Source organism: Nonomuraea zeae (assembly GCF_005889725.1).
Taxonomy (GTDB): Bacteria; Actinomycetota; Actinomycetes; order Streptosporangiales; family Streptosporangiaceae; genus Nonomuraea; species Nonomuraea zeae.
Window position 1 is genome coordinate 1 of sequence record NZ_VCKX01000079.1, and the last position, 44,638, is coordinate 44,638.

Genomic DNA, 44,638 nt, shown 5'->3' on the forward strand with positions numbered 1-44,638 from the left:
CGCCCCCACCGCGCCCCAGGCCCAGCACCCGTGCCTGACAGGCGCCGACCGGCAGCATCCTTCCCGGCCTGGCCCCCTGCTGCCCGCGCCCGTTGACACCGGTCAACTCCACCGGGAGATCGCCATTCTCGCCGGCACCCATTGCCGGGTCGTAGGTGCGATCGCGTTGGTCATCTGCCGCTGTAGTCAGGACATCGACAGGTAGCTCCCTGGCCGGGGGGAGGGGGTTCAGCCGGCGTATCGGGGTGATGTGATCGGGTGACGGTATCCGGCAAGGCGGGGCGGATCACGTCGTTCCGGGACGCCGGTATCCGGGTGCGGTTCGACGGCGCCCCCGGTGGAGCGCACGGTGAGTATCAGGGACGGGCGAGTACGCCGACGATGTCGAGGCGCCGAGAAGGCGGTGGCCTGCCCCCGCACCAGGTAGACCTGCGCGATCAGCGCATCCACGTACAGGGGCTCGGGCACGCCTACCTCGGCGACGACTCCACCCGCGAATGGCCGTACCACCCCGTCGAGGTGGAGTACCGGCACGTGCAGGTCCTCCAGGACGCCGTCCCCACCACCGCAGCGGGATCGCCCGCGTGAGCACCAGCATGCCGACGCGCTGGCAGATCGAAAAGCACGCCGAGCCCGGCGACCGGTTCGCCCCGGGCGCGTTCGACAGCCAGATCGGCAAGCAGATCCCCGTTATCATCGCCGAGCAGGTCAGCCTGCTCGGCACGCTCGTAGCCGCCGACGTCACCGACGACGGCCGCTCCGTCACCCTCACCGTTGACACCCTCATCCCCGTCACTCCGGAGGGAGGACTCGCAGCGTGGAACGTCGGCTGGACAACCGAGCGCAGCGCCGGTGTCAGGTGACATCCGATCTGGCCATTGTTCATGGCGTGACCCGGGGATGGCCACTTGGCTGGCACTCGCGGTTCTGCGGATCGTGGCACCGAAAGTGGCCATTCTCCGGCCAGGGCGTCCATCATGGCGGGCACCCCCAAAGCTGCGGCACCCTACTGGTCGGGGGCTCTAGAGACGACGAGGCGGCTCCGCGGTCGCCTCTGACCGTGGAGCCGCTGCGCCTGCTGATTGCCGGTCAGCCTCAGGGCACGAATATCACGCCGTTGAACTCTTCCGTACCCGCCCATTTGGTGCCTGGCTTGAGCGTCGCAACGATTCTGCCGTCGCAGGTGGAGTGCGAGTAGAGTACGGCGGTCCGGTTGGTGAACTTGTCGGCCGGCCCGTTGCCAGTCTCGAAGACGCACTTGTTGTCTGGCGGTTCGCGCCAGACCGTCCATGCGGTTCCGCGGTAGTAGCCCAAGTGGCCGGTGGCGGCGTAGGCGAAGCCGGGGGTAGCCAGGAGCAGCGTTCCGACTGCGGCGATGGCGCTGAGCATGGTGGTGCGGCGCATGGGGGTACCTCCTGTTTTCGGAGAGAGGAATAGATCTCTCCTTCATTACCTCCCCCGCCCGCTAACTACAGAACGTTACTTATCTTATACTCTCCGTTGCTATAGGGTGACTGTGGCCGTTAGGTATCGGGCTTAGGTAGGTGTCCGGCGCCAATGAACATGACAGCGGGGCTTGCGGCTGCCCTGGGCACTGTCATTTCGACGGGTGTCGAAATGCTGGCATTCGCATGCCGACACGACGATCGGGGCACATGCCTTGACGTGTGGATCTTGAGAGTCTGCGTAGGAAGGGCGACCATCCTCATAGAAACGGTAAGGAAACAACCGCTTCTCTATTACTGATCCGCATGACGTACCGGACTTCACTGACGGCACTGGTCCTGGCGCTAACGGGGTGGGCGGCGCATCCTTCCGTGGCGGGCGCCACCGCGAACCCCAGCTCGAGCTCCGGCGTATCTTCCGTGCAGTGGAAAACCTGCCCAGCCTACCCCGATGAGGTGATCCGCAGCCTGGGTGTGGCGGTGGACAAGATTGCGGCGTTCCGCTCCTTGATGAAGCGCCTGGAGTGCGGCACGGTCAGCGTCCCGCTGAACCATCGCGACCCCAGCGGACGGAAGATCGACATCGCGGTGACCCGGCTGGCCGCCACGGACGAGGCCCACCGGCTCGGCGCTGTTGCCGTCCTGCCGGGCGGGCCGGGCAACAGCGGATACCTGGACCCGGTCCTGCGGGCCGCGCTCAGGAACGAGGAGATGGCGGGGCTCAACGAGCGATACGACATCATCGGCTTCGACCCGCGCGGGGTCGGCTACAGCACCAAGGTCGCCTGCACCTTCTCGCCAAACGGCCCGCAGGAGCCCGGCACGCTGACCAAGGAGGCGGCCAGGAAGATATACGACGCCCAGGTCGCCGCCAACCAGAAGTGCGGACGCTCTGACCCCGCGTTCCTCGGACAGCTCACCACCGAGAACGTGGCCAAGGACTTGGACCTCATCCGGACCGCGCTGGGTGACAGTAAACTCAACCTGCTCGGCTTCTCCTGGGGCACCTATCTGGGCATGGTGTACCGCAGCCTGTTCCCCGGGCACACCGGACGGGCCTTCCTGGACAGCGTGGCGCCGCCGTGGACCCGTATTGACGAGCACGCCAAGGACAGCGCGGAGGCGGCCGAGCGAAACTTCGGGCGCATGGCCGCCTGGCTGGCCCACCGCCATGAGACCTACGGTCTCGGTGCCACCGCACGGAAGGTCCGCGAGGAGGTGGCGAACCTGGTAAGCACGTACGACAAGAGCCCCAAGGCCTACACCGACCTGCAGCGGCCTATCGACGGCTCGGCCGTGGCCGACCTGGCCAAGCGTAACTCGACCGAGTGGGTGCGCGCGGGCAGGGCGCTGGCCGAACTGCGGACGGCGACGGGCACCACCGCCCCGCCCACCGTCAAGGAGTTGCTCGGCGCTCCGATGATGGGGACGCCCGTTCCCGGCGCGCCCGAAACACTGAACATGACCATGAACTTGGCCGTCGCGTGCAACGAGGACAGCAGCCGGGCCGGTTTCGACACCGCCTGGCGTGACTACCAGCAGCTCGTGAAGCGCCATCCGGCGACCGGCCGGTCCTGGGGACTGCCTGTCATGTGTCCTGGCTGGCCGCTGCCGGTGCAGCAGGCCACGTTGAAGCGGAGCAGCGGGTCACTGGTGCTGGCGGGGCACCTGCACGAGTTCATGTCCGTCTACGACTGGACGCTGCAGACGCGGCGCGCCATCGGCGGCACCGTCTACACGGTCGCCGACGACGTGCACGTGTCGACCACCCGGGTGCCCAAGTGCGCCGCAGACGTGGTGCGGTACTTCGAGACGGGCCAGATCGGAAAAGGTTGCGAGGGCAGCGCAATCCCCAGCTGACCACCGGTTACCGGCCCGGCGACCCGCCGCGGGTGCCCTGGCGGCCACGTCGGGGCCCACGGCTTCGGGATCTTCGCTAAATGATCTCTCCGTAGCGCACGCTGTCGGGCGAACTCGGGGCGGCGAATGGTAGGAGATCCAGGAGCGGTGCAGGGGATCCTGGGCCATCTCAGCGGTTTCCGTCGCTCAGGTGTCGATGTGAAGGACCCAGATCGACACGTGATCCAGTTCCTCCGGGCTGTGCGTGTAGAGCGCGCGGTAGGTCAGCGTGATCAGCTCGTACGCGCCGGGGATCTCGGCGTATGGTACGGCTTCGGGGGGTCGTCGCCCAGAACCAGCAGCGCGTCAACGATCGGCGCGCGCAGGGTCATCGGCGCCAAGCGCAAGGCGATCTTGACGTCGGGGGAGAGGTGCCGGCTCAGGCCGGTTGGGAAGAAGCCGCCGACCACGCACTCGCCTGGGCCATGGACCACTCCTGACATTGGGGGCCGGCTTTTGGGGGCGCGCCCCCAAAAGCCGGTTCGCACGACCCCGACCTGTTCTTCCCGCTGGATGGGGAGATCCTCACCGCGGCCCAGTCCTCGGCCGTCCACAGGATCTGCGCCCTCCGGCGCCCGCCCCTGTCTAGCGTGGGCGCCGGCCACCATCGCAGCGGACGGCACGCGTAGCGGCCGGCTGGCACGCCGGGCGGCGCCACCCCCGGACGGGGTCGGCCCTCGCCGGCACGCTGGCCCGCCACACCGTGCGTGCACGCCATCCAGCCCGACCCGGAGACTCTGCACGCCGGGCGGGCGCGCCACGGCGGCGGCCCGCTGGGCTGGATCGCCGCCGCCCCAGGTGGTGGCGCTGGAGTTCGCCACCATCGCGGCCAACAACCACTGGCGCTGATCCCATGACGCAGGTGCGATTCACCCACATCGGCGGCCCCACCGTCCTCATCGAGTTCGACGGCTGGCGACTGCTCACCGACCCGACCTTCGCCCCTCCCGGCCGGCGCTACGCCTTCGGCGACTGTCTGAGCGTGCCCCCGTAGCGCTGCGGGGCCACTACCTGGGCGGTGGCTACTTCCCCCACTGGCCCCCCTGTGCCCCAGAGTGGCGGCCCGCCGTGGCTTCGGGAGTTCTATGCCTACTCACCAGTCCTGACGAATCGAGGTCAGTAGGCGAGCTCTCCGATGCCGCCATCGACGCGCAGGATGGTGCCGACGGTGTACGCGGACTCGTCGGAGGCCAGGTAGACAGCCGCCTTCGCCAGCTCGGTGGCGGTGCCGATGCGATGCAGGGGCACGGTCCGCCGCAACTCGTCGTACAGGGCGGCCTGTCGCTCGGGGCCGAGTGAGGCGAACGTGTCCGTGAGGGTCGGCCCTGGGCTCAGCCCGTTGACGCGGACGCCCCGGTCCTTCAGCTCATAGGTCAGCCCGCGCGACAGGGACAGCAGGCCGGCCTTGGCGGCGCCGTAGACCGCCGCGTTCTCGTGCCCGATGAAGGCGGAGACGGAACCGACGAGGATGACGGACGCCTGCCGGGACAACAGCGGCAGCAGGGCCTTGATCAGGAAGAACGGCCCCTTGAGGTTGGTGGCGACGAGCCGGTCGAACGCCTCCTCGGTCCATTGTTCGATCGGCAGGTGGGTGACGTCGGCGGCGTTGCTCATCACGACGTCGAGCCGCGGCCACTCCTGCCGCAGCCGCGCCGCGAGCGCCGCCTGGCCGGGCACGTCGCCGGCGTCGGACAGCACGGGCAGCACCCGGCCGTCCAGCCGCCGGGCGGCCTCCTCCAGACGTTCGCGCGAGCGGCCGGTGATCGCGACGGCCGCTCCCTCGGCGAGGAACTCGCGGGCGGTCTCGAACCCGATGCCGCTCGTCCCTCCCGTGATCAGTGCGTACTTGCCCTCAAGACGGCCCATTGACCTCAATCTCCTCACTCGCGCCCGAGCGCGTGGTTCTGGTAACGGTGGTTGTGCAGGGGGACCGGAGCACGTCCCCGGTCAGATGGCGGTGCGGCCTCCGTCGGCGGCCACGACGGCGCCGGTCACGTAGCCGGCCTGGTCGCCGGCGAGGAAGGCGATCACCTGGGCGACCTCGGCCGGGTCGGCGGCGCGATTCAGCGCGGTCGTCAGCCCCAGACCGCCGAGGTCCGGGCCCATGGCCGCCACCACCTTGGAGGTGGTCATCGGGCCGGGCGCCACGGCGTTGACGCGCACGTTGGAGGCGGCGAACTCGGCCGCCCAGGTACGGGTCAGCGACTCCAGCGCCGCCTTGGTGGCGCCGTAGACCGCCATCGCCGGCATGCCCAGGGCGGCCGCGGTGGAGCTGACGTTGACGATGCTGCCGCCCTCGCCGGCGGCCATCTTCGGCGCGAGCCGGGCGACCAGGATGAACGGCGCGCGCACGTTGACCGCGAAGGCGGCGTCGTAGCCGGCGAGGTCCTGGTCGGCGGTCGCGCTGAACGGGACGACGGCCGCGTTGTTGACGAGGATGTCCACCGCGCCGGCGTCCTCGGCCAGCCGCTGCACGGCCTGCGGGTCGGCCAGGTCGGCGGGGATGAAGCGCACGGTGCCGGCCGTGCTCACCCGCACGTCGTCCACGACCTGGGCGCCACGCTCCGGGTCGGTGCCGGTGATGATCACGTTGGCCCCGCCGGCGGCGAGGATCCTCGCTGTCGCGTGCCCGAGCCCGCCGATGGCGCCCGATCCGGTGATCAGCGCCGTCTTCCCGTTGAAGTCCATGGGGGTCCTGCCTCTCGTCCGCCAGTACGCTCATGCGCCGGGCTGACTTCCGTGTAGTCGTTCAATAAGTCGCTCAGCCGTCACCGTACGATATTTCGTGCAAGCGGTCAAAAAGTCGTACCCTGGGGATATGGCACGGACAGGACGCCCCCGCGCATTCGACAAAGACCAGGCCCTGGAGCGCGCGCTGCTGCTGTTCTGGTCCCGGGGCTACGGAGAGACCTCCGTTCAGGACCTGGTCGACGCGCTGGCCCTGGAGCGGGGCAGCCTGTACGGCGCCTTCGGCGACAAGCGGCAGTTCTACCTGACGGCGGTCCAGTTGTACTGGGACACCTACGAGCGCCGGCTGACCACGGCGCTGGAGGCCGGGCCGGTGCTGCCGGCGCTGCGCGAGGTGCTCACCCATCCGGCCCGGGCGCAGGAGTACGCCTCCGACGTCGGCGTTCCGCAAGGGTGCATGATCGGCAACACCACCGCCGAACTGGTCCCGCACGATGCCGAGGCCCGCGAGATCGTAGCCCGCTCCCACGGCCGCTTCACCCAGATCGTCGCCGACGCCCTGCGGCGCGCGCAGGCCGGCGGCGAGGTCACCCAGGCCGCCACCCCCGAGGCCCAGGCGCAGCTCCTGCTGTTCACCGTCCAGGGCCTTTCCCTGGTCTCCCGCGCCGGGCTCGACACCTCTGCCGCACTCGCTGCCGTCGACGCCCTGATCGACACCCTCCGCGCTTAATGCGCGGGCGCGAAGCGCCCACCGCGCCGTCGGCCGGTCCGGCGAGCACACCCCCGCCTGCCGCTGGATCGACCCGGCCGACGCGCACGACAAAACTTCACCCGAGTCGGTTCGGCCTTCGGGGAGGATCGGACCGGATTTTGGCGCCAGATAGACGATTTGGCGACGAGGGCTGTTTGCCCTGGTCGAGCGCCCTAGCGTGCCTGCTTATGCCTGTGGATTTCCTCTCAGAGAGAGCATGTAGCCCGCTGTCGCCCGTTCCGGGCCGAGGTGTCGGCGACCGGGTTCGATCCCCGCGGCGAGCGTGACGTGCTCGCCGCGGAGGGCGGAGACTTCGGCGCCGCGCTCATGCCGGCGTCACCTGGGAAGCCCTCGCGCCGGTGCTACGCGGGGGCGACCGCCGCGCCAGCACGACCTCCATCAGGCCACCTGTTTCGCGCAACGCCGCGCCGGAAGCGGCGGATGGACTATCCGGTCGTCTCGATCGCCTCGCGCCATGCAGGGTGCCTCCCGCACGCAAGAAGGGAGCACCGCGGCGCGAAGCGGTGCCTCAACTCAAGGGGCACCGAGCGTACGGTCTGGCACCGACGGTTTCGCTGGCCGCCCTGCCGCTTGCGGGGACGTCCGAGAAGGCATCGACCTTCGGCGAGTCAGAAAACGAGGGTTCTGGTCGTGTCTGCAGCCGCCGCTGATGTCCAACACCGGACACGGGCCGCGGCACCAGCCGTGTCGATGCATGGGCAAGGTGCCCGGCTTGGGCCGCGCCCGCTGTCTTGCTGCGCTGGTGGGGGCTCGGCCGGGGTGCGAAGTGGTCGGCGGGCCGGCGGCCGCGACGGTCCGAAGGAGCGCATCGGCACGCGAGGCGGCCTCGCTGGAGCCTTGTTGGGGGGTGGAGCGGCATGCACACTAGCCCGAGGTACCTGCACCTGCACTAGGACCGCACCCACCATCGCCGTCCGGAAACGGCCGGCCCGGGAGGTCTGCGCTGACGGATCAGAGGTGCCTGGAACAAGACGGCAAGCCCATGGCACGGATATCCGGGCTCGCCGTCGGATAGCCCTGGACCAGCGCAGGGACGGCAGCCGGCTGTCGTCTTGCGATGGCCGGGGCCGGGTAGTACGGGCGTGCCCGAGGCCGCGTCCGCCGATCGGGGCCTGCCTTGGGTGGCGGGTCCGTGAGCCCTGTGAGGCGATCATGCGGATGTCCTCGTTGTGGCGTCCTGCGCACGGTTTGGCGCAGTGGCTTCTCGTCGCGATGCTGACGGTGGCGGCGCTCAACGTGTCGGTACCGCCGGCACATGCGGCGGCCAGTACGACGTGTACGGGCACCTCGGCGGTCACCTACTCGCCACCTTTGACGAACACGCCGCAGACGGTCAGCTACAGCGAGAGCGACACCTACAGCTCCTGCACCTCCACCGACCCCACGCTGACGGCGGGCACCTCTTCGACGAACATCACACTGCCCGGCGCGTCTTGCGTCGGCGGGGGCGTCTTCCCGCCGTCGGCGTACACGATCTCCTGGAACAACGGCCAGTCCAGCACGATGTCGATGACGTTCACCGACGTGATCGTCGCCGGGATCGAGACGGTCACCGGCGTCGGGACGGTGACGTCGGGCCAGTTCACCGGCGGGACCGCCACGATCGTCTGGGTCTACACGGTCCCCAACCCGCTGCTGTGCCTGAGCACCGGCATCACCGGCCAGAACGGGACCGTGGCCGCGCAGATCCTCGTCGTTCCCTGATCCGACCGGCGCAGGCCCTGGTTTGAGCCCGAAGTGCCCCCACGTCCTCCTGGAGGGGAATCCATGCACATCATCGGCTCCCTAATGCCTCGCACCAGGCACGTCTTCAACGCACGGACCAGGCACCCGCTGGTCGCCGTAATCGCCGCTGTGGCGCTGGGGTTCGCGGTCGTCGCCTCTACGGCCGCACCGGCCTGGGCCGTGGCCCCGGCCAACGACGACTTCGCCAACGCCCAAGCCCACACCACGGCCTTCGCCGACAACGTGAGCACCGTCGACGCCACCACCGAGGGCAGCGAACCCGCTCCGACCGGGTCCTGCGCCAACAACAGCCTCGCGTACAAGACCGTCTGGTACTCGCTGACCCTGCCGGCCGCCGCCACCGTCACCGCCGACACCGCCGGATCGAACTTCGACACCGTCCTTACGGCCTACACCGGCGCCAGCCTGGGCTCGCTGACCGAGATCGCCTGCAACGACGACGGAATCGCCCCCGGCGGACCCTCGACGCTGTCCTTCTCTGCCAGCGCCTCCACCACCTATCTCATCCGCATCGGCGGCTGGAACCAGGACGGCGGCGCCCACAGCTACTCGCAAGGCAATGCCGTACTCAACGTCCAGATCCTGCCCACCTGCACGATCACCGGCACCTCCGGCGCCGACACGCTCAACGGCACCAGCGGTGCCGACGTGATCTGCGGCCTGGAGGGCAACGACACCATCAATGGCGGCAACGGCAACGACATCATCTCCGGCGGCCTCGGTGACGACATCATCGACGGCGGCAACGGCACCGACACCCTCTACGGCGACTACGGGAACGACGCCATGGGCGGCGGCAACGGCGCCGACACCCTGTTCGGCGGCCCCGGCAACGACACCAACGACGGCGAAACCCTGCTCGGCGGCCTGCTGCACCTGTTCGACAACGGCAGCGACACCATCGACGGCGGCCCCGGCGACGACACCCTCGACGGCCAGAACGGTGACGACACCCTGATCGACCACACCGGCACCGACACCATGAGCGGCAACGTCGGCAACGACAGCATCGATGTCCAGGACGGCGTCGGCGGCGACAGCGCCAACGGCGGCCTGGGCTCCGACACCTGCGCCGCAGACGGCGGCGACACCACCAGCAGCTGCTGACCCCCACAGCGACGGGGGGGGCCTGGCTGCCGCCGGCACACCCCCTCTCCACCCCGCCCCGCCGGACCTCCTGTCCGGGCCGCCCTGAAAGGACTGCCCGGACAGGTCCGGAGCGGCCGACGCCGGAGCCTCATCGAACGGAGTCTCGTCATGGCCCACCCCACGCGCACGCTCGCCGCCCTGCTCGGCCTGATCACCTGCGTCATGCTGCTCACCCCGGCCACCGCCGCCCCGGTGAGCGCCACTTCCGCGAGTGCCGGGGACGTCACCTGCACCCCGCCCAGCAGCAACACCGCCACCTTCAACCCGCCACTTACCTCGACCCCGCAGAGCACCACCGTGTCCAGCTCCACCCAATACGGTCCCTGCGTATCGCTGGCCCAGCCCGCCGTGACCTCCGGCACCCGCACCGCCCTCCTCACCCAGCCACGCAGCTGCCTGGACCTGCTCACCGCCTCCAGCATCACCTACACGATCACCTGGAACACCGGCCAGACCTCCACCGTCTCCGGCAACACCACCACCAGCACGGCCGGCGCCGTCATCGTCTTCACCATCACCGGCACGGTCACCTCCGGCCTGTTCGCCGGCAGCAGCGCCCTGCAGGTCAACGTCGCGCCGTCGGCGAACATCCTGCTGTGCACCGCGGGCCTGGGCACCGTCCCCAGCATCTACTCCACCGTCACCCTGACGATCACCTGACCCGCCGCCACCCGAACAGGACAAACGAGGTAACCATGCTGGAACAGCATCGCCCGCGTTCCGCGATCGCCGGGCCGCGACGCCGTCTCCTGGCCGCCCTGCTGGCCTGTGTCCTGGCGGCCGCCGCCATCGCCCTGCCCCGCGCAGCCCACGCGGCCTCCTCCACCACCTGCACCGGCACCAGCCATGCCACCTACAGCCCCGGCCTGACCTTCACCCCGCAAACCGTGACCGGCACCGACGCCAGCACCCTGTCCTCCTGCACCTCCACCGACACCACCCTGAACAGCGGCTCCTGGAACGATGGCGGCACCATCACCGACGCCTCCTGCAACGACGCCGAAATCGGACCCGGCCCGCTCACCGTCACCTGGAACAACAGCCAGACCTCCACCGCCAGCCTCACCTACGTGCTGACCATCACCGGCGGCATCCTGCAGACCATCGGCACCGGCACCATCACCTCCGGCGAGTTCACCGGCGCCACCGCCGTCTTCACCTGGATCTACGTGGTCAACCCGCTGCAATGCCTGGCCTCCGGGGGTCTGACCGCCCAGGACGGCACCATCGCCGTCCAGATCATCGGCCTGTGATCGGCGCATGGAACAAGCTGCCCTAGCTGGCCGACCCCGCACCGTGTACGCGCTCATGGCCGGATATCCCGTCCATGAGCGATCATGACAGCGCACTGAGCGGGCGATTCACTCTCCGGCCGCTGCGCGACTTGGGCCCGTTATCCGGTACATCGCGCCCGGACGCTGTTCACACGTGGCGACCGGCATGAGCGTGGCACCGAAGATCACCGCGTTGCGCGGCGGCAGGTCGCCCCTCGCCGCGGCCGCCATCCAGGCCACACCGCGCGCAGCAAACGCCAAGACCCACCGCGCCTACGCCTCAGCCATCGACCGCGTCATCACCCGGCGTCGCCGAACACCCGGGCACTCCTTCGATGCAACAGGCCTACAAGGCCGGTCAACGTGCCTTGCGTGCCTGACAAGATCATATCGTTCTGACCTGCGACAAGCGGTCAAGAACCCAAGACAACCATCGTGTCGTCATCGGGCCGGCGTTCGCCGAGCCGTTCAGCCGGGGCGGCCAGCCCAGCCAGGATCTGGTCGGGGGTTTCGGCGGCGATCCAGGCCACCACCGGCCAGCGCGCCGCTTGGCTGGCCCAGGCGTAGCAGGCGGCCAGCAGGGTCTTGCCCACCCCGGGTGCGCCGGCCAGCGCCCAGATCACCACCGCCCCGCCGCCCGTGTCCGGCCCGCTCGCGCCGGGCTCACCGAGCAACTCGGCGAGCCGTTCCAGGCCCGCGCCCTGCTCGACGCCCACACCGCAGTCGGCGGGGCGCCGGTCACAGGCTGGGACCTGCACGAATACCGCCATTCTGGTCTCACCCACCTCAGCGAGGCCGGGGCTGGCCTGCCCATGCTGATGGCGAAGTCCCGGCACAAGCAGCCGGAGAACGTACGGCGCTACTTCCACCTCTCGGCGGAGGCGATCGCCGAGGTCACCAGCCTGCTCGCGCCCGGAGACCGCAGACGCGGAGGTCTTGGCCAAGGCTGAAGCGTATGACCGGAACTCGTCGACTTCACCTATGCGGCGGCGTTCGTGGGCAGGAGCCGGGCGAGCCAGTCGGTGCGGGTTCGGCGGGCTGTGGCCGAGATGTGTGCCTGCGGGTACAGGGCGTCGAATCCGTGGAAGCCGCCTGCCCAGACGTGGAGTTCGGCCTGGCCGCCGGCCGCCCAGATGCGGGTGGCGTAGTCGGTGTCCTCGTCGCGGAAGACTTCGGCGGAGCCGGTGTCGATGTAGGTGGTCGGCAGGCCCGCGAGGTCGTCGGCCAGGGCGGGTGAGACGTATGCGGGTACCTCGTCGTCGGTGAGGTCGCCGAGGAGGCAGCGCCATCCGAATCCGTTCATCTCGCGGGTCCAGACGCCGGGCCCGTTCGAGTGCTGGAGGCTGGAGGTGGTGGTGTTGCGGTGGTCGAGCATGGGGCCGATCAGGACTTGGGCGGCGATCGGCGGAGTGCCGAGGTCGCGGGCCAGCAGGGTGACGCCGGCGGCGAGGCCGCCGCCCGCGCTGGCGCCTGCGACGATGATCCGGGCGGGGTCGATGCCCAGTTCGGCGGCGTGGTCGGCGATCCAGAGCAGTCCCTGGTAGCAGTCGTCGACCGGGACAGTGCCGGTGGACTCGGGCGCGAGCCGGTAGTCGACGGAGACCACGACGGCGCCGAACTCGTCGAGCCACTCCAGGGGGATGTCGATCTGTGAGAAGCGGTCGCCCATGACCATCCCGCCGCCGTGCATCCAGTAGACGCAGGGTGCGGCAGCGGTGCGATCGCTGTTCGCGGGGCTGAAGACGGACAAGGGGATCGGGGTGCCGTCCGGGCTCGCGACGGTGACCTCGCGCCGGTCGATGGCGCGACCTTCGAGGAGGGGTTCGACGGGCATCGAGGAGAAGGGGCGTACCTGCGCCAGCACTTCCGGGCTGAGCTGGGACATCAGCGGCATGTCGGCCAGGAGTTCATGCAGTTCGGGGTCGAGGGAGGGGCGTGCTGTGGTCATGGTCGTTGCCTTTCGTGGGTGGTGGCGGGACGGTCGGGCGAGGACGGGGCCGCCTCACCGAGGTGGCCGAGGCCGGGGTGTGGGGTGTTCGGCGGGTCAGAGGGCGGATTTGCCGCGGACCGGAACGTAGTCGGTGTACTCGGCGTCCTTGGCGAGCAGCGGGTCGATCTGCGCCACGATGGCCTGGGCGGCCTCACCGGCGAAGACGCGATGGTGGTCCTCCTCGCTGGTCCAGCCTTCGGCGACGTGGACGACGTCGGGGTCGGACGCGGAGCGGGAGACGAGGTAGACGAGGCAGTATTCGCTCGCGCCGGGGCTGCCCTCGTTCAGTCCGGTCAGCAGCAGGTCGACGAGCTGGTCGCCCATACCGGGCCTGGCGGTCAGGGTGGCGCTGAAGCCGTAGTCGGCAATCATGGATTCCTTCTATTCCTCTTCGGTGATGGAGTGAGGTGATTCCATTCAAGCGGGCTGAACTGCGAAAACGTTAGACCGATACTCGTTTGCACTTGCACGATCCTCGCGGCTTTGGGAACCTCGGCGCTGAATGGTGCTGCAATGGCCGCATGTACCTCGAAGAACTCCGCACCCTGCTGGCCCGCCATGCGCGGCCCGACTGGACCACCGCCGTCGACGGCGTCCTCATCTCGAAGGTCGACCGCCCTGATCCGCCGGCGCCTTCGATGTCCGGTACGGTCCTGGCGGTCGTCGCGCAGGGCGCCAAACGCCTCGCCCTGGGTGAGAGGGTGTTCGAGTACGGACCCGGGCAGTACCTGGTTGCATCCGTCGATCTGCCTGTCACAGGGCAGTTCACCCAGGCCGACCCCAAGCAGCCGGCGCTGGGGTTCGGTCTCGTCCTGGAACCGTCCGCCGTTGCCGAGCTGCTGCTTGAGGCCGGGCCCGGAGATGCCCCCCGGGGCGGTGGGGGAGCGCCGTCGGGGATCGCCGTCAGTGACGCTCCGTCCGCGCTGCTGGACGCGGTGGTCCGGCTGCTGCGCCTGCTCGACGAGCCCCGCGACCGGGCCGTACTGGCCCCGCTGGTCAAGCGCGAGATCCTGTGGCGCCTGATCACCGGCGAGCAGGGTGCGACGGTTCGCCAGCTCGGCCTGGCCGACAGCAGCCTCAGCCACATCTCGCGGGCCGTGCGCTGGATCCGCGAGCACTACGCGCAGCCCTTCCGGGTCGAGGACGTGGCGCGGCAGTCCGGCATGAGCGTCTCCGCCTTCTACCGCAACTTCCAAGCGGTGACCGCGATGAGCCCCATCCAGTTCCAGAAGCAGATCCGGCTCCAGGAGGCCCGGCTGCTGCTCGCCACCCACCCCGGAGACGTCACCGGAGTCGGCCACCGCGTCGGCTACGACAACCCGTCGCAGTTCAGCCGGGAGTACCGCCGCCAGTTCGGCGTGCCCCCCAGCCAGGACGCCGCCCGCCTGCGGCAGGCCGTGCGTGCGCCGGCAGGTCTCCTGCCCTGAGCTGGGTGGGCTCTATTGGAGGATCGTGCAAGGAGCAGCGAGGATAGTTGGGAGTTGGCCAGGCCAACTCCACTTCCTTAGCTATCGCTGGCCCGGCGATGTCCATGGATGACCTGAGGCACCAGCCGAAACACCTTTGCCTGCTGGTCTGGCGAGCTGTGATCATGCCGCTCATGGGTGAGCTTTCTGCCGTGGTCATGAACGACGCCAACTCGCTATCTCGTGAACTCCGTCGCTCCTTGGAGGGTTGATCATGTCGTCAGATTCCGTGGAAGCCGTGCTGGTCATCGTCGACCGGGACGGTGCCGTGCTGTGCGACATGGCCGGCGGCATTGCGGCGCTGCCGCGGATGCGGTTCGACGTCAGGTGGCCGCCGATGGACAGCGAGTTGACCGATCGCGTTCGCCGCGTATTCGGGCTGATCACCGTGGTCCTCGAGCCGTTGGACTTCACCACAGTGGTCCTGCTGGCGGCAGGCGGAGCGCGGCCGGTCTGCGCCGATGGGTTCGCGTGGCACGGGCATGATGTGGTGAGCGGGCAGAGCCTGGTCCTCGATCGCCGGGCGGCGCGATCCCGTCCGCTCGCCTCCGAGTGGTTCAGGCCAGGCTGGTTCGAGCGAGCCGAGTCCTACATCGACGGGGAGATCAGGGCTGCCGGTCGCGTGCGGCTCGGTCCGAGCCGTCAGATCAAGCACTGGAGCATGTCTGCCGTGCTCCGCACGCCGACTGATCGGGGTGACCTGTATCTGAAAGCGGTCCTGCCGAGGCTGGCTCGCGAACCGGACATCACTCGATACCTGGCGTCCTTGCGCGTCGCGCCGTTCGCCACCATCATCGCGATCTCACCCGGTGACCGCTGGTGGCTCGCCGAGGACTTCGGCGGCGTGGATGCCTGGGCGGTCTCCACGGAGCGGCGTCGCGCGTGCCTGACCCAGCTGGTCAGGGTGCAGAAGAAGACCATCGGACGCGGGGACGAGCTGATCGCCGTGGGGTGCGTCCCGCTCACGCCGGCCGCGCTGGCTGACGGCGTGCGGTCAATCCTGGCCCGCGACGACATCTGGCGGGCGCCCAAGCTTGCGAAGAACCTGGATCGGGCGCTGAGCGGCGAGGAGGCCGACCGGCTGCAGGCGCTGACCCCCTACCTGGTCGAATGCGCCGAGCGCTTGGATGAGGCGGCCATCCCGGCGACGATCGTTCACCGCGATTTCCATCCGGGCAACGTGGTCCTGCGCGAGGAGGAGATCCTGTTGCACGACTGGAGCTTCGCCACCATCACGAACCCGTTGTTTGATCTGGCATCATGGCTGCTCGACGCGCCCGAGCCGGACGCTGCGAGCTACCTCGACGTCTGTTTCGCCGCCTGGGCAGACACCATCGCTCCGGAGCGGATGCGGAGCGCGTGGCGGCTGGCCAAGCCGCTCGCCGCGGTGGTGGAGATGATGAAGCTGATCGAGCTGGCCGACATCGTCGGACCGGATCACGACTTCAACTGGCTACCGATGACCTACGGCTGGGGACGCCGGCTGCTGAACGCGGCCACCGACTCCGACCTGGCCATCAACGGTTGGCGAAAGTAGGGCTCGTCGGTCGCGCGCAGGGACCACTCGACGCCCAGGACCGACGCGCAGCCAAGGCCAGGAACATGACCTGACTTCGTCCCAGGTCCTCCGAGGGCGCCTTCCTCAACGACAACTCATCGGAGTTGAATAGCGCGGGCCACCAGTTGCGACCTGCGGAAACGCGTCATTGCTGGTTATCGAGTCGGCCCACGTCCCGACTCATCCCCTGTCGTCCCGACCGAAATCCGTCCCCGGCGGGCAGGCACTTCACCCTTCGCGATCTGGCAGGAAAGCCCTTACCGCCGGATCCCGTTCCATCTCCTAACGGGCCGACGCCGGCATGCATCGCCGTTGCTCGCTGCTCGCCCTGAGCGTGGGTGAAGGCTTGTCGCCGCGGCTGCTGCTGGCCGCGGTGACCCGCGCCGGGCTGCGTCACCGCGCCGCGCTCTGACCGATGCGCCCTCCGGACGGTGGCAGCGCTGGCACCTGGCCCTGCACGTGCGCGCCCAAGCCCCGAGGGCCGGCGAGCGGACCGGCCCAACCAGGCACCCCTTGCAGTTCCACGGCTGTCTGGCCGGATGAGGAGGTCGCGGCGTGCTGGACCTGCTCGGCGGTCGCCGACGGCGGCAGGCCTTCGCGCCTGCCCTTCACGACACGATGGGTACGAGGATGAGCTCGCCGTGGCCCGATTGGCCGTCAGCCGCCCGCGGTGCTCCGCCTCCAGCGGGGCGTGCCGCAGGACCGCCTCCAGGATCCTGACGACCTCGGCGTCGTCGCCCAGCCGCCGCGCCTGGTCGGCGGCGTGTTCCGCGGCCTCCACCCAGTCCGCCATGTGCCCGGCGCGCCGGTGGTGGTGGGCCAGTTGCCCCAGCGGCACCGACGGCATCGCCGCCACCGCGGCGGCGGCCCGCGCGTGCAGGTCGCGCCGCCTGGCCGCCGGGATGTCCTCATACACCGCCTGCGCCGCCAGCACGTGCCGGAACGCCGCCTGCTCACCGCGCGCGGTGAGCAGGCCGTGCTCCACCGCCTCGTCCAGCCCGTCCAGCGCGCTCTCATACGGCAGCCGCGCGGTGGCCGCCAGCACCTCGACCGGCATCGGCTCCTGCAGCACCGAGGCCGCCCTGACCACCGCCGCGGCCTGCGGCGACAGGCGGCCCACCCGTTCCAGCACCGGGTCACGCACGCCCACCGGCACGTCCAGCTTGGAGATGGTCCTGCGCGCCCACTCCCCGCCCCGGTGCATGAGCGTCCCGCGCTGGCGCAGCAGCGCCACCAGCTCCTGCACCGCCAGCGGGACGCCGGAGGCCCGCTCGCACAGGTGCTCGGCGAAGTCCAGCGAGATCTCCTCGGTGTCCAGGATCGCCGCCGCCAGTGCCCTGGTCTGCGCCACGTCCATGGGCGTCAGCCGGACGCGGGCGTGGGTGACGGCGCGCGGCAGGCGGGCGGTCACCGCGCGCACGTCGACCGGGGCTTCGTCGGCGCGGTAGGTCAGCACCACGGCCAGGTCCCTGGGCGGATCGGACAGCAGGTAGCCGAGGAACTCCACGGTCTGCTCGTCGGCCCAGTGCAGGTCCTCCACGACCAGCACGGCCCGGCCCAGCGCGCGCAGGATCTCACCCAGGCCGCGGAACACCCGGTGGCGCTCCCCGGCGCGGTCGTCCAGCGGCTCGGGGGGCTCCGGCAGGCGTTCGGCCAGCTCGGGCAGGATCGGGCGCAGCGCGCCCGCGACCAGTGACAGGCCGGTCAGGTCATCGGACACCTCGCGCAGCGCCTCGACGATCGGGCCGAGGGGGAACGGCTCCCTGATCCTGGCGCAGCCGCCGGTCAGGATGCGAAGGCCGGTCCGGGACAGCTCGCCGACCAGGCGGGTCTTGCCGATGCCCGCCTCACCCTCGACCACGGCGACCGCTGGGGTGTTGGAGACGGTCTCGGTCAGCAGGGCCAGTTCATCGGCGCGGCCGACGAGCGTCGGCGAGATCATCGGCCGCCTATGGATCACGTCTGTTCCCTGCTTGACCAAGTGCCTAGATCACACAAATACCACAAAATCACCTTTCCGGCCGTCCCTTTCCGGGCGGCCTCGGACGGTTTCGGCCCGGCTGTGCGGGGTGGAGTGGCGAGCCCGCCGCCTTGTAGCGATGCCTCGCCCGCTGCGACTCCTACGCGCAGGGGACCGGGGGCTGGAGCTCGGCCGGCTGCTTCTGGGCCGGCATCGCGGCCTTGAGCCTGGCGGCCAGGTCAGCGGCGCTGCCGGCCGTCATCTCCGCCTCGAGACCGCCGTACTGTCCCGCCTCGGCCGCGTCGGCGCGGGCCTCGGCGAGGGTCGAAGACGAAGCCGGCCGCGTTGTACTGCCAGCCTTTCGGCGCGGGCTGGGCGGCGTCGTCGCGCGACCACGCCACCTGCCTGACCTCCAGTGTCACCGTACGGCCGATCAGACCCTCGCCGCGCTCGACCTCGATGGAGGCCGCGGGGAGCCGCTGCTCGGCCGTGGCCGCGCCGACCACGACGTGGTCGGCGTAGGTCACCCAGTCGGTGTCCGTCGTGCTGGGCAGCCGATCGTCGCCGTCCGCCAGGGACGATCCGCCGGTGGGCCGGCGAGCCGTCCCCGGCGTCGCAGCCATGGCCGATCACGAGGCTGGCGGCCGCGCTCGGTGGCACCCCGCTGACCAGGGCGGTGTTCCGCGCCCGATGGCGCTCATCGACCCGGCCCGGATCGGGGCCCTCACCAGCGCGGTTGACCTCAACTTAAGTTGAGCTGATGGGCTGTTCGCCGTCCGCCTCCGGACCAGAGAAAGCGAACAGCATGGACACCTCCACAGAACCGTCCGGGCATCCCACCGCGGTGGATCGCCCCTCTCCGTTGACACTTCCAGTGGTCCTGGTCGGCGTCGTCCTGGTGGCGATGTCCATCTCGGGAACCGCGGTGGCGCTGCCGAGCATCGGCCGCGAGCTCGACGCGTCCGGATCCCTGCTGCACTGGGTCGTCGCCGGATACAACCTGGCCTTCGCGGCCATGACGCTGGTCGCGGGATCGGCCGCCGACCGGATCGGCCGCCGGCGGGTGTTCATCGCCGCGGCGCTGGTCTTCGTGGCCGGATTTGTCGCGACGGCGCTGAGCCAGGCGATCATCATCACCGACGTCGCCCGTATCGTCTCCGGCGTCGGGGGAGCCGGGATCATGGCCGCCGGCGGCGCCATCCTCGCCTCAAGCTATGACGGGGCGGCCCGCAACCGCGCCTTCGCCCTGATGGGCACCATGGCCGGCGTCGGCATCGCCATCGGCCCCACCCTGTCGGGGCTGCTGATCTCGGCCGCCGGGTGGCGGGAGAGCTTCGCGGTCTTCGCGGTGATCGGCCTGCTGATCGCCCTGGGCGCCACCCGTAGCCGAGAGTCCCGGGCGACCGGCACGGACCCGATCGACTGGACGGGCAGCGCGCTGTTCGTCGCCGCGCTGACCCTGCTGATGTTCGCGCTGCTGGAGGCGCCCGCGTTCGGCTGGACACATCCGGTCATCCTGGTCACCGCCGTCGCCGGCGTGGTCGCGCTGGTGCTGTTCGGCCTGTCCCAGCGGCGCAGCGCCGCCCCCGTCCTGGCTCCCTTCCTGGTCGCCAACCGCGGCTTCCTGGGCTGGAGCCTCGCGACGCTGACCACCTCGATCGGGTTCCTCGGTGTCCTGGTCTTCCTGCCGACCTATCTGCAGGCGGCGGCAGGGCTCTCGCCCGCCGCCGCGGGGGTCGCCATGCTGCTGCTCACCGCTCCCGTACTGATCACGCCCATGGCCGCCGTCACCCTGGTCAACAAGGGGGTTTCGGCCCGGCTGGTGATGGTGATCGCACTGGCCCTGGTGGTGGCGGGGAACCTGTGGCTGATGGGGCTGAACGCCGACAACGCGGTCGCGGCCGTCGCGGGGCCGCTGGTGATGATCGGCCTTGGCATGGGAGCGTCCTTCGGCATCACCGACGGCCAGGCCATGGCCCTGGTTCCGGCCGACGCGGTCGGCATGGCGGCCGGATTCCTCAACACGCTGCGTGGAGCGGCGGAGGCCATGGTGATCGCCGCGTTCAGCGCCTCACTGATCGGCCTCCTTTCGGCCAGGCTGGGCGACACGTCCCGCGCCGCCCAGGTCGGCGCTGGGCGTCTCACTCCCGGCGCCGAAACCGCGGAACTGGACGCCTTCACCTGGTCCTGGCAGCTCACGCAGCTCGGCGCCGGGCTGCTCTGCCTTGTGCTGTCGGTCGTCGTGGCCATCCTCATCCACAGCCGCGCCAGATCTCGCCACACCACCTGACGCCACCCTCATCCGCAATCGCGCCAGGTCCCGCCACGCCGTCTGACGCCGCCTTCACCGCGAGGAGCCGCCGTGCACGCCAGCCCAGAGGACCACCTCACGATCGGTGACATCGTCCGCCGGACCGGCGTGCCCGCCTCCGCCCTGCACTTCTACGAGCGCAAAGGACTGATCTTCAGCGAACGCGACGGCGGCAACCAGCGCATCTTCTCCCGGCACATGCTCCGCCGGATCTCCCTCATCCTCGTGGCCAAGCGCCTGCACATCCCGCTGTCGGACGTCGCCAGAGTCCTCGCCACCCTCCCCACGGATCGCGCCCCCACCCATAAGGACTGGCAGCGGGTCTCCCGTACATGGAAGAAGCAACTCGAGGAGCGACGCCGGGCCATCGAGAAGCTCGAACACGAGCTCACCGGCTGTATCGGCTGCGGTTGCCTGTCGATGAAGGCGTGCCTGCTGCTCAACCCCGACGACGCCCTGCGTGACCACGGCCCCGGCCCGGTACGGCTCCAGGAGCCCGCCACATCCCTGCCCGGCGACCTGACGCGACGCCCCTCGGACGAACCGAGCCCTTGACGCCCTTATGGACTCAATGCGGGACAGCCGAGAAGATCGGTCAGTACGGTCCGTTGCCTGCCGGTCAGATCGTTGACGAACACGACAGCCGCTGCCCGGGTCTCCGTACGGGCATCTGCGATCTCTCGCACCTTGCCCGTGCTCATCAGCGTTCGCGCTGAGTAGGGCCGATCCATGTTCGCCCTTCCCCCTGGAGCCTGCCCCTTCTTGCTCCCGAGACGCCTCGGCGCTGCACGAACCGCCGGACGACTCGCCCACCCAACACGGCGATCTCCGCAGCGAGATCATCCATGAGGTCAGTGTGGTCCTTCCGCTTGGCGGAGAACAGACCGGCGATCAACACGTCGGCGTCCGCCACTGTCGTCCTCGCGTGGTGTGCCGGCCGCCGTGGGAGCCGCGCTTCTTACGGTTGGCTGCCTGGTCGGCCTTCTCCGGGATGACCGCCTTGATCCCGCGCCGGCGCAGGTAGGCGCGGGGTTGCCGCGGGAGGAGTACGCCTTGTCGGCGGCCACCGCGCCCGGCCGGGTACGCGGACGGCCGACCGGAAGGCGTATCTTGATGCGCTCCAGCACGGCGCGAAACTGTGCTCCGCCGGGGTGGCGGAGCACCGCGGCGATCTGCTCATCGACGCCCGTCTCGCCGATGACGCCGTCCGCGACGACGTGTTGGGGCGCACCGAGGATGAGCGAGCACAGCTGGACGGGGTAGATGCCCAGGTCGAGCAGAGCGCCGCCGCCCAACGCGGGGTTGAACAGCCGGTGCTGCGGTTGCACCGGCCACCGCATTCCGAAGTCGGCCTCCACTAGGAGCGGTTCGCCGATGCGACCGCTCGCGATCACCTTGGCCAGCGTGCGGTCGCACAGCACATGCTTGCCCGCCGTCAGGTAGGCGAGGGTGTCCGGCTCGTGCCGCGAGGCCGGGGTGGCCACGTAGACGATGTCGATGTCAGGGTCGGCGGCCAGCGCGGCCTGGTCGCCGTACCGGCGCGCGATGGTGAACCTGTCTCCGAAGGCCGTGGCCCGCTCGATTGAGCGCGACGCCACCGCGACGATCTCACCGCCCTTGGCCGAGCGCATCGCCTCGGCGAATCCGGCCGCGATCTCACCCGGCCCCGCAACGCCCCAGCGAATCGTGCTCATTTCTCGTCCTCTTCAGGGTGCGCCGTGGCGCGGCCGTCCTCAGTGGTTGCGCCTGCGGTGGTCCGGTGCACAGGTGATTTCAGGGCCATGCGGTGAAGCCTTCGTGCTGGACGGTCCAGCTCCCGTCCGCGGGGAACGCGCCGATCATGAGGGAGACGGCGGCGAGGAGGGCGCCGTTGGCCGGCAGGTAGAGGGGCAGGATGCTGCCGATCTGCGGGCTGTGGCCGGTGGCCTGGAAGGTGTTCTTGGCGGTGTCGGCGAGCAGGGCGTCCACGGCCAGGTCTGGGCGGCCGAGGCGGGTGGCGGTCATGGCCATGACGGGAAAGTCCCAGCCCCACGCGCTGTTCCAGTCCCAGTGGTCGCGGACGTCGAGGAGAGTGGCCTCCATGGTGGCGGGGTCGATGAGCGGGGTGGGCGGGACGACGCCGAGGGCGCACAGCAGGGAGGGATGGTCGTCGCGGCGCAGGTACGGCTCGGTGGCGATCGCCGAGTAGCGGCCCCCTTCCTGGCGGGGCCGGGCCAGGTTGTCCTGGATGTGCTGCCGGCGTTCGTGCCGTTCGAGGCCGCGGCGTTCGCGCCAGTTCTGTGCGATCTCCAGGCCCCACCACCAGTAGGCCAGCTCGAAGGTGGGGTCCTCGGTCGTCTTGGCGTCGTAGAACTCCTGGGCGGGCATCAGTGGCGCGGGCAGGTGGTAGACGCCGTCGCGTTCCTCGACGAAGGAGGCCATGAACGCGGCCGTCTCCTCCACCAGCTCGGCGAAGCGGTTCACCTCGGATCCGGCGCGGTGGAGGAGCTCGAGGAGGTAGAGCAGGTGCGGCTGCTGCCAGATGAGCAGCGAGCCGATGTCGGAGGGGCTTTCGCGGCCGTCCGGGCCGACGTGCTTGGGCCAGCGGGCCCCTTCGTAGTGCTGGCGGCGGGCGCTCTCGCGGGCCGGGCCGAGAATGGACAGGTACCAGTCGAGGCTGCGTTCCAGCAGCTCGGGCCGGCCCCAGGTGGCGAAGTGGGCGGCGTGCCAGAAGTGCATCTCCAGGTGGAACTTGCCCTGCCAGGAGTTGGTGATCAGCCCGGTCTCCTGCGGCGGCATGGTCCCGGAGCAGTTCACGGCGGTCAGGTACTGCGACAGCACGACGCGGCGCTCCAGCTCGCCTGCCCGGGGGTTGGTGCTGCCGGCGAAGTCGATGGCGGCGCCGGAGGTCCAGAAGCGGCGCCACCAGGAGATCGCGGCGCCCTGGATCGTCAGGAACTCGCCGCGTCCGAGGACCCCGCCCGGAGCGAAGGTGGCCACGAGTTCCAGGGTGGTGGCCGTGGTGGTCAGCTCGAAGGTGTGGGGCTCCTCCGCGGCCTTTACGGTCCCTTCCGACCAGTCCAGACGCATGCCGTACGTGGTGTCGTCCAATTCGCGGCCGAAGTGGCAGGCGCGCTCGTCCAGCTCCTGCAGTGTGGTGGTGTGCCGGTCGGGCGCGGTCCAGTCGGAGGTCTCGAAGAAGCCGGCACTGGCGTACGGGAAGCGTACGGCGACGCCGAGCCGGCCAGTGGCGAGCAGGCCGGACTCGATGCGGAAGGCGACGCGGGCGTGGTGCGGATCGGCCACAGTGGTGATGCGGACCTCGTGCCCGGCGTAGGTGAAGACGCTGGTGAGGGTGCCCGTCCACAGATCGAGGCGCTGGCGCGGGTCGGTGAGGACGGCGGGGTCGGTCTCCGCCGGTGCTCCTGGTTCTGGCCGCAGGACGAGCCCGATGCGGCCCAAGTCGAGCCGGTGCGGGTTGACGTGCAGCCAGGCTCCGGCGCGGTAGTCGCGGGCGACCTCGCCGCCACCCATCATCGCGGCCATGTCGAACTTGTCCGGGTACTGGACGGGCCCGCGCGCGGTCTCGTACGTGGACATGGCGTCGGCCAGCACGAAGCCCTCGGGGTTGGGCATCGAGTGCCAGCCCCAGGTCGACATTGTTGTGGTGTTCACCGCGAGCCGCCCTTCGGCGCGGGCGGCGGCCTGGTCGTGGAAGGCGGTGAACGTCTGCATGCCGGTGACGTCGGCGCTGTAGGCGAAATCGCCGTTGCCGACAGTAAGCACCGAAGCCGGGTCGGGCTGGGCGATCTCAACAGTGTGGCGGCGGACCACGGACTCACGGTCGATCATGCGCTCCGCACCTCGATGACCATCTCGACCGGCGCGCACTCGAAAGCGGAGGCGCGCAGCCGGATCTTCCCGGTGCCGGTTGGGCGGATGATGGCCAGAGCCCGGCCTTCATAGGTCCGGCGTCGCATCGCGTCGAAGCGCTCCTCGGTGCTCGGGTCAGCGCTGCCCAGGGCGATCAGTTCGCCGGAGCCGGACACCTCGACGCTGACCGGCCGGTCGGCGGCGGTGTGCACGGTTCCGTCCTCGTCGGTGAGGGTGAGGGTGACGTAGGCCAGGTCGCCGCCGGTCGCGGTGATCGCCGGACGGTCGGTTTCGGCGTGCAGCCTTACCGCGTCCGATGCGGTACGCAGGACGTTCCGGCCGATCTCCACGCCGTCGCGGTAGGCGACGGCGACCAGCTCGCCGGGCTCGTAGACCGCCTCGAAGACGGTTTTCAGCTCGGCCGGCACACGGCCCAGGGAGCGGCCGTCGAGCAGCAGTTCGACCTCGTCGGCTGCCGCGTACACCTCGACGGTGATGGGCGCGCCCTCGAAGCCGGGCCAGGTCCAGCTCGCGATCGCGTCACTCCAGGCCCAGGGGGTGCCGACGAAGGGCTCGCCGTGGTGCTCGGGCCGCTGGACGGCCAGGTAGGGGGCGGTGCGCAGGCCGTACACGATCTCCCGGTAGTAGGAGACGGGCCGCCGGTGGCCGGTGATGTCGAGGTCGCCGCACCCGGCCGTCAGGTACGGGTAGGGGGCGGTGAAGGCGCGCCTGTCGAGCTCGCCGTACTGCGGGCGGCCGATGCCGACCTCGCCCAGGTAGTCCCAGCCGGTCCAGGTGAAGTCGCCGATGACGTGGCCATGCTGTTCGACCAGCGCCCAGTTGTGCGCGATCCGGGTGGGGAAGGTCTCCGTGCCGAGGATGACCCGGTTCGGGAACGCCTCGCGGTCGGGACCGTAACGGCTGTCGGCATAGTTCATGCCCGCCACGTCGAGCATCGCGTAGGCCTCGGCGGTGCGCCGGGTGACCAGGTCGGAGGTGGCGATGGCGTTCATCATGTCGCCGGCGTCGGCCATCGCCGTGTTGATCCCCGGCTGCTCCTGCTGCCTGAGCCTGGCCAGATCGGACATGACGGCCAGCATGGTGTTGACGGCGTTGGTGAGGTAACGGGTGCCGTCCAGCGCGCGGACCTTCTCGGCCAGATCGCGCGCCAGCGCCGCGCCCGCCGGCGTGCCGGTCTCGGGGATCTCGTTGCCGATCGAGTACAAGATGACGCTGGGGTGGTTGTAGTCCTTGGCCACCATCGCCTCGATGTCGCGCTCCCACCATTCGGGGAAGCTCAGGCTGTAGTCGAAGGGATGCTTGCCGGAGGTCCACATGTCGAACGTCTCGTCGACGACCAGCATGCCGACCCGGTCGCAGGCGTTCAGCATGGCCGTGCTCATCGGCTGGTGCGACATGCGGATCGCGTTGAAGCCCGCCTCCTTGAGGAGCTCCACGCGGCGCTCCTCCGCGCGGGCGAACGTCGCCGCGCCCAGCACGCCGTTGTCGTGGTGGACGCAAGCGCCGCGCAGCTTGATGCCCTGGCCGTTGACGCGCAGGCCGTGCTCGGGGTCCAGCTGAAGGGTGCGGATGCCGAAGGTGACGCTCTCCGTATCAAGCTCGCCGAGGGTGACGTCACAGGTGTACAGGTGCGGCGAGTCGGGGCTCCACAGCGACGGCGTACGCACGTAGAGCCGGTGCCGGGCGGTCGTCGTCGCGCCGGGCATGACGGTGACCGGCGCGGTCTCGACGGCCACGACGTTCCCGGCGTGGTCGCGGATCGTGGTGGTCAGCTCGGCGGTGCGGATCGCGATGGAGTCGTTGGCGATCGTCGTGGCGACCTCGGTCACCGCCCGCCCGGCCGCCACGTCGGGCGTGCTGATCCGGACTCCGCCGGGCACGACCCGGACCACGTCGCCGACCAGCAGCCAGGTGTCGCGGTAGATGCCGGCACCGGTGTACCAGCGCGAGTCCTGGTGGCTGCGGGCCTCGACACGGATCTCGTTGTCCTGGCCGTAGCGCAGGTAGGGGTCGGCCACGATGGGGAAGCAGGAGTAGCCGTAGGGCCGCTGCCCGGCGTAGTCGCCGTTGACGTGCACGGTGGCGTCGCGGTAGACGCCCTCGAACTCCACGATGATCCGTTTGCCGCGCAGTTCTTCGGGGACGAAGAACGTCTTGCGGTATTCGTAGGCGCCGCCGGGAAAGTACGCGTTCGCGCCTTCGCCGTCCGGCCGCCGCTCCTGCTCCAGCATCGCATCGTGCGGCAGGGTCACCTCCCGGTAGGGAAGGGTCTGGCCACTCAGCTCGGCGAAGGGGTTGACCTTCGGCCGGAACTGCCAGCCGTCGTTGAACGAGGTGCGGATCACACGTACTCCAGAGCTCTTATCGAACGGACTTGACGCGCAGCAGGACGACCAGGCCGGCCAGGACGGTGAAGGCGGCGGCGACGAAGTACAGCAGCGTGTAGTTCTTGGCGTCGCCGGTGACGCCGATGGTCAGGAAGATCGGCGCGATCAGCGGCGCGACCCCCTGGGCGATGGTGGAGGAGAAGTTGTAGATGCCGGTGTAGCGCCCGGCGTTGGCCCGGTCGGGCAGCACGTCCAGCGCGATCGCCTGGTCCACGGCGGCGAACACGCCGATGCCGAGGTTCCCGAGCACCGCCCCCGCGATGATCAGCGGCAGACCGGGCGCCAGCGCCATCGTGATCGCGCCGGCGGCGTACACGCAACCGCCCAGGATCACGAAGACCCGGCGACGGCGCAGCTTGTCGGACAGGAAGCCGCCACCGACCGCTCCGATGATCGCGGCGACGATGCCGCCCATGGACAGCACCGCCACCAGGCCGCCCACCTCCTCCACCGTGATGCCCATCCGGGAGGCCACGAAGTAGGCGGTGAAGGTGGTGTTGAAGGTGAGCCCGGTCATGAACAGGAACTTGCCGAGCCAGTTCCAGGCGAAGTCGGGGCTTTGGCGCGGGTCGAACACGTAGGTGCGGGCCAGTGCCCCAAGCGACCACGGTTCACCGGTCCACCTCTGGTCACGGCTGTCCGGCTCCGAGACGAGGAGGACGAACAGCACCATCGCCACCGCGCCGACCACGCCCGGCAGAAGGAACAGCAGCAGGGTGTTGCCGGTCAGGCCGCTGGCCAGCAGAGCGCCGGCCACCGGCGCCAGTTGCCCGACCATGCCACCCAGACCGGACACCTTGCCCCGCTGCGACCCGGGCAGCTGGTCGGCCTGCGAGGCGATCAGCAGTGCGAGGATCGACCCCCAGCCGATCTGCGCCAGCACCCAGCCGAGGCCGAGCATGAGCATGGTGGGGGCCTGCGCCATGACCAGGAGGGCGACGATGCCCAGGACGGTCAGCCCGAGCAGATACGGCCGGCGACGGCCGAACCGGCTGCGGGTACGGTCGCTGAGCATCCCGATCAGTGGCGCCGCCAGGACCGAGGCGATGCCGCCCGCGCCGATGACGTACCCGAGGTACTCGTCCCGGCCCGGGGCGAGCTGGGAGACCCTGATCGCCAGGGACAGGGCCATCGGCGTGACGAGCGCCATGAACACCCCGAAGTTGGCCAGAACGATCAGCCAGATGTAGGTGGCGCCCACCTTCTGCAGGTCATCGGTGCCGGGTTGTTCGGCGGTGGCGTCGCCGGGGAGATCGTGGGGGGAATCGAGGGTCGGCGGGCCGACGGGTGGCGGGTCGGCAGGGGTGGATGCCATGACAACCTCACAGAGGGTGAGATGCGAAAGGGGAAAGGGGCCGCGGGGCCAGGTGCTTTGGGTCGTCCCATCGAGCAGGTGATGGCAGGTGTGCGATCAGTCGAAATCCTCGATGCGCCATTCGTCGTGCCAGTCGAGGTAGGGCAGGTCGCCGTCGAAGCGGATCGGCAGCCAGACGTAGTCCGCGAGCGCGGTGCTCGGCTCCAGCAGGCCGGGCGGCGCATCGGCCGCACCCGCGCCGTCATCGTGCGTGCCATCGTCGTGCGCGCCGGCGTACATGGCCGCCATCCGGTCGAGCACCTTGGCGGAGACCTCAGCGGGCAGGTCCGGCAGCCACCGGTCGGCCAGGGCGATGTACAGGTCCTTCTTGTGCGGGTGCTTGAAGACCGAGGAGATCTGCGACCGGTAGGAGGTGCCGGTCGTATCACCCGGGTGCGGGTCGCCCAGCACCGTCCAGGGGCCGTGGTAGGTGTCGGCGACGGCGACCTCGCTCGGGTTGGGGAAGTAGCCCGAGGTTCCCGAAGTGATCAGATAGTGCTTACCTGCGCGCCGGAAGTAGGCGGGGGCCTCGCGCACGTACGGCGGATGCGGGTGCGGGAAGTGGGTGGAGTAGGAGCCGCTCACGTCGGTGTAGTCGACGGTGAGATCGGCGCAGATGAGCTCGCTGTGCACGCGCTCGAAGTAGTAGTAGCCCTTGCCGTCGTCGGGGTCGACGACCAGATCGAAGTCCCCGGCACTCATCCCCAGCGGCCGCAGGCCGGTCCGCACGATCCGGTACGGCCCCTCGATGGCGTCGGCGACCAGCACCGTGGACTCCTGCACCGCGCCCATGATCTTGAGCCAGCAGACGAACCGGCCGGTGCGCTGGTCGTGGATGATGTGCGGCCGGTCGACTTGCTTGGCCGGGTGCAGCGGGCAGGCGGGGTCGTCGGGCTCGGGCGGGATGATCAGACCGCGGTCCTCCCAGTTGTAGAGGTCCCGGGAGGCGTACAGGCGAATGCCCCAGTGCCAGATGCCGCTGCCGGTGACGGTCTTCTCCTTGTTCTCCCCGTACCAGTAGAACGTGCCGTCGACGTACAGGATGGACCCGCCGTGGGACTGGATGCGCTCGCCCTTGGTGTCGAGCCACGGCTGCCCCGGCCGGATGCATGTCTGGGGATGATCGCTCACGTTCAGATCCTTCGGGGTCTCGGCGCCTCATCAAAGCGAGGCAGGTTTCCGCAATCGGCACGGCAGAAGCACGCAGCGGACTGGCAGGGCAACGTCGTTAACGCGTGTAACTTACGCGCGTTAATACGTTAACAGCGGGTATCGAGGCGGGGGCAAGACGTCGTCTCGTAACGACTGCGCAACAGCTTCGGCGAGCCCGGCGGGAGGCGGCTCCCCGGGTTACGCGCGTTACCTGGCGGGCTCTACCATGAGAAGGTCAGCAGGCCGTGCCGCTCAGCTCGAGGAGAGGGTGCATGACGCGACCCGCCAAGCGGATCACCAGCTCCGACGTGGCCCGGGCCGCCGGCGTCTCCCGCGCCACGGTCAGCTTCGTGCTCAACGACCGGCCCGGGCTGTCGATCACCCAAGAGACCAGGCGCCGCGTGCTGGAGGCCGCTCAGCGCCTGGACTACCGGCCGCACGCTTCGGCGCGCTCCCTCGCGGCAGGGCGCAGCGACGTCGTCCTACTGTCCATCCCCGACCTGCCCATCGGGGCAGGGATCAGCCGCTTCGTCGAAGAGCTCGCCACCGCACTCGCCGCCTACGGCCTGACGCTGGTCACCCACCTCGCCGGAGCACACGGGCGGCCTCTGCCGGACGTGTGCGCAAGCGTCGACGCCTCGGCGGTGATCGGGTTCGACCCCTTCGACCACGACACCATCCAAGCCCTCTACCGGGCGGGTGCCCGCGTCGTGATCCCAGCCGGCGCCGACATGCCCGCCTCGACCGGGCACATCGGGCGCGCACAGGCGGACCACCTGATCGGCCGCGGGCATCGGCGCCTAGGCTATGCCGCGCCCGGGCACGCTGGCTTCCGCGAGATGGCACGGGAACGCCTGCGCGGTGTTACCGACGCCTGCGCCGAAGCCGGCATCGACCCACCCGTCGTGCTGACCACGACACTGGAGATCGCTAGCGCGGCCCAGGCCGTGAGCCACTGGGCCGAGCGATCCGTCACCGGTGTATGCACCTTCAACGACGAGACCGCCATCGCCGTCCTGGCCGGCCTGCACCACCACGGCCTGTCGGCCCCCGCCGACCTGGCCGTCATCGGCGCCGACGACATCCCCACCGCGCGACTGACCGCCCCGCCGCTCACCACTGTCTGCTACGACCTGCACCAAGCCGGCAGGCAGCGCGCCGAAGCGGTCGTCGCCGGCCTGTCGGGCCATCAGCTCGACGTCGTCGCTCTCACCCCGGCCGTCCCGCAGGTCGTCCAGCGCTCCTCCACCTAGTGCCGCGTTCCGCGATCGGGTAAGCAGGTTCTCGCTGGTTCGTCGCTCTGGGCTGAGGCATCGTGCACGGTAGGAAGGGTTGGGCCAGCTGGTCGAGAGCTGATCGCAGTCGATCCCCGCGACACCTCCGGCACCTGCTCGCGATGCGGGCACTGCGCGAAGGACAACCGCCTCACCCAGGCCGAGTTCCGATATCCGGCGTGCGGGCACACCGCGCACGCCGACGTCAACGCGGCCAAGAACATTCTCAGGGCAGGGCTTGCCCTTCGCGACGCCGCGCAAGCGGTTTTAGTGGGCGGCTGGTCCCGGGTTAGGTGCCGCGCCAGGTGGGGGTGTTCTCGCCGGTGAGGCGGCGGGTCATGAGGTCGATCATGGCGATGTGGATCATGGCTTCGGAGCGGTCGGGGCGGGCTTCGTAGTCGCGGGCCAGGCGGCGGTGCAGCATCAGCCAGCCGAGGGTGCGCTCGGCCACCCATCGGCGCGGCAGCGGGGTAAAACTCCTGGTGGCTGGGTCCCGGCTGATGACTTCGACGTCGATGCCGAGCGCTGCGGCGCCGTCGATGACGGTGGTGCGGTAGGCGCTGTCGGCCCAGGCTTTGGTGAGGGTGGGCTGGGCTGTGGCGACCTGGGTCAGGAGCGGCAGGCCGGCGGCGCCGTCGGAGAGGCCGGCAGCGGTGACCAGCACCGCCAGGACGCCGAGGGTGTCGACCACGATGCTGTGCTTGCGGCCGGCGGTCTTCTTGCCGGCGTCGTAGCCCTGGCCGGCGGCGGGGACGTTGGGGGAGGTCTTGATGCTCTGGGCGTCGATCACGCATGCGGTGGGCTCGGGTCACGTCCGGCCGCGGTGCGCACGCTGCGGCGGAGCTGGCTGGTGAGCGGGCCAGGTGGCAGGGTCGGCCAGGGCGAACTCGCCGCCGTGCTTGGGCGGCCGACCGCCTTTGGGGTCATAGCGTCGCGGTGGGGCGGGCAGGCGCAGGACCCGGTCGGAACGGATGCGTCCGAGCAGTTCGACGGGCAGGTCGCGCAAGACGTAGGCCAGGCGGGTGATGTCGTAGCCGGGCGTCGGTCACGATGAGCATGTCCGGATCGCCGCTGCGCCATTGCCCGGCGGCGATCAGCCGCTCGACCACACCTCGCAGCCGGGCCGCGGTGACGGCGGTGGCGTCGTCGGCCGGCCCCAGCCGCACCACGTCCAGCGGCGCCGTCCACGACGTGCGGCCCATCTCCAACGCCGCGACAAACGAGTACGGCCAGCCCGGAATGAACTGCGAGGCGCTCTTGGCCCGACCGTAGACGTGGCAGAACAGCCGCTCAGCCGAGCAGGTGGCATTCGAGCGCAGCCACGGGGACACATCCACCGCCAGCACGATCCGCCCGTCCGGCCAGCGCGGTAACGGCAGCCTGGCCAGCACCTGCCGCAGTTGCTCCACGTCGATCCGGCCGTGGTTGAGCCCGCCGTACAGGGCGCCGTGCCCACGCTGGTACTCCGGCGACAAGGTCAGATCCACCGGCGAGTGCACCGGCCCCGGCTCGCACAACAGCGCGTCGGTCAGCTCGAACAACGCGTCCCCCCGCGCGCGAAGGCACGCGTAGACGTCGTTCCGGAACCGGGACAACACCATCGAGGACTCGACACAGGCAGCATCGTTCAGCACACTCACCCTCACGGCCTTGTAGTGATCGGCAGCGACTCAGCACCGCACATGATCACTTCAAGGCCGCCTCGTTGTCTGCGAAACGATCAAATCCCAGCTCAGCACAACGATCCGGAGGATAAAGAACAAGCTTAGAAGGTGTCTTTGAACCCCTCGGTATCCCCTTAGCGATCTTGGGTAAGAGGGGCCTGACCGACGCGGATCTGTGTGCCGCCTCCCTGGCTGACGCGGTGTGGAACGAGAGGACCAGTATCCCTCGGCCGTCTGGGCGGAACGGATGCGCGTGGCTCCGCCCGGCTGTCGGGTGGCCGATGGGAGGTCTAGTCGGAGGGGCCAGGCAGGGCGCTGCTCCGGGGTCGCTGACCTGGACTTGCCGGGCCCGACTCATGTGCGGAACGTGGGATGCCTTCTCATGAGTAGGAGCTGTTCATGCCTCTGCGGTGGGTGATCAGAAACAGTCTGCGCCCCTCGGGTTGAGCAGGTGGCCAGATACGGCCAAGCGGGGCCTCGGCTGCCTCAGCCCTCTTGCGCGTCCACCTGGGGCGGGCGCACTATCGGGCAGGCGAGACGGCCTTCGGGGAGGATCGGACCGGATTTTGGCGCTACCAGGGCGGCGGCCGAGTGCCGGCGGACTTGCGAGGTGGACAGGCTGGCCTCGTCCAGCAGGGTGCGCAGCAGCCGGAGCCAGACGCCGACGTGCACGGGTCGGCAGGGCAGGCTGACCGTGCCGGATGTCAGGCCCTGGAACGTGAGCCGATCCATAACCAGGATGTGCTCGGGCGCTGCACGGTCCGGCGCAGGCTGGCGCAGCGCCTCGGCGCGCCAGAATGCCTGCTCGGTTTCGAGGCGGCGCCCGTGCGTGGGGCAGCTGAGCATGAGCGGGATCCAGGGGGGTTTGAGCATCCGAACGAAAAAGTCGCGTCTAGCCGGGGCGGCTTACCGTGGCGGGGGTCTTCTCCCGAACGTGGTCACGTGACTCCGCGTAACCACCTTCGAATGGCGTGGTCCGCCGACTGGCGTTGCGCTGGCGGCAGGGGGCGTTGGCCCTACTGCTGGAAGATGTGGCAGGCGTGTCGATCCGCCTTACGACAAGAGCTTGGTGAGAAGTGTGCGAAGTTCCTGAGCGCCGTCCGGGCCGAGAATGTCGTCGAGGTCGTGCTCCATGCTGTCCAGGGCTTCACGCACTGCTGGGATGCGGGCGCGGCCGAGGTCGGTGAGTTGAAGGGCATAGCGGCGTCGGTCGTGGGGGTCCTGGCCGCGGGACACGATGCCGGCCTTCACCAGTTCCTCGATGAGTGATGCAGCCGCCGGTTCGGTCAGGTGCAGGTATCGCGCCAGTTGCTCTTGCGGGCAGGGGCCCAGCCGGTCCAGGGCGGGCAGCAAAGCGAAGTGGCGGGTGCGCAGGCCGTGCGCCGCGAGCCGATGATCGCCAAGACGGCGCAGCCGGTAGTGGGCTTGAGCTATCAGGTGCTCGATGCTGTGGATGGCGGATGGCCCGTCGTCGGCGACGACCTTGGTCAGCAGCGCGGTGAGGCGCTGCCGTTCGGGCTCGGTGAGCGCGCCGGTGAGCCGGGCGTCGCGGGCGGCGACGGCGTGGCGCATGCCGTCCAGGGCGCTGCGGCCCGCCTCGGTCAGCGACAGCACGTAGGTACGGCGGTTGGCCGGGTTGCGTGTGCGGACGACATAGCCCGTCTCCTGGAGCCGATCGAGCAGCCTGACCATGATCGTGCGGTTGATGCCGAGCCGGTGGGCGAGATCCTGCTGTGAGGGGGAGTCTTCGTCGGCGAGGATGTCGAGCACCACGAACTCGCGCGACTGTGGCCCGTCCTGCACGGCATGAGCGGTGACGGTGGTGAACACGCGGCGCATCAGGTGGCCGGTGGTCGCGTGCAGCGGTCCGGACTCGTCGTCGACGACGTTGCTCACCTGGTCGGGCACAAGCCTCACCTCCTGGCGCGATGCTAGCAGTCTGATCGTTCTGCCGGTGACGGTTGCCAGATAATTAGTTGGAACGTTGACAGTTGGGATGGTGCAGATCTAGAGTCCAGACACAATTCAGTGAAGGGCCTAATGATCATGAATACTGTCGCCGTCATCGACTCCTACCTCGCCTACACAGAGACCGGGCAGGGGGAATCGCCGGTGGTGTTCCTACACGGCAGCCCCACCTCGTCCCACATCTGGCGCAACGTCATCCCGCACGTCGCCGATCGCGCCAGGGTCTTGGCCCCGGACCTGATCGGGATGGGTGCCTCCGGAAAGCCCGACATCGGCTACCGCTTCGCCGACCACGCCCGCTACCTGGACGCGTGGTTCGAAGCCATGGGGCTGGAGGGGGCCGTCCTGGTCGGCCACGACTGGGGCGGCGCACTGGCCATGGACCGTGCCGCCCGCCACCCCGGCCAGGTGCGCGGCGTCGCCCTCCTGGAGACGTTCCTGCGGCCGCAGATGTGGGCCGAACTGCCGCAGGACGTGATCGACCACTCCAAGGCGCTGCGCACCCCCGGAATCGGCGAGCGGCTGCTGCTGGAGGAGAACGCCGCCATCGAGTACGCCCTGCCCCACCCCTTCGCCATCAAGACAGGCCTCAGCCCGCACGACCACAACGTCTACCGCGCGCCCTACCCCGACCCGTCGTCCCGTCGTCCGCTACTCCAGTGGCCGCGCGAGATTCCCTTCGACCGCGAACCGGCCGATGTGGCCGAACGCATGGACGCCTACGGCGAATGGCTCGCCACCAGCCCAGAGGTGCCCAAACTGCTCCTCACGGTTGAAGACGGCGTCGGTATCGCCTCCCCGCAGATCGTGGACTGGGCCCGCCAGAACATCGCCGCCCTCGAAATCGAAGGCATTGGACCCGCCGGCCATCAGGCCCCCGAGGACCAGCCGCACGCCATCGGCCAGGCCATCGCCAGCTGGCTGAACCGGCACCACCTCCTCTCGCCGGCGTCGTCATCCCTGGTGTAACCCCCAGCTGTACGTACCTCACGTGAACGATGTCGCCCTTCAATTCTCATAAATGAGGAGTTCTGACACGCCGCGCCGACCCGCCGGACGATGTCGATTCCCGTAGTCATGCTCACTGTCGACCTGGGGTTATGGGCTGATTGCAGAGGTCTTCGGGAACTTCTGATTTCTATAGTCCTGTGCACTACCGTCGATTCTTGTCTGTACTCGTGTTCACTGCACGGTGAGGTCGGCATGGTCGACGGCGTGGCGGAGCTGGGTGTCCTGACGGCTTCGGCGGAGGAGTGGGCGGTGGCTGTCCGGCGAGCCGAGGTGATCGGCCGGTTGGCGCGGGAGCCGCGGGTTCGGATCCCGGAAGCGGATGAGGCGGCGGCGGAGCTGGGGATATCGCGCCGTCAGGTGTATGGGTTGCTGAAGCGGTGGCGTGCGGGTTCGGGGGTGGCCTCTGATCTGTTTCCGCGCCGGTCGAGTGGCGGGCGGGGCCGGGGCCGTATTCCTGAGGAGGTCGAGGCGCTGCTGCTGGAGGTGATCCGTTCGCGGTATCTGACCAAGCAGCGTCGTACGGTCACGGCGGTCTACAAGGAGGTCGTCCGGCAGTGCCGGATCAGGGGGCTGCCGGCGCCGTCGCGGGGAACGCTTGAGCGGCGGATCGGGCAGCTTGATCCCGTGGCATCGGTGACCGCTCGGCAAGGCGCGGACGCGGCCCGGGCGTTGCGGTCGGCGGGTGGGGAGGCGCCGGTGATCGAGGGGCTGCTGGAGCAGGTGCAGATCGACCACACGGTGGTGGATCTGGAGATCGTGGATGAACGGCATCGGCTGCCGATCGGCCGCCCGTACGTCACAGCCGCGATCGACGTGGCGTCCCACAGTGTGGTGGGCCTGGTGGTGACGCTGGAGGCGCCGTCGGCGTTGTCGGTGGGGTTGTGCCTGGCGCACATGGTCACCGACAAGCGGCCGTGGCTGGAGCGGCTCGGGGTGAGCGGGGCCTGGCCGATGTCGGGTAGGCCGCGCGAGGTCTTCACCGACAACGCCGCCGAGTTCAAGAGCGAGGCGCTGCGGCGGGGCTGTGACCAGCACGGGATCAAGCAGTCCTACCGGCCGCTGGGTGCGCCGCATTTCGGCGGGATCATCGAGCGGCTCATCGGGACGATGATGAAGATGGTGCACGACTTGCCGGGCACCACCTTCTCCAATCCCGCCGAGCGCGGCGACTACGACAGCCAGGCGAGCGCGGTGCTGACGTTGGCCGAGCTGAACAAGTGGCTGGCGTTGGCGGTGATGGTCTACCACGGCGAGGTGCACGGCACGCTGAAGCAGACCCCGGCGGGGCGGTGGGAGCAGGGCGTCGCCGAGGCAGGTCGTCCGGTGACGGTCGCGAACGAGACGACGTTCCTGATCGACTTCCTGCCGGTGGAGCGGCGGACGCTAACCCGCACGGGCTTCACGCTTGATCACGTCCAGTACTTCTGCGACGGGCTCAAGCCGTGGATCGCCCGCCGCGGTGAGCTGGAGAAGTTCGTGCTGCGCCGCGACCCACGCGACATTTCGCGGATCTGGGTGATGGACCCCGACGGCACCTCCTATCTGCAGGTGCCCAACCGGACGTTGTCTCGGCCGCCGATCAGCCTGTGGGAGCAGAAGGCGGCCGTCGCCCGGCTGCGGGAGCTGAGCCGGGACCAGGTGGATGAGAACGCGCTGTTCGCGATGGTGGAGCAGATGCGGCAGATCACCGAGGACGCCGCAGGAAAGACCCGCGCCTCGCGCAAGTCCCGCCGTGCCGTGGAGCGCCGGTCGGCGATCCCGGTCCGACCGGTGCCGGCGACCCTCATGCCGCCGCCCGCTCACGACGGTGGGACCGTGGCGCCGGCGGTGCCGTTCGAGGTGATCGAGCAGTGGTGACGGTGGCGGAGGTCGCCGACCCCGAGGACCTGTCGCACCTGCACGAGGTCGCCCGTCGGGTGGCGCGGCTGCCGGCGGCCGAACGGCTGAGGTATGTGCGGGCGGACCGGTGGATCGGCTACACCCCCGCCTCTCAGGCCTTGGCCGAGCTAGAGGAGCTGTTCGCGTGGCCGGAGCGGCAGCGGATGCCGAACCTGCTGCTGATCGGGGCGACGAACAACGGTAAGTCAATGATCATCGAGAAGTTCCGGCGGTCCCATCCCGTCGTGTCCCATGTCGACCGGGAGGAGGTCCCGGTGCTGGTGGTCCAGATGCCGTCCGACCCGCAGGTCGCCCGCTTCTACACCGCGGTGCAGGCCGCCCTCGACACCGCCGGGCTCAATCATCCAGGCCGCTTCACCGTTCCGATCATCTTCCGGCGCTGCGAGAGCTGCGGCCAGCTCAACATCGTGAAAGACGACCACTACGTCTGCGCGATGTGTGACGAGCCGCTGCCAGCCTCCTGGAACGCGGACGCCTCCGGCCCGCCCGCACCCCGGCCGGAGAACGGGACGGCTGTCGGAGACACCGTCTCGGGCACAGTCGTCGCAGACGAACGGCCCTTCGGACCTCGCATCCAGCTCGACGGACATGCATCGAAGCCCGCGCACATCAGGGACTTCCCGTGGCAGGGCAAGCGTTCTGACGCGGTCAGGGTCGGGCAGCATGTCGCCGCCGAGGTCGTCTCCGTCGATAACGCGGCCGGGCGCATCTGGCTCTCCTTGGCTGCGACCGAGCATCCCGAGCTGTGGCAGTACTTGAAAGGCCTGCGTGGCGGCGACGTCCTCACCGGCACGGTCGCCGAAATTCAGAACTTCGGCGTCTTCATCGCCCTGGACCACGGGCCGCCCCACCCGTCCTATCCCGGCGTCGGATTCGTCACCGTCCCCGAGCTCACTTGGGAGCATTTCGACGAGGTGACCGACGTGGTACACGTCGGTCAGCGAGTCCAAGGAGAGGTCCTCCAGTTCGATACCACCAACGGCGAAGCACGTCTGTCCCTGCGAGCACAACGCCCCGATCCTTTCCAGATCTTCGCGGACAACGCTGCGGTGGGGCAGCACCTGACCGGCACCATCACCAAGGTGATCCCGTTCGGGGTGTTCGTCGAGGTCTCCCACGGTGTTCATGGCCTCATCCACAAGGACGACCTCGCCGATGTCCAGGTCGATACACCCGAACAGGCCGTCCAACTCGGCGAGAACGTTCAGGTCACCGTCATCGGCCTGGACCGCGATCGGCGCCGCCTGCACCTGTCCCGCATCAGCGGCCACGAACCGAGGCCGGCAGCGACCGAGCAGCCAGTTCAAGATGACCGATGACCAGTGCAGTTGACTTCGGGAATCAGTGAAGAGGACTCCGAAAATCGACACCCTCCAGCCGGTGGGCTTACTCACCCTGTCCCGAAAACCGTCCCGAAACACAACCCCTAGGACAAGATTTTTGGGACGGGTTTCGGGACGCTAACCGGAGAGACCGTGATCGTCTGACCTGGGCGAGTGCGAGAACGGCTCTACCGCCTCGGAACCGTCCCGCATACGACCGTTTCCGGGACGCCCCCTTTTCTTCGCCGGTCGGCACCACGCCAGCGGACCGGGGCGCGGTCGCGTGGCCTGGCGATCGCCTGAACTTGCGTCGACCCAACTACGGAACGCATTTTCTCAACCACAAATTGTCAGACCTGCCTGTCACTGTGCCGCCATGGACGGTTGCTTTCCCAAGGTTCGCGTCGTGGACGGCCGCGTGGTCATGCCACCGGGGGCGGCGCTGATCTGGCTCCCACGGAAAAAGGGGAAGGTCATCGCCAAGCTCCCGAAGAGGGAGAATGACCTCCCATGGCTGCGTCGCACCGTGGGCATCGGCCGTCTCCGCGTCGACGACCGGGAGTATTGGCATCTGCCGCGCAATTGCCTGAACAGGCTGGTGATGGCGGCCATCGACCGCTACGGCCACGTCGTGCTGTGCCGGGACATGTCCAAGCTGTCGCGGTGCAACCGGAGCTGCCAGGCGGCCGAAGGTCTCCAGTACGATTGCGTTTGCCTGGGAACGCACCACGGGGAGGAGGACTCCGGCGGATGGTTCGAGCTTGTCGGAGAGGTGCTCGTGGATCAGCGCGGAGAGTTCACCCGCACGTTCACCGTCTACGGCCCGAAAGGCAGTAGCGCGGACGCCGTGATCTACCGTGGCGAGCTGCGGGAGCGCCGCTACCTCGCGGACCGCGCCGGCCGCGAGGGCTGGCCTGCGGCCTCGCAGTTCATGTGTGCGAGCTGCATGACCGCGCGGGCCCGCGTATGGGATCACTGCCACACCCACGGATTCGTCCGGGCGCCGCTGTGCAACACCTACAACACCCGCTACTGGTCGGGCTGGCGCCCCAGCATGGCCGACCCACCCCGAGTCGCAATCTCGACACCAGCTACTACCGCCAGTGCCCTCGGTACGACCAGGAGCGGCAGCTACCGTGCAGTTCGTAACTAAACCTTCCGTCCCTCGCAGCGCGGTGGTGGTCAGGAGCGTGATGGCGGGTCGTCGCCGGCCTCAGTGACAGTGCCGATCCAGACGTTGCAGTGGGCGCACCAGTCGCGCGCGGTGGCCAGGTCGGGGAAGGTCCGGTACGGGCCCCAGATCTCCTTGGGCCAGCGCCGTTCGTGCTCGCCCGCGTGCTGGTCCGGAGCCTGGGTTTCGGCGATCGACTTGGTGTGGGCGTCCTGGGCCCGGTAGGTGGCGGCCTTCTGGCGCGCGGCGGCGGCGTGCTTCTTGGCGTCCCGCGAGGGGCGCGGGCCCGCTGCGAGATCTCTGCCAGGAGGTGCGGGGGCGGAGAGGCGAACTCGTCGAACAGCGGGCCGCTCGACAAACTCATCATCTCGACCAGGGGCGTCATCCGCGCCCGCCCGCCGGACACCGGACGCTCGCCAACGTCGCGGCCGTCGGCCTGGGCGTGCGCGAGCGCCCACTTGTCCAGGTAAGCGGCCGTCTCGTCTGGCGTGGCGGTTCCGGCGGGCATCCGGTTGTAGGTGCGCGTCTCCAGCCCGCCGCTGATCCCGTACATCTCATCGGTGACGATCGGGCGCTTGACCGCTTCCTCCCACTCCTCGGTGACCTTGAGGAACTTGGCGTGGGCGGACTGCCGGGTGATCTCCAGGGTGTCCCCGATGTCCTCCCACGAGGCGCCGCCGACCTTCTCCACGATCACCGCCCGGTCGAGCAGTTCCTGGGCCCGCCTGACGAACCGGGCCGCGTCCTCGACCGGACGCGGGTTGTAGTCCGACCAGACCGCCACGAAGCCGATCAGGAAGTCGGCCAGCTCTTGCGCGGTGGCGGCCAGGGCCAACTGGGCGAGGGACTGTTCGGTGTACGGGGCGTCCTCGTACGTCGGCTCGTCCCAGCAGTCGCCCCTGTCGTAGCGGTAGCCGAGCCAGTCGCCGGCCTCGGGGATGAGCGTGGACAGCGTCACCGCGGTTTCGTCGCGGGCGTTGTCGCCCGAGCTAGCGGCCCCGGACTTCGGCCATAGGGTGGCGGACGACCGAGACTCAACACATCGCCAGTAGCCACGCCGGCTCGTCTCCTCACGAAACTCGGGACTCGCTGTCATCCGGAACCGACCCTCCATCGCGTCAATGCCTATGACATCTTGAGGACGGAGTTCATGGATGGACGATGGTTTCGAAAGCTTCGTGGTGCATCGCTACGACCGGTTACGACATTCGGCCTTCCTGCTCACGGGAGACCTTGCGACCGCTGAAGATGTTGTGCAGACCGCACTGGCCAAAGCATGGGTGGCGTGGGGACGGATCAAGACCAACCCCGATTCCTACGTGTATCGGATCGTCGTGAACACCCACATCTCCTGGTGGCGCCGGAAATGGCGCAATGAGCTGCCCTCCGTGGACGCGCTCGACCATCCCGACCCCCACGACTTCACCTCCGAGGTGGAACGGCGGCAGGCGCTCCTGGCCGCCATCGGCGGGTTGTCGAAGAGGCAGCGGGCGATCGTCGTGCTGCACTACTTCGAACAATTGACGCTGACCCAGTGTGCCGAGGTGCTCGGATGCTCGCTCGGAACGGTCAAGACGCAGCTCGGCCGCGCACTGAAACGGCTCCGCGTCGATCCGGAAATCCAGCCAGCGGAGGTGGAACGATGAGCTACACCGAAGAGCAATTGCGCGCGGCTCTGGTCGAGCGAGTGGCCTCGGGCTCTCCTGACGTGCAGCAGATTGTCCGACGGGGCCGCCGCACCAAACGGCGCAGGAGGGCAGGTTTCACGCTCGCAGGCCTCGGCGCGGCCGCCACCGTCTTCTTGGGGGTTCAGGGCGTCTGGGTGGGTACGGCCCATGTGGCGGAACAGCCGCTGGCGAGGGTAACGGCATCGGCGGCGCCTAGTCTGCCGCCCGAAGACACGCGAGCCGTGCCCCCCGCTCCATTGATCGCGAGCCGGTCGTCCGCCACCATGCCCGCCGGCAAGACCGTGAAGTTCCGGCCGTTAAGTTTCTTCACCTCGTACACGATCGTCTGCACCGACCCAAAGGCGTGGGTGATCATCCGGCGGGAAGGCGGTGCTGGCGGAGGCGCGAGACGGTGTGGCCAGAAGGGCGCGAGCAGTCACTCGAGCAAGGAGTCGGTGTCGTCCGGATGGTTGGAGCGCACGCAACAGATCGAGGTCTGGGTCCTGCCCGCCGACACCGACAGCAAATACCTGCAGATTCCCCTGAGACGACAGCCCGGTGCCCTGAAGAAGCTGGTCGAGGAGACCAGATCGCGTCCGGGGGCATGGGCGGTCGGCGTCTACGACCGAGCGGACGCGACCGACCCCATCCCAACGGCGACCACCACCGTCACCCTGAAGCCCACAGGTTGAGATCGTCGCGTTGAAGCGGTTAGGGTCGCGCCCTGCAACCACAGCGGGGTTGGGAGGTTGATGACCATCGTGTCAATAGCGACATGTGCTTCGGCGCCGCTGCCCGCGCGGTTCTGACCAGGGATAGCGCTCCGCACCGTGGCGGCCGCGGAGGCCTCGCTGGCGCCGAGCTCGGCGCCGTGGTGTTGGCGTTGAGCTGGGGTGACGCTTATTGACACCTCACGGGGTTTCCGTACATGGGAACCAGGACGATGTGCCGTGGATGGAGCGGCTGGACTCGTCCTGGTCCCAGCCGGTCACCGTGCGGCCGGTCAGTTCCTCGACGGCGGTCGCGGCGGCGGCCTTGGCGCCGGTCACATTCCGGGCGGTGATGGTGCCGAGGAAGCCGAATCCGTACACCTCGATCACGCCGTCGGGGCCTTGCAGGCTCCATTCTCCGTCCTCGCGCCATAGGCACAGATCGCTGTCGTCCCAGCCCCGCCCCACGGGCCCAGGGACGTCTTGAGAGGCGTCCTGGACGTCCTGGGGGACGTCCAGGCCCTCGCCTGCGTCGAGGGCCTGGCGGTCGCGAGCGACGGCCTGCAGCAGGCGGGCGTGACGGCGCTGGGCGGCGCGGCGGTCGCCGACCCGTAGCACCGGGGCGAGGGCCTCCCAGGTGACGCCGGCGTCGCGGGCGGCGGCGACACCCAAGGAGGCACGACCCTGGTCACGGTCGAGGGCACGAGCGGCCGCGCTGTACGCCTCGCCGGTCGCGGCCTGGCGGGCGCGGATCTCCTTCTTGGGGTGCCGTTAACCGATGTGTCATGGGCCGCTAAACCTCGAAGATCCCCAGCCTGACCTTCTGTAATGCCGAAGGGCCCACTGCGGATCTATGGGCATGGAACGTCCGCCGCTTGGCAAGGATGAACTCATCGAGCACTGGACGGTGCTGACCGATGAGGTCGACCTGGTCAATGCAAAGCAGGAAGGCACCCGTCTGGCCTTCGCGCTGTTGCTGAAGTGACTTCACCCAGCACGGGCGGTTCCCGCGCGGGCGAGCCGAGTTCCCTGACGAGGTGGTTGACTACGTCGCGAAGCAGACCAAGACGTCGGCCAGCAGCCTGGGCCTGTACGACTGGTCAGGCCGGACGATCGAGCGTCATCGCGGCGAGATCCGCGACCATCTCGGCTTTCGGGAGTGCAGTCGACCTGCTGCGCATGCGCACACGCGAAGGCATGCCCATCGTCCGCGCCAAGGGCAGGCTCCGCGGGAAGCAGCCCAAGTTGTCCCCTCGCCAGCAAGCCGAGCTCGTGCGCATGCACGGCACTGGCGAGTACACCATCGCTGAGCTGATGGAGGTCTTCTCCGTCGGCCGCGCCACGGTCTACCGCGTCCTCGAACGCGCGGCCAAGAGTCCCTGAAGATCCTCGGCTTCCGCTGACCCGGTCCACCCGCATCCCCCATCCTGGATGAGTGTCTCCGTCTCGAGCTCTCACCTGCCTTGCCCTGCCTCTGTTAGTACTGATCTCGTCGTGCACCCAAGAGGTGAACCGAGCCCGGCCCACACCCACACCAACCCCTCAGGTGCCAACGCACGAGGTAGAGGCCGAGCACGAAGAGACAGATCCGCCGTCTTATGTGGAGGTCTGTGTCGACCGGAGGACCACGGTCCGGGTGTCGTACCGCTCCTGTGACGACGCTCTCCCCGGGTTCGCGCTGCGCTACTTCCCCATGGGCGCCCTGAGCGTCCACATCCCCGCGGCGGGTGAGAAGACCGAGGACGCCTTGACGAAGATGCCTGACGACTACTACTACCGCTATCGAGCACCCGAGAAGGGCGGCCAGGGCCGCTATGAGATGACCGAGGTCGACTACGACCCCCGGGTCGAGATCTGTGTCCGCAAGGCGACCCGGATCCGCGTCCCGGACTCCCGGTGCACCGATAAGGATCCTGGTCACGCTTGGTATTACCTCCGACTCAGCAGCCACGTCCCCGCGGTCGGCAGGCGCGCCGCGGGCGGCTCCTTCATGGTCCCGAACGGCGACTCCTATCGGGCTCGGCGGAACGGCGGTGACGGCGTGGACGCCGCCATCAGCTACAAGGGCCCCCGAGGATAACCCCCACGCACCCGGCACTGTAAGCGGTCCGCCAAGCCGTACTCCGCGGCGAAGGCCACCAGCCGCGCACCTTCTCCATGTGGATGGCCACCACAAGCTCGTCCGCGACCAGCGCCAGGCGGCAAGGTTTCGATGTTGCCGGCCGCGTATCGGGAGCTGCTGGCCGATGCCGATGGCGCGATGCGGGCGGGCAAGATCTCGGCGGCGTTGGGGCCCGATGACCGTCCACCGTCACCCCGGCGGAAGGATCGACCACCAGAAACGTGACTGTTCCACCAGCATCAGATAGCGGTCAGGCACTTTGTGCAGGCGAGTGCGGACATCCGTGCAGCCGACTTCGGAAATCGACAGACGATGTCCGGTTTGTCTGGGCCTGTCGGTCTCATTACCTCTGAGGGGCCACGGTGATTCCGGACAGCCGTGTTATGAGTGCAGCCTATGCGGCCGCTGGGGTTGAAAGGGCCTCGTTGAGAACCTCCAGGGGTGGCCGGTAGCCGAGCGCCGAGTGCAGGCGCCGACGGTTGTAGAACCCTTCGATATAGCGGATGACCTGGCTTCTCGCCTTGGCCCGGGTGGTGAAGACGAAGCGGTGCAGCCATTCGTTCTTGATCACGCTGAAGAACGACTCGGCCATCGCGTTGTCCCAGCAGACGCCGGTGCGGCCGACCGAGCGGCGGATGTCCAGGCCGGTCAGGAACCGGCCGAACTCGTCGCTGGTGTAGTTCGAGCCGCGGTCGCTGTGGAACACGGCGCCGCTCTGGAGCAGGCCGGTGCCGGCGGCCATCCGGATCGCGTCGGCGATCAGCTCGGTGCGGTAGTGGTCGGCCATCGCCCAGCCCAGCACCGCC

Annotated in this window: 46 protein-coding genes and 3 pseudogenes; 26 read left to right on the forward strand and 23 right to left on the reverse strand. The window is 69.1% G+C overall.

Annotated elements, in window-relative coordinates:
- Nucleotides 1-381 precede the first annotated feature (381 nt).
- Both ETD85_RS24765 and ETD85_RS24770 read left to right on the forward strand, forming a co-directional pair.
- Nucleotides 382-588 carry a hypothetical protein gene (locus ETD85_RS24765; RefSeq protein WP_138692178.1) on the forward strand — a complete coding sequence of 69 codons (207 nt, stop codon included), beginning with the start codon at nt 382-384 and terminating at the stop codon, nt 586-588.
- Complete coding sequence (locus tag ETD85_RS24770; protein ID WP_138692179.1) at nt 585-863, forward strand: hypothetical protein; 279 nt, start codon at nt 585-587, stop codon at nt 861-863. The genes ETD85_RS24765 and ETD85_RS24770 overlap by 4 nt, the downstream gene beginning before the upstream one ends.
- 232 nt (nt 864-1,095) lie before the next feature.
- Here the strand turns inward: ETD85_RS24770 and ETD85_RS24775 are convergent, their stop codons facing one another.
- Nucleotides 1,096-1,404: a hypothetical protein gene (locus tag ETD85_RS24775; RefSeq protein WP_138692180.1), complete on the reverse strand. Its 309-nt coding sequence runs from the start codon at nt 1,402-1,404 to the stop codon at nt 1,096-1,098.
- A 497-nt stretch (nt 1,405-1,901) separates the two neighbouring features.
- Between ETD85_RS24775 and ETD85_RS24780 the strand changes: the two genes are divergently transcribed.
- Together ETD85_RS24780 and ETD85_RS24785 are read left to right on the forward strand one after the other, a co-directional pair.
- Nucleotides 1,902-3,305 carry an alpha/beta fold hydrolase gene (locus ETD85_RS24780; protein ID WP_240779397.1) on the forward strand — a complete coding sequence of 468 codons (1,404 nt, stop codon included), beginning with the start codon at nt 1,902-1,904 and terminating at the stop codon, nt 3,303-3,305.
- 892 nt (nt 3,306-4,197) lie between these two features.
- Nucleotides 4,198-4,338 carry a hypothetical protein gene (locus ETD85_RS24785; RefSeq protein WP_206058538.1) on the forward strand — a complete coding sequence of 47 codons (141 nt, stop codon included), beginning with the start codon at nt 4,198-4,200 and terminating at the stop codon, nt 4,336-4,338.
- 122 nt (nt 4,339-4,460) lie between these two features.
- Here ETD85_RS24785 and ETD85_RS24790 read toward each other — a convergent pair whose 3' ends face one another.
- Together ETD85_RS24790 and ETD85_RS24795 are read right to left on the reverse strand one after the other, a co-directional pair.
- On the reverse strand, nt 4,461-5,210 hold the full coding sequence (locus tag ETD85_RS24790; RefSeq protein WP_138692182.1) for an SDR family oxidoreductase: 750 nt from the start codon (nt 5,208-5,210) through the stop codon (nt 4,461-4,463).
- An 81-nt stretch (nt 5,211-5,291) separates the two neighbouring features.
- A complete protein-coding gene (locus ETD85_RS24795; RefSeq protein WP_138692183.1) occupies nt 5,292-6,032 on the reverse strand; it encodes an SDR family NAD(P)-dependent oxidoreductase in 741 nt (246 codons plus the stop codon).
- A gap of 130 nt (nt 6,033-6,162) precedes the next feature.
- Here ETD85_RS24795 and ETD85_RS24800 point away from each other — a divergent pair, with 130 nt between their 5' ends.
- The 5 genes from ETD85_RS24800 to ETD85_RS24820 all read left to right on the forward strand — a co-directional run bounded on the left by ETD85_RS24800 (nt 6,163) and on the right by ETD85_RS24820 (nt 10,952).
- Entirely contained in the window at nt 6,163-6,762 is a 600-nt protein-coding gene (locus ETD85_RS24800; RefSeq protein ID WP_138692184.1) for a TetR/AcrR family transcriptional regulator, read from the forward strand.
- 1,230 nt (nt 6,763-7,992) lie between these two features.
- Entirely contained in the window at nt 7,993-8,508 is a 516-nt protein-coding gene (locus tag ETD85_RS24805; RefSeq protein ID WP_138692185.1) for a hypothetical protein, read from the forward strand.
- An 84-nt stretch (nt 8,509-8,592) separates the two neighbouring features.
- The gene (locus tag ETD85_RS24810; RefSeq protein WP_170246824.1) at nt 8,593-9,657 is read left to right on the forward strand and encodes a calcium-binding protein; all 1,065 of its coding nucleotides are present in this window, start codon (nt 8,593-8,595) and stop codon (nt 9,655-9,657) included.
- Between the two features lie 150 nt (nt 9,658-9,807).
- Nucleotides 9,808-10,359 carry a hypothetical protein gene (locus ETD85_RS24815; RefSeq protein WP_138692187.1) on the forward strand — a complete coding sequence of 184 codons (552 nt, stop codon included), beginning with the start codon at nt 9,808-9,810 and terminating at the stop codon, nt 10,357-10,359.
- 35 nt (nt 10,360-10,394) lie between these two features.
- Nucleotides 10,395-10,952, forward strand: a complete 558-nt coding sequence (locus tag ETD85_RS24820; protein ID WP_138692188.1) for a hypothetical protein — start codon at nt 10,395-10,397, stop codon at nt 10,950-10,952.
- Between the two features lie 434 nt (nt 10,953-11,386).
- Here the strand turns inward: ETD85_RS24820 and ETD85_RS63260 are convergent, their stop codons facing one another.
- A complete protein-coding gene (locus ETD85_RS63260) occupies nt 11,387-11,743 on the reverse strand; it encodes a hypothetical protein (protein ID WP_170246823.1) in 357 nt (118 codons plus the stop codon).
- A 42-nt stretch (nt 11,744-11,785) separates the two neighbouring features.
- Between ETD85_RS63260 and ETD85_RS64765 the strand changes: the two genes are divergently transcribed.
- Nucleotides 11,786-11,923, forward strand: coding sequence for a hypothetical protein (locus ETD85_RS64765; RefSeq protein WP_206058540.1), 138 nt, complete (start codon nt 11,786-11,788; stop codon nt 11,921-11,923).
- Between the two features lie 29 nt (nt 11,924-11,952).
- Here ETD85_RS64765 and ETD85_RS24830 read toward each other — a convergent pair whose 3' ends face one another.
- A complete protein-coding gene (locus ETD85_RS24830; protein WP_138692189.1) occupies nt 11,953-12,921 on the reverse strand; it encodes an alpha/beta hydrolase in 969 nt (322 codons plus the stop codon).
- 96 nt (nt 12,922-13,017) lie between these two features.
- Nucleotides 13,018-13,335 carry a putative quinol monooxygenase gene (locus tag ETD85_RS24835; RefSeq protein WP_138692190.1) on the reverse strand — a complete coding sequence of 106 codons (318 nt, stop codon included), beginning with the start codon at nt 13,333-13,335 and terminating at the stop codon, nt 13,018-13,020.
- A 149-nt stretch (nt 13,336-13,484) separates the two neighbouring features.
- Here ETD85_RS24835 and ETD85_RS24840 point away from each other — a divergent pair, with 149 nt between their 5' ends.
- Both ETD85_RS24840 and ETD85_RS24845 read left to right on the forward strand, forming a co-directional pair.
- Nucleotides 13,485-14,390 (forward strand): AraC family transcriptional regulator, encoded by a 906-nt coding sequence (locus ETD85_RS24840; protein ID WP_138692191.1) that lies wholly within the window; start codon nt 13,485-13,487, stop codon nt 14,388-14,390.
- Nucleotides 14,391-14,658: 268 nt separating this feature from the next.
- The gene (locus ETD85_RS24845; RefSeq protein ID WP_170246825.1) at nt 14,659-15,966 is read left to right on the forward strand and encodes a phosphotransferase family protein; all 1,308 of its coding nucleotides are present in this window, start codon (nt 14,659-14,661) and stop codon (nt 15,964-15,966) included.
- A gap of 166 nt (nt 15,967-16,132) precedes the next feature.
- Here the strand turns inward: ETD85_RS24845 and ETD85_RS24850 are convergent, their stop codons facing one another.
- Together ETD85_RS24850 and ETD85_RS24855 are read right to left on the reverse strand one after the other, a co-directional pair.
- Nucleotides 16,133-17,947, reverse strand: coding sequence for an ATP-binding protein (locus ETD85_RS24850; protein WP_240779398.1), 1,815 nt, complete (start codon nt 17,945-17,947; stop codon nt 16,133-16,135).
- 239 nt (nt 17,948-18,186) lie between these two features.
- The gene (locus ETD85_RS24855) at nt 18,187-18,570 is read right to left on the reverse strand and encodes a hypothetical protein (protein WP_138692193.1); all 384 of its coding nucleotides are present in this window, start codon (nt 18,568-18,570) and stop codon (nt 18,187-18,189) included.
- 239 nt (nt 18,571-18,809) lie between these two features.
- Here ETD85_RS24855 and ETD85_RS24860 point away from each other — a divergent pair, with 239 nt between their 5' ends.
- Both ETD85_RS24860 and soxR read left to right on the forward strand, forming a co-directional pair.
- Nucleotides 18,810-20,237 carry an MFS transporter gene (locus ETD85_RS24860; RefSeq protein WP_138692194.1) on the forward strand — a complete coding sequence of 476 codons (1,428 nt, stop codon included), beginning with the start codon at nt 18,810-18,812 and terminating at the stop codon, nt 20,235-20,237.
- 72 nt (nt 20,238-20,309) lie between these two features.
- Complete coding sequence (soxR, locus tag ETD85_RS24865) at nt 20,310-20,813, forward strand: redox-sensitive transcriptional activator SoxR (RefSeq protein ID WP_138692195.1); 504 nt, start codon at nt 20,310-20,312, stop codon at nt 20,811-20,813.
- 5 nt (nt 20,814-20,818) lie between these two features.
- On the opposite strand, the gene ETD85_RS67535 is transcribed toward soxR, so the two are convergent.
- From ETD85_RS67535 to ETD85_RS24900, 7 genes and pseudogenes are all read right to left on the reverse strand, one after another.
- The gene (locus tag ETD85_RS67535) at nt 20,819-20,989 is read right to left on the reverse strand and encodes an HflX-like GTP-binding protein (RefSeq protein WP_379507514.1); all 171 of its coding nucleotides are present in this window, start codon (nt 20,987-20,989) and stop codon (nt 20,819-20,821) included.
- Between the two features lie 202 nt (nt 20,990-21,191).
- Nucleotides 21,192-21,397 (reverse strand): annotated as a pseudogene (locus ETD85_RS24875) (IS5/IS1182 family transposase); the annotation flags it as partial.
- Between the two features lie 54 nt (nt 21,398-21,451).
- Nucleotides 21,452-21,952 (reverse strand): annotated as a pseudogene (locus tag ETD85_RS67310) (Gfo/Idh/MocA family protein); the annotation flags it as partial.
- A gap of 79 nt (nt 21,953-22,031) precedes the next feature.
- Nucleotides 22,032-24,089 carry a hypothetical protein gene (locus tag ETD85_RS24885; protein ID WP_138692196.1) on the reverse strand — a complete coding sequence of 686 codons (2,058 nt, stop codon included), beginning with the start codon at nt 24,087-24,089 and terminating at the stop codon, nt 22,032-22,034.
- Complete coding sequence (locus tag ETD85_RS24890; RefSeq protein ID WP_138692197.1) at nt 24,086-26,476, reverse strand: glycoside hydrolase family 2 TIM barrel-domain containing protein; 2,391 nt, start codon at nt 26,474-26,476, stop codon at nt 24,086-24,088. The genes ETD85_RS24885 and ETD85_RS24890 overlap by 4 nt, the downstream gene beginning before the upstream one ends.
- A gap of 16 nt (nt 26,477-26,492) precedes the next feature.
- On the reverse strand, nt 26,493-27,833 hold the full coding sequence (locus tag ETD85_RS24895) for an MFS transporter (protein WP_138692198.1): 1,341 nt from the start codon (nt 27,831-27,833) through the stop codon (nt 26,493-26,495).
- Nucleotides 27,834-27,929: 96 nt separating this feature from the next.
- On the reverse strand, nt 27,930-29,003 hold the full coding sequence (locus ETD85_RS24900; RefSeq protein ID WP_206058544.1) for a family 43 glycosylhydrolase: 1,074 nt from the start codon (nt 29,001-29,003) through the stop codon (nt 27,930-27,932).
- 293 nt (nt 29,004-29,296) lie between these two features.
- On the opposite strand from ETD85_RS24900, the gene ETD85_RS24905 reads away from it, so the two are divergent.
- Both ETD85_RS24905 and ETD85_RS24910 read left to right on the forward strand, forming a co-directional pair.
- Entirely contained in the window at nt 29,297-30,277 is a 981-nt protein-coding gene (locus ETD85_RS24905; RefSeq protein ID WP_138692199.1) for a LacI family DNA-binding transcriptional regulator, read from the forward strand.
- 99 nt (nt 30,278-30,376) lie between these two features.
- Nucleotides 30,377-30,625, forward strand: a complete 249-nt coding sequence (locus ETD85_RS24910) for a zinc ribbon domain-containing protein (RefSeq protein ID WP_276617272.1) — start codon at nt 30,377-30,379, stop codon at nt 30,623-30,625.
- Here the strand turns inward: ETD85_RS24910 and ETD85_RS24915 are convergent.
- From ETD85_RS24915 to ETD85_RS24930, 5 genes are all read right to left on the reverse strand, one after another.
- Nucleotides 30,588-31,088 carry a transposase gene (locus tag ETD85_RS24915; protein WP_138692200.1) on the reverse strand — a complete coding sequence of 167 codons (501 nt, stop codon included), beginning with the start codon at nt 31,086-31,088 and terminating at the stop codon, nt 30,588-30,590. The genes ETD85_RS24910 and ETD85_RS24915 overlap by 38 nt on opposite strands.
- A gap of 18 nt (nt 31,089-31,106) precedes the next feature.
- Entirely contained in the window at nt 31,107-31,304 is a 198-nt protein-coding gene (locus tag ETD85_RS64780) for a transposase (RefSeq protein ID WP_206058546.1), read from the reverse strand.
- Nucleotides 31,222-31,938: a transposase gene (locus ETD85_RS24920; RefSeq protein ID WP_206058548.1), complete on the reverse strand. Its 717-nt coding sequence runs from the start codon at nt 31,936-31,938 to the stop codon at nt 31,222-31,224. Before ETD85_RS24920 ends, ETD85_RS64780 begins: the two co-directional genes overlap by 83 nt.
- Nucleotides 31,939-32,448: 510 nt before the next feature.
- Nucleotides 32,449-32,808 carry a hypothetical protein gene (locus ETD85_RS24925; RefSeq protein WP_138692201.1) on the reverse strand — a complete coding sequence of 120 codons (360 nt, stop codon included), beginning with the start codon at nt 32,806-32,808 and terminating at the stop codon, nt 32,449-32,451.
- 207 nt (nt 32,809-33,015) lie between these two features.
- The gene (locus ETD85_RS24930; protein ID WP_240779399.1) at nt 33,016-33,870 is read right to left on the reverse strand and encodes a MarR family winged helix-turn-helix transcriptional regulator; all 855 of its coding nucleotides are present in this window, start codon (nt 33,868-33,870) and stop codon (nt 33,016-33,018) included.
- Between the two features lie 132 nt (nt 33,871-34,002).
- Between ETD85_RS24930 and ETD85_RS24935 the strand changes: the two genes are divergently transcribed.
- From ETD85_RS24935 to ETD85_RS24950, 4 genes are all read left to right on the forward strand, one after another.
- Complete coding sequence (locus ETD85_RS24935; protein ID WP_138692202.1) at nt 34,003-34,899, forward strand: haloalkane dehalogenase; 897 nt, start codon at nt 34,003-34,005, stop codon at nt 34,897-34,899.
- Between the two features lie 234 nt (nt 34,900-35,133).
- Nucleotides 35,134-36,798: a Mu transposase C-terminal domain-containing protein gene (locus tag ETD85_RS24940; protein WP_138692216.1), complete on the forward strand. Its 1,665-nt coding sequence runs from the start codon at nt 35,134-35,136 to the stop codon at nt 36,796-36,798.
- Complete coding sequence (locus ETD85_RS67895; protein ID WP_138692203.1) at nt 36,792-38,159, forward strand: S1 RNA-binding domain-containing protein; 1,368 nt, start codon at nt 36,792-36,794, stop codon at nt 38,157-38,159. Before ETD85_RS24940 ends, ETD85_RS67895 begins: the two co-directional genes overlap by 7 nt.
- A gap of 409 nt (nt 38,160-38,568) precedes the next feature.
- Nucleotides 38,569-39,315 carry an endonuclease domain-containing protein gene (locus tag ETD85_RS24950; protein ID WP_206058552.1) on the forward strand — a complete coding sequence of 249 codons (747 nt, stop codon included), beginning with the start codon at nt 38,569-38,571 and terminating at the stop codon, nt 39,313-39,315.
- On the opposite strand, the gene ETD85_RS24955 is transcribed toward ETD85_RS24950, so the two are convergent.
- A complete protein-coding gene (locus ETD85_RS24955) occupies nt 39,257-40,291 on the reverse strand; it encodes a hypothetical protein (RefSeq protein WP_138692204.1) in 1,035 nt (344 codons plus the stop codon). The two genes, ETD85_RS24950 and ETD85_RS24955, sit on opposite strands and share 59 nt — an antisense overlap.
- Before the next feature lie 196 nt (nt 40,292-40,487).
- Here ETD85_RS24955 and ETD85_RS24960 point away from each other — a divergent pair, with 196 nt between their 5' ends.
- Both ETD85_RS24960 and ETD85_RS24965 read left to right on the forward strand, forming a co-directional pair.
- Nucleotides 40,488-40,979 (forward strand): SigE family RNA polymerase sigma factor, encoded by a 492-nt coding sequence (locus tag ETD85_RS24960; RefSeq protein WP_138692205.1) that lies wholly within the window; start codon nt 40,488-40,490, stop codon nt 40,977-40,979.
- Nucleotides 40,976-41,692 (forward strand): hypothetical protein, encoded by a 717-nt coding sequence (locus ETD85_RS24965; protein ID WP_138692206.1) that lies wholly within the window; start codon nt 40,976-40,978, stop codon nt 41,690-41,692. Before ETD85_RS24960 ends, ETD85_RS24965 begins: the two co-directional genes overlap by 4 nt.
- Nucleotides 41,693-41,911: 219 nt before the next feature.
- Here ETD85_RS24965 and ETD85_RS24970 read toward each other — a convergent pair whose 3' ends face one another.
- A complete protein-coding gene (locus tag ETD85_RS24970; RefSeq protein WP_138692207.1) occupies nt 41,912-42,382 on the reverse strand; it encodes a hypothetical protein in 471 nt (156 codons plus the stop codon).
- A gap of 187 nt (nt 42,383-42,569) precedes the next feature.
- Between ETD85_RS24970 and ETD85_RS66915 the strand changes: the two genes are divergently transcribed.
- The 4 genes and pseudogenes from ETD85_RS66915 (at nt 42,570) to ETD85_RS24985 (ending at nt 43,790) form a co-directional block, all read left to right on the forward strand.
- A complete protein-coding gene (locus ETD85_RS66915; RefSeq protein ID WP_276617271.1) occupies nt 42,570-42,695 on the forward strand; it encodes a hypothetical protein in 126 nt (41 codons plus the stop codon).
- Between the two features lie 52 nt (nt 42,696-42,747).
- Nucleotides 42,748-42,855 (forward strand): annotated as a pseudogene (locus tag ETD85_RS67550) (hypothetical protein); the annotation flags it as partial.
- Between the two features lie 34 nt (nt 42,856-42,889).
- On the forward strand, nt 42,890-43,093 hold the full coding sequence (locus ETD85_RS24980) for a helix-turn-helix domain-containing protein (RefSeq protein WP_138692209.1): 204 nt from the start codon (nt 42,890-42,892) through the stop codon (nt 43,091-43,093).
- Nucleotides 43,094-43,346: 253 nt separating this feature from the next.
- The gene (locus ETD85_RS24985; RefSeq protein WP_138692210.1) at nt 43,347-43,790 is read left to right on the forward strand and encodes a hypothetical protein; all 444 of its coding nucleotides are present in this window, start codon (nt 43,347-43,349) and stop codon (nt 43,788-43,790) included.
- Between the two features lie 436 nt (nt 43,791-44,226).
- On the opposite strand, the gene ETD85_RS24990 is transcribed toward ETD85_RS24985, so the two are convergent.
- The coding region (locus ETD85_RS24990; protein WP_138692211.1) for an integrase core domain-containing protein at nt 44,227-44,638 on the reverse strand (412 nt) is incomplete at its 5' end.

Excerpts from the sequence above, each read along its gene's own strand:
- ETD85_RS24795 (WP_138692183.1), bottom strand. The coding sequence starts at position 6,032 with ATGGACTTCAACGGGAAGACGGCGCTGATCACCGGATCGGGCGCCATC.
- ETD85_RS24965 (WP_138692206.1), top strand. The coding sequence starts at position 40,976 with ATGAGCTACACCGAAGAGCAATTGCGCGCGGCTCTGGTCGAGCGAGTG.
- ETD85_RS24790 (WP_138692182.1), bottom strand. The coding sequence starts at position 5,210 with ATGGGCCGTCTTGAGGGCAAGTACGCACTGATCACGGGAGGGACGAGC.
- ETD85_RS24980 (WP_138692209.1), top strand. The coding sequence starts at position 42,890 with ATGCGCACACGCGAAGGCATGCCCATCGTCCGCGCCAAGGGCAGGCTC.
- ETD85_RS24960 (WP_138692205.1), top strand. The coding sequence starts at position 40,488 with ATGGACGATGGTTTCGAAAGCTTCGTGGTGCATCGCTACGACCGGTTA.
- ETD85_RS24785 (WP_206058538.1), top strand. The coding sequence starts at position 4,198 with ATGACGCAGGTGCGATTCACCCACATCGGCGGCCCCACCGTCCTCATC.
- ETD85_RS67535 (WP_379507514.1), bottom strand. The coding sequence starts at position 20,989 with ATGGATCGGCCCTACTCAGCGCGAACGCTGATGAGCACGGGCAAGGTG.
- ETD85_RS24905 (WP_138692199.1), top strand. The coding sequence starts at position 29,297 with ATGACGCGACCCGCCAAGCGGATCACCAGCTCCGACGTGGCCCGGGCC.
- ETD85_RS24840 (WP_138692191.1), top strand. The coding sequence starts at position 13,485 with ATGTACCTCGAAGAACTCCGCACCCTGCTGGCCCGCCATGCGCGGCCC.
- ETD85_RS24820 (WP_138692188.1), top strand. The coding sequence starts at position 10,395 with ATGCTGGAACAGCATCGCCCGCGTTCCGCGATCGCCGGGCCGCGACGC.
- ETD85_RS24855 (WP_138692193.1), bottom strand. The coding sequence starts at position 18,570 with ATGGCTGCGACGCCGGGGACGGCTCGCCGGCCCACCGGCGGATCGTCC.
- ETD85_RS66915 (WP_276617271.1), top strand. The coding sequence starts at position 42,570 with ATGGAACGTCCGCCGCTTGGCAAGGATGAACTCATCGAGCACTGGACG.
- ETD85_RS24885 (WP_138692196.1), bottom strand. The coding sequence starts at position 24,089 with ATGATCGACCGTGAGTCCGTGGTCCGCCGCCACACTGTTGAGATCGCC.
- ETD85_RS64765 (WP_206058540.1), top strand. The coding sequence starts at position 11,786 with ATGCTGATGGCGAAGTCCCGGCACAAGCAGCCGGAGAACGTACGGCGC.
- ETD85_RS63260 (WP_170246823.1), bottom strand. The coding sequence starts at position 11,743 with ATGGCGGTATTCGTGCAGGTCCCAGCCTGTGACCGGCGCCCCGCCGAC.
- ETD85_RS24925 (WP_138692201.1), bottom strand. The coding sequence starts at position 32,808 with ATGCTCAGCTGCCCCACGCACGGGCGCCGCCTCGAAACCGAGCAGGCA.
- ETD85_RS24765 (WP_138692178.1), top strand. The coding sequence starts at position 382 with ATGTCGAGGCGCCGAGAAGGCGGTGGCCTGCCCCCGCACCAGGTAGAC.
- ETD85_RS24830 (WP_138692189.1), bottom strand. The coding sequence starts at position 12,921 with ATGACCACAGCACGCCCCTCCCTCGACCCCGAACTGCATGAACTCCTG.
- ETD85_RS24800 (WP_138692184.1), top strand. The coding sequence starts at position 6,163 with ATGGCACGGACAGGACGCCCCCGCGCATTCGACAAAGACCAGGCCCTG.
- ETD85_RS24810 (WP_170246824.1), top strand. The coding sequence starts at position 8,593 with ATGCCTCGCACCAGGCACGTCTTCAACGCACGGACCAGGCACCCGCTG.
- ETD85_RS24835 (WP_138692190.1), bottom strand. The coding sequence starts at position 13,335 with ATGATTGCCGACTACGGCTTCAGCGCCACCCTGACCGCCAGGCCCGGT.
- ETD85_RS24815 (WP_138692187.1), top strand. The coding sequence starts at position 9,808 with ATGGCCCACCCCACGCGCACGCTCGCCGCCCTGCTCGGCCTGATCACC.
- ETD85_RS24775 (WP_138692180.1), bottom strand. The coding sequence starts at position 1,404 with ATGCGCCGCACCACCATGCTCAGCGCCATCGCCGCAGTCGGAACGCTG.
- ETD85_RS24895 (WP_138692198.1), bottom strand. The coding sequence starts at position 27,833 with ATGGCATCCACCCCTGCCGACCCGCCACCCGTCGGCCCGCCGACCCTC.
- ETD85_RS24940 (WP_138692216.1), top strand. The coding sequence starts at position 35,134 with ATGGTCGACGGCGTGGCGGAGCTGGGTGTCCTGACGGCTTCGGCGGAG.
- ETD85_RS24935 (WP_138692202.1), top strand. The coding sequence starts at position 34,003 with ATGATCATGAATACTGTCGCCGTCATCGACTCCTACCTCGCCTACACA.